Here is a 47,053-nt window from a genome sequence, read left to right as displayed (position 1 = left end):
GACTACGGCACGATCACCACGCCGCACACCGAAGCCCGCGACTATGGAGAAGTCTGATGGCCACTGAAGTCAACCTGCGGCGCGGCACGCGCGCGCAGAATGCCAGCTTCGCCGGAGGCGTCAGTCAGATCGTCGTCCTGACCGATGATCCCGGCATAGCCATCCACATCGGCGATGCAAAGCCCGGTGGCTATATCATCGGTCAGTTTGGTCTCAACCCGCGCGGTGAGTATAACGGCGCTGCGCTCTACGCTGCGCGCGACTTGGTCACACGCAACGGCTCGGCCTATTACACGATGGAGGCCATCACTGGCATCGTGCCACCGGCCTCGCCCTGGCAGCCGTTCGCATTGCGCGGCGAAGCGGGCTTGCAAGGCCCGGTGGGGCCGCAAGGCATTCAAGGCCCTGTCGGCGAGCAGGGTATTCCAGGCCCTGCCGGCGGCACAGGGCCGCAGGGCGCGCAAGGCATCCAGGGCTTTGCCGGCAGCGCGGGTGCACAGGGCGCGCAAGGCGTGCAAGGCATCCAGGGGCCGCAGGGGTTCGCTGGGCAAAGCTTCACGCCGGACGTTGTGTCGGTCTATGCCAATCGTGGCACCTACGATGCGCAGCCCGCCGGCTATGCCTTTTTGGCCACCGACATTGGCCAGCTCTACTTCAAGCTCTCGGCAACGTCTGGCGACTGGTCGGACGGTGTCCCCTTCGGGCGCGGCGAGGCCGGGCCGCAGGGCGCGCAAGGCATCCAAGGGCCGCAAGGTATTCAGGGCGTGGAGGGCGATCAGGGGCCGCAGGGTATCCAAGGAGTCGCAGGCCCGAAAGGCTTGAACTGGCGCGGCGCCTGGTCGGGCGCCACGGCCTATGGCATCGATGACGGCGTCACCCAGAGCGGCGCGGCCTATATCGCTATCGCTGCCAGCACGGGCCTAGCGCCGAGCAGCAACCCGAGCCATTGGTCGCTGCTGGCCGCCAAAGGCGATACCGGCCCGCAAGGTTCGGCAGGGCCGCAAGGCACGCAAGGTATCCAAGGCGTGCAGGGTATCCAGGGCGAGCAAGGTATTCAAGGCGAGCAGGGACCGCAGGGCGAGGATGGGCCGCAGGGTGAGCAGGGCGAGCAAGGCGACATCGGCCCGGCAGGGCCTGGTGTGGCTGCAGGGGGCTCCGTTGGTCAGGTTCTGGCCAAGAGCGGCGCCGGCGATTACGAGACCGCCTGGACTAACGTTGAGAGCCTGCTTGGCGGCGTAGGCCAGTTGGCACAGCTCGAGTGCAACACGGCGTTGACCGCGCTGCGCGACATGAAGGCGCGTGCTGCGAGCATCGCAGCCTTCATCGGCGCTGTCGGCGATTCATTCAGCGATGAAACTGGCATTGCGAGCAACACCGGCGGCAGCTATAGCGCTGCCGGCGATTACTACCATAACCCAGCCGAGAATCAGCTGTCTGGCGGCACCAACACTGGGAACGCGACTTATGGCGGCGGCCTGGCGGCGGCCTTCGACGGTAACGAGACACAGATCTATTCAGCCGGCGCTTACTACGAATCCGGTTCGCCGTCCGATCCTCTGCTGCTGGGCAAGGACTGGGGCAGCGGCAACAGCCATACGGTCACCCGCTTCCGCGTGGTATCGGCCAGCGATGTGGGCTTCCAGGGTTACGGCGTGGATGGGGGCACCATCACCATCAAGCTGCAGGGCTCCAATAACGGCTCCAGTTGGACCGACCTGCATACCGGCAGCCTTACCGACAGCGCCACCAAGCTGGTGCATGATGTCACGTCTGGCATCAACACCACCACTGCTTATCGGTATCACCGTATTCACCTGGTCTCGAACATCGGCAGCGGCGGCCAGCGCTTCTGCGTCGCCGAGCTGCAGCTTTACGCGGTGACGGCAGCTGCGAACATCACGCTCACCAGCAATAGCTTCACGGCCGCAGCATCACCGAGCCTGGCGCGCATCGTGCTGCTCCACGAAGCCATCGACAGCGTGACTCTGAACACGGACCTCACCATCGAGCTTAGCCGCGACGGTGGCACAACATACACCCAGGTCACGCTTGCCAGCATGGGCGATATCGGCGGCGGCCAACGACTGCTGACGGCGACGCAAGACCTGTCTGCCCAGCCATCCGGCAGCAGCATGAAATGGCGTTTCAGGACGTTCAATGCCAAAAGCCAGCGCCTGCATGGCGCTTGGCTGCAATGGAGGTAAGCAATGCAGCGTATCGATCACCCATCGGCCGCGCCGAATATGTTCGGCGAAGGCAAGTCTGGCTTCCTTCCCAAAAACCCAGCAACCAACTCGCAGGGTACTGCGATTATGGATTTCTGGCTGAACGCTGTGCAGGAAGAGGTGCTGAATCCGATAGAGTTCGTCGGCATGACGCCGGACCCGGACGACCGCTCGCAACTGCGCAAAGCCATTCAGGCCATGATTGCGGCACAAAGCCGGCCCTACGACCTGCATTTCATCGCCGGCTTCGGCCCCGATGGAAACGGCGTGGACCTGGCTGTGCAGGTGATTGGCCGGACCATCATGCCACGCGACGTGCGGTTCACGGCAGTCCGCTCCCGGATAACCCTGGCTCCCACTGGGGCAGCGGTGATTCTCGACGTCGAAAAGAACGGCGCCTCGATCTTCGCCACGAGGCCGCAGTTTGAAATCGGCGCAACCGCTCTGACGCCCGGCGTCATCACAGGCGGCCATGTGGACTTCAACACCAACGACCTGCTCACCGTGAAGGTGACGCAGATCGGTAGTGTCGTGAAAGGCCAGGGCCTGTGCTTCGCCCTGGCGGGGGTGGCGCTGTGACCCACGCGGCGCCGCAAACGATCAGCATCGGGGCAATGGCCGCCGGCGATGGGGCCATCGTGCAGACGCCGATCCTGCACCTCGACGCTGCCGACGCCGACAGCTATAGCGGCGCCGGGCAGCAGTGGCACGATATCAGCGGGAATGGCAATCACTTCGTCGCCGGCTACAGCGACAGCGTGGAAGCTGCGGACCCTCAATTCATCGGAACCGCCGGCTCGCGCGATGGCAGCTGCTGGATGGCTCTTGATGGAGATGCGCTGTTCTCGGCCGTCGCGGCCCATAGCGGCCAGACTCTCCGCAACATCGGCCGCAGCGATATCGCGCAGACCTTGGAGTACTGGCTCTATGCCGGCGCGACCTGGCCGAGCTATGGCGTGGTCTTTGCAAACCACTACTCGGCCGAGGGCAGCACTCCCGGCATGGCGCTGCGGGTGAATAACGCGGGTAAAGTCGTCGCCACGCCATATCTAGCCGGTGATCAGGCCGCGTCAGCGGCGCTGACGCCGAACGCTTGGAACCACATCGCGCTGACGGGCCGCTTCGATGGGGCCACGACTTGCCGGCATTACCTGAACGCCGGCTCGAATGGCAGCTTCACGGCCGCAGCCGGCCATACCAGCGGCGATTCTTACGATAAGCCGCGCCTCGGCTACAACGGCGGCAACCTGCTGCCCGATGGGTGGCGCTTCGGGATCGTGCGCTTCTACGACTTCGCGCTGACGGAGGCCGAGATCGCACAAAACTTCAACGCACAACGGTGGCGCTACGGCGTCTAGGGGGCAGGTCATGCAGGCACATTACATGCGAGTGATCGAAGGCGAGGTGATCGGTATTCCTGTCCCCCGCCCAAGCTGGATCGACTATGCCGGCGCGCGCATTGGCAGCGCCCATATGGACGATGCGGCCCTGGCGGCTTTGGGGAACTGGCGCCAAGTCGATCAGACCGCCGGCTATGATCCGGCCATCCACCTCGCTACGGGTGGCGGTAGCTACGATCCAGAGAGCGGTCTTGCGACGCCGGCCTTCAGCGACCGGCCGGTGGATGGTCTGAAGGCCGATGCACAGCAGCGCGTCGATCAGGCCGCCGAGGCTGCGCGCTTGAAATATATTACGGGCGGCGCCGGCCAGGCCATGGTCTATCAAGCGAAGGTGGCTATGGCACGCGCCTGGCTCGCTGCCAGCCAGCCCGAGGATCTGTCGGCTTACCCGCTGATCACGGCCGAGCTCGGCGTGAACGGCGCAACGCCGCTCGAAGTCGTGACGCTGTGGCTGGAGCTCGAAGGCCAATGGTTGGCCGTGGCTGCGCAGATTGAAGGCGTGCGGCTGAATGCCAAAGCCGATATCGCCGCCGCCGAGAGCGCGGCAGAGATCAAGAGCGTGTTGGAAGGGTTGGTGTGGCCGTGATTCAGGCTCGCGTGGTCGATGATATCGATGCCCAGGGCACACAGCCCGGCGACATCGAGTATTTCGTAGACCGCGTTGGCCGGATCATCGGCATGACCTTCGCCTGCCCATGCGGCTGCGGCGCGCCCCTGACGCCACGCCAGGCCCGCGCGCTGATTGCCATCGCCTGGCGCTATCGCGGCCAGGTCGCACGGCGGTTTCTGCCGGCGATATTCCTTTTTCAAACAGACTACCTCGCCGACGAAGCGTCGGCCGGCGGGGGCTGCGCAGTTTGGGCTGCGCGAACCGAGAGCTCCCACTCTCACGACCATGACCGGCCAGCCATGGCCATCCCGCCACCCCTGCAGGGGCGGGGCGATAGTGAAGGCTTACCATTATGGAGTCGAGTCCCCGAGCGCAGCGACATAAGCTGCAAAGAGTGCCAGCCGTGAAGCCCGTCGCGCCTTACATCGGCGGGAAACGTAACCTGGCCGGCCGGCTGGCCGAGATCATCGGCCGCGTGCCGCATGCCACTTACGTTGAGCCGTTTGTTGGCATGGGCGGGGTTTTCTTTCGCCGCACGGCCAAGCCGGCCGGCGAGGTGATCAACGATATCAGCGGAGATGTCGCCACGCTGTTTCGGGTGCTGCAAAGGCATTACCAATATTTCATCAACCTCCTGCAATTCGAGTTGACGACACGCAAGCGCTTCGAGCAGTTGGTTCGCACAGATCCCACCACGCTGACCGACCTCGAGCGCGCCGCACGATTCCTCTACCTCCAGCGCACCAGCTTCGGCGGCAAGGTCGCCGCGCGCAGCTTCGGTGTGGTGATCGGCTCTGGCGCTCGCTTCGATGTCACCAAGCTCGGCCCGCTGTTGGAGGCCGTGCACGAACGCCTGGCTGGCACAGTGATCGAGTGCCTGCCTTGGCCGGAGCTGATCGACCGCTACGACCGGCCCGACACGCTGTTCTACCTAGACCCGCCATACTATGGCTGCGAGAAGGACTATGGCCGCGATGTGTTCAGCCGTGACGACTTTAAGGCCCTGGCCGAGCGCTTGGCGCAGATCAAGGGCCGCTTCGTCCTCTCGCTAAACGATGTGCCTGCGGTGCGGCAGATATTCGCAGGCTTCAAGATCGAGAGCGTGGAGACGACCTACACGGTGGGCGGGGCAGGCAAAGCCAAGCGCGTGGCAGAGGTAATCATCACGGACCGCGCCACAAGGGCCGTGGCAACACGGAGGCGTGAAGCGGCATGAATGCGGTAAACTTGACCACCCGCCATGGTGGCGCCACAATCCCGCTCTACGGGTGCTTCCGCCCGTCAGATCGCCTTATGGAGCCAGTATGTCGTCAGCGCCGCGCATTGGGGTTACAACGCCGTCAGCAGCATCGCCTGCATCGCCCAACACTGACGCGGCCGAGCGGCCTGATTTGCTGGCCAGCCTGGCCCCTGCGGCCGGCGAGCAGCAAAAGCTGGTTCAGATGCGCCTCGGCGGTGTCGAAATCACCATCTTCGCCCCGCCGGCGGCCCTGGCTGCTCCGCCCGATTGATTCAGCCTGGAAGTTCCGAAAACGAGCCGCTGAAAGCTCCCTGAACAGGCCGCCTCTCGGGCAGCTTCTCGGGCAGCAGGGCATGGGGCAGGCCGCTACCCGGCTGGCCACAGTTGACGCAGGTCAGCCGCTCGGCCAGCTTAACAGTGCTGGTGGTAGGGCCGAGGGCGTCGGCAAGAGCTCTCAATTCGAGCCGTTTTTCATGCCCACAATGCCGGCAGCGGGCCACCAGCCCGATGTTGAGCATGAGGTGATCTTGCAGGGTGCGGAGGACGGCCATAGCGCCGAAAGAACACGTTTTGTTCCCCATCGTCAACAGGACGATATTCTCACGCCTTCAAGAGGTAGTGCGGCGCCTGCCGCACGTCCAAAACCGAGTGTCGCAGAATCCAAAATCGTGCGGCGCGCTACATTGTGGTACCCTGTTCGTATGCTGATCCTGAAATGCGCCATCCGGCCCTTGCTGGCCCTGCTGTTGCTGCTGCCCGGTCTGGCCGCGCCAGCCTTGCTGATGGCCCCTGCCTTGCTGATACCGGCCCCAGCCCTGGCCCAGATCGGCGTGAACGAATATCTGCCCCGCCGGGCGCCGGTGCTGAAGCGTTTTTCCGTGGTGGCGATCACCGCCAACAACCAATGCCTGACCGCGCAACTGGCCGGCCCCGACATATCCCGCCTGCGCCCGGAAATCCTGCTCAGCCCCTGCGAATTCAGCATCGACAGCCAGACCCAGGGGTTTTTCATCGGCCGCGCCACGCGCGAGCGCAATCAATTGTATTTCGCAGCCAATCCGGCCTATTGCCTGGCGATGGATCCGGGCAATCGGCGCCTGGTGACGGTGCCCTGCGCGGTGAATGCCGAAATGATGCGCAGCTATCCGCAATTCTTCGATCTGCAGCGCGGCGGCCTGTCGCTGGATGACGATAGCGGCCAGCGCTGGTGCCTCGACACCCGCGCGCGCGAAGGTTTTTCGCAAGTATTCGAGCCGTATTTCATCTCTTGCCCCGGCCAGAATGCCGATGGCTTTCTGCTGCGGGTGAATCGCTAGGTCATCTGAGGGAAAGCGGTGCCAGACGGCCTGTAAGCCGGGTTCTGTCCCCCCATTGCTGGGCTGGACGGCCATTCCTCTGGGACGCTCGTTACCGAACGCCTCGCGCGACCGACCCGGATGACGAAGCGAAAACACTTCCGCCCGCAAGCGAGCCGTCATCCCTATTTGGTCTTGCTCCCGGTGGGGTTTGCCCTGCCATCGACGTTACCGCCAACGCGGTGCGCTCTTACCGCACCTTTTCACCCTTGCCGGCAGGCATGAAGCATGCCGGCGGTCTGTTTTCTGTGGCACTGTCCCTGGGGTCGCCCCCGCCGGGCGTTACCCGGCACCGTGTTTCCGTGGAGCCCGGACTTTCCTCGACCCCTCGCGGGGCCGCGACCGTCCAGCCATCTGGCACCGGGCAAAGAGTTAAGCCGGCAAGCGCCGGGGGTCAAGCCTGGGTGGAAAATGGACGTTCTGGCCCGCAAGCTTCAGGCGCACAGGCTTCAGGCACGCTGGGCAATGTAATGGATCAGGCTGGTGGTTTCGGCATCGGCACTGCCAGTGATGCGATTGGCACGCCAATGACGCTGGAAAGCCCGCACCACGGATTCCGTCAGCGGATCGAAATTGCCGCTGCCCTCCACGCCATAACCGATGCGATCAAGCGCCACCTGCAAGTCCAGCACCGCACCGCCGCTCATGCCCGGGCGCAATTCCGGCGCATTGGGCGAAACCTGGAAATCGGCACCGGGCCACAGGCCGAAACCTGCCGAGGCCAACCGCGCCCAGGGGAAATACTCGCCCGGATCTTCCTTACGCTGGGGCGCCACATCGGAATGGCCGACATAGCCTGCAGGCGCAATGCGATGGCGTTCTGCTATGCCGCTCAGCAGGCCGATCAAGGCCGCGATCTGGGCATCCGGAAAGGGCCGATAGCCGAATTCATGGCCGGGATTCACCAACTCGATACCGATCGAACGCGCATTCACATCGCGCACGCCGCGCCAGAACGAGATGCCGGCATGCCAGGCCCGCATATCTTCCGGCACCAGATTGTGGATGCTGCCATTTTCATCAATCACGTAATGGGCAGACACCTTGGCATCCGGATCGCGCAATCGCGCCAGAGCCGCCTCGGCGCTCTGCATACCGGTGTAATGCAACACCACCATATCCACCGGCTTGCGACAGCGACGCTCATCGAAATTAGGAGACGGTGATTGCAAAGGGGCGAACTGTGACATGGCTCGACTCAATCTGCACTGGGTTTAATGACAGGACTGGGTTTAACGACAGGACCGGGTTGAACAGCAATGGGCACCTCGCCCGCGCGAACGGAAGCGAGCTGGCTTTCGCGCAGGGTGACGATGAATACGCCGACAATGGTCATGACCGCGCCAACGATTGCGCCCATGCCCAACCGTTCATCCAGAAACATCACGCCAAAGGCCACACCCAGAACAGGGGCCAACGTGAAACCGGGATTCACCACGGCCACCGGATAAATCCGCAGCAGATAATAGAAACTGCCATGGCCGATCAACGACACGGCAATGCTCATATAAGCCACACCGCCCCATTCCAGCCAACCGGCAGTGCGCACCGATTCCCATTGCCCGCTTTCAAATATGAATGAAATCAGCAACAGGCTGGGCGCGCTCACAGCGCCTATCCAGGCCTGCATGGTGAACGCATCCACACTGCGGATACGGCGCACCAGCACCTGCCCCAAAGACATTGACGCCACGCTGATGATCAGGATCACCAGAGCCCCGATATAACCAAACACCTTGGGATCGAAGCCCATCACCAGCGAACCGGCAAAAGCCAGCGCGATGCCAACGCCACGGCGCCAACGCACGGTTTCTCCCAGCAGGCCCCAGGCCATCAATGTGGCCATAGGTACGCCAAGCTGGGTAATAACCGCCACCACCGAGACATCGTCGGCCAGCTTGATGCCGGTGAACATCAGCGCGAAATGCAGCGCCCCCATCAACAGCGCGATCTGGAAAACCAGCGTCATCTGGCCGCGCTGCCATTTCAGCCAAGGCAACAGCAACAGGCCCAGCCCGAGGAAACGCAGGCCGGTTACAAATACGGGGGGAAAATGCCCAACGGCAACCTTGGCCACAACGAAGTTGAAGCCCCAGATCGCACAGATCAGGATCAGCAAAGCGATATGCTGCAAACGCATGCCGGACACTAGCAACCGGATCGCCCCAAAGCCAGGGTTGAACCGATTGTCGGCCATGCGCGCATTGCATGCCGGCCATGCACGAGCCGCCCGGATGGATAATCATCCGGGCGGCTCTGCTTAACGTTACGGCATCAATTGCCGCCGGCCTCGTCGGGCTTGCGGATATCGCGGAAGGTGCTGCTCAGCTTGGCGCGACGCGACAGCATGTTCAGCGCCTCCACGGTGACCGAGAAGGCCATGGCGGAGTAGATGATCACCTTCGGGATGTCGAAATCGAAGCCCTCGCCCACCAGCGTCATGCCGATCATCACCAGGAAGGCCAACGCAAGCATCACCACATTGGGATTGCGGTTGACGAAGCGCGCCAGCGGCTCGGCGGCGATGATCATGATGATCACCGAAACCAACACCGCCACCACCATGATCTCCAAATGGCGGGTAAGGCCGATGGCGGTGATCACGCTATCCAGCGAGAACACGATATCCAGGATCATGATCTGGCCAATGGTCGGCCAATAGCGCGGCGCCCGTTTCGGCTTCTGCGCCGACTTTTTCTCGGGCTCCTCGAGTTCGTCGGCCGCAGCCGGCGTCACACGCTCGTGGATTTCCATCGTCGCCTTCCAGATCAGGAACAAGCCGCCCACGATCAGGATCAGGTCGCGGCCGGAAATCTCCTCGCCGAAAATGGTGAACCATGGCGCGGTGAGCTGGATCATCCAGGCGGCCGAAAACAGCAGCATCAGGCGGGTGACAACCGCCAGAGTAAGGCCCCAGCGGCGGGCCGATGGCTGCTGCGCCTCAGGCAGCCGGTTGGTAACGATGGTGATGAAGATGAGATTATCGACCGCCAGAACGAGTTCGAGCGCGATAAGGCCTGCCAGGCTGATCAGCGCGGCAGGCTGCAAAAAGATAGAGAGGTCCATTGTTTGGATACCGGCGGGAGGCGATTGCCCTGACCATCCGACATCGTCATCGCTCCCGCGCGATGACCAGAGGGGCCCGGACGTGGCGACTAATGTATGAAATTCCGCGGCGAATTCAAGGGGGGGCTTTTATTCCGCCGCCTCGGCCAGGGTAGGCAGGCCGAACAAATGGCCCTGGCCCAGCTTGAAGCCCAATTCGGCCAAGCTGGTCAGATCATGCTCGTTTTCCACCTTGGCCAGGATCGGCTCGATCTCGTTACGCGCACAAAGCCGGGCGAAATCGGCCAGGGCCACCGGGGCTTTGCGCACACTGCCCGGATCCAGCAGCAGCCCGGCATCCAGCTTGATGAAACGCACCCCGCGCCGGGCCAACCCAGCCAGGTCGATATCCAGCGTTTCGAAGCCATCCACCGACAGCACATAGCCCAGGCCCGACAATTCGTTCAGCCGGTCCATGGCGGTGCGATCAAGCCGTTTCAAGGCAGCGGCATTGAATTCCAGGATCAGGCTGCCGGCCCGGGGCTGTTCTCCCGCCTGCTCGCGGGCCAAGAAACCATGCATCGCCTCGAAGGCCTTGGGCGTGGCCAGGGCCTCCGCCGCGATATTGCAGAAAAACCCGATATTGCGCGTGCGGCTTTCCAGCTTGCGCACCAGTTGCACGCCGCGCAGCAGCATCAGCGCATCGAATTCCGCCATCAGGCCGCCGGCCCGCAAAGCCGGCAGATAATTGCCCGGCGCCATCTCACGGCCGGCCTGGTCGCGGGTGCGGGCAAACAATTCCACATAGCGCAACCGCCGCGTGGGCAGTTGCACGATGGGCTGGGCGTGCAGTTCCACACGGTTGTGATTCAGTGCATCGCGCACCGCTTCGAACAGCGCGCTATCGTCGATTGGTTCCTCATCCGTCTCGGCCATTTCCTGCCAGGCGGCATCCTGTTCGGCAGCCACCTCTGCGATTGGCGGCTCCGGCATGATCAGGCGCGGCTCCGGACGGGCCGCGATGGGGTTACGCGCCTTGGCAGCCGCAGGCTTGGTGGGTGCCGACGCCTTGGGAATGATGTCGGCCTCGGTTGGTGCGGGCGTGGGGATAGCCACCGCATTGGGGGGCTGGCGCATCAAGTTGGCACTCAGGGCGTCGATCTCGTCGAGCAGCCGCGCCTGGTTGCGGAACCGAACATAACGTTCGCGTAAAGCCCAGAAAACCGCCCAGATAGCCACCGTCAGCAAGGTCAGCGAACCCGGCACCCAGCCGGGCGCCAGACGGATCAGGCCGAGCGCCAGCAGCAGCCCGAGCAGGCCGCAGGCAACCAAAGAGATGAGACCGGGGATACTGGGCATGGTTAGAGTAAAGCTCCAGACCATATGGCCGAACCGCAATTCGGCCCTATAATGGATATCAGGAGTCTAACCTGGATGGCGTTAACGCCGTCTTAACCGCAAGACTGATCGGAGCCCGCCGATGTCGCCCTCGCGCCGCCACCTGTTCGGCCTCACCCTTGGCCTCGCCGCGCTGCCCGGCTTTTCCGTCTTTGCCAAAGCGAGTACCGGCATGACCGCCCATGATTTCAGTTTCACCTCCATCGATGGCGCGGCTTTGCCGCTGAAGCAATTCAAGGGCAAAACGCTGCTGGTGGTGAACACCGCATCGCAATGCGGCTTCACCAAGCAATATACCGATCTGCAAAGCCTGTGGTCGCGCTACCGCGACAAGGGCCTGGTGGTTCTGGGCGTGCCGAGCAATGATTTCGGCGGCCAGGAGCCCGGCTCATCGGCGGAGATCAAAAACTTCTGCGAAGTGAATTTCGACGTGGATTTTCCACTCACCGAAAAGGAAGTGGTGGTGGGCGACAAGGCGCATCCCTTCTACAAATGGGCGGCGGCCGAATTCGGCGAGTTGGCGAAACCGCGCTGGAATTTCCACAAATACCTGATCGACGGCAACGGCAAGCCGGTGGATTGGTATGCCACCACCACCAATCCGATGGCCGACAAGGTGATTGCCGCCGTCGAAACCACGCTGGCCAAGGCGTAACGCCGCCCCGCATGCGATGAATTACCGTCACAGTTTCCACGCCGGCAATCATGGCGATGTGCTGAAGCATGTCGTTTTGCTGGAAATGCTCGATGCCCTGCGCGCCAAGCCATCGCCGTTCCATCTGCTGGACAGCCATGCCGGCCGCGGGCTTTATGACCTGGCCGGCGATGAAGCACAGCGCGGCGGCGAATACCGGCTGGGTGTGGGCGCATTGCTGGCCGATCCGGCGGCGGCAACCGCGCTGCCGCTCTATTGGGCTGCGCTGCGCGATCTCAATCCAGACCTGAGCACCGGCGGCGGCGGGCTACGGCATTATCCCGGCTCGCCCTGGCTGCTGCGCCGCGCCCTGCGCGAAGCCGACCGGCTCAGCCTGGTTGAACTGCATCCCGAGGAATATGCGGCGCTGAAACGCAATCTGGGGCGCGACACACGCATCAGCATCCATCGCCGCGATGCCTGGGAGGCGTTAGGCGCCCTGCTGCCGCCCAACCCGCGCCGTGGACTGGTGCTGATAGATCCGGCCTTCGAACAGCGCGACGAATTCAACCGCGCGGGCGATGCTTTGCTGCATGGCCTGCAGCGTTGGTCCACCGGGCAGTATGTGCTGTGGTATCCAATCAAACAGCGCGCCAGCACAGATGCCTTCATCCGCGATATTGCCAAGCGCAATAACGCCCCGATGCTGCGGGCGGAATTGCTGCTGCGCAAAGCCGATAGCGACACGCGGTTGAACGGTTCGGGTCTGCTGATCGTCAATCCGCCATGGAAACTGGCGGAACGCCTGGCCGGACCGCTGGATTTCATCGCCGCCAAACTGGCGCGCGAAGCCGGCGGCGGCCTGCGGCTCGATTGGCCCAATCCGGAAAAAGATTAGCTATCAGTGGATGGAACGCGGCGGCGGTTCGTCGTCGTCGTCTTCATCGTCGTCGTCGGGATCGAGATCGGCACCGCCCTGGCCTTGCGCCAGCACCATGTCCTCGTCCTCTTCATCCTCGTCGTCGATATCCTGATCATCATTGCTGGCCGAACCGGGCGGCGTACTGACCGGGCCGGCCTGATGATAGACCAGCCGCCAGCTCTTGCCCTCGCGCACGAAGGTATTGGTGGCAACCAGGAAGGTGTCTTCCACCTTTTCATAGCAGACCACCACGCCGGTATCGCCCCAGCACATCGCCTCGGCGCCGGCGGTTTCCACATCAGGCGAAGCGGGATTGGCGAGAATGCGCTCCCAGCTTTCCAGCACGGCTTTCAGGCCGAAAAGCGGCGGCCAGCCGGGATGAATGCAGCCCACCGGGCTGTTCTTGGCCCAGATGTCCTCCATCGCCGCCATGTCACGATCGGCAAAGGCGGTGTAGAAGGCCTCGTTGGCAAAAAGCAGGGCGGTTTCGTCGGCTCGCATGGCCGCACCATAACCCCGACCGGGCATTTCGCGGTAGGCTTTCGCCGAAGTAAAATGCTGGTGCGATGGCATGCGCATGACAAGCCTGCCCGCACATGCCTGTATCGCGCCGCCAGTATTGCGCTACAGGCATGGGCTGCAGGGGGAGAGTAGCGGTTATGAATATCCTGATGGTCTGCACCGGCAATATCTGTCGCTCGCCCACCGCCGAAGGGGTGCTGCGCCATCATCTGCAAGCACAAGGCCTGGCCGACCGTGTGGCTGTGGATTCCGCCGGCACCCATGGCTACCATATCGGCGATCCGCCGGATCCGCGCACCATCCGCACCGCCCTGCAATATGGCGTGGATTTGCGCCCTCTGCGTGCCCGCCAAGTTGAGGCGGCGGATTTCGAGCGCTTCGATCTGCTGCTGGCGATGGATGACGGACATTACCGCGCGCTGCAGAAACTGCAGTTGCAGAATCCATCCGGCCAACGAAATACCGGCAATATCCGCTATTATCTCGATTTCGCAGCCAAGGCCGGCCTGCGCGAACTGCCCGATCCCTATTATGGCGGCAACGATGGCTTCGAGCGGGTTTTCCGCCTCTGCGAGGCAGCCACCGAAGGCCTGCTCGCGCATATCCGCCAACACATGTAAGTAGCCGAACTGGCGGTCTTGCACGCGGCAACAGGCCACATCCTGCGCGGATTTATTCGCAGCGATTTTCGCAGGAAGCCATATCGCATGGCGTGGATTGACATGATCCGGATGCAAACGGCCCGCAGCTAAAGCGGATCGGAGCGACCGGATCCTTGTCCATCGTTGCAGGAGCAAACGCCATGTCGATCACGTCCCCCCGCAGGTTTACCCGCCTTCACACCGGTCTGCTGGCCGGTCTTGTCGCCGTCAGCGGCCTCGCCTTTTCCATCAACGCCCAAGCTCGCGATGCCGGGCCGATGCCTCCGCATGGGGACCGCGCGCGCTGGGAAAAGTCGGCGGCATTCAAGGCCATCGACACCGATGGCGATGGCAAGCTGAGCGAGGCGGAAATCCGTGCTTTCGCCGCCGCCCGCACCGCCGAGATCGACACCAACAAGGATGGCATCATCTCGCCCGAGGAAATCCAGGCCTTCCACGACCGCCAGCGCGAGAAGATGCGCCAGGCCCGTCTGGTTCGGATGGACGAGAACAAGGATGGTGTGATCAGCGCCGAAGAATATCAGCGCCACCTGGCAGACGGTATGCTGCGGCATAACGGCAAGCGCGATGGTCAGCCCCGCAAACCGCCGCCCGAATGATCCCTCGGAAGCACGCAGCCATATATCCAAAATAGTGCGACGGCCCGGTTTTTCCGGGCCGTTTTTTCATAGAATACACCGTATATACATACTAAAAATATATATTTTACATTTTTATCGATACGGTTTAGAAGCATACCTATCCTAAATGCGAGTAAACGAATGAATATCACTTGAAATAACCCACCGGCCCAGTAAACCTCCTCGTACCTATTTATAGTCGCATAGTATTCGATAGGAACTATCCCCGAGCGAGGAATTATCCCCGACTATGCCAAAACGTTCTCCGGATAGTTCTTTTGCAGACAGTAGCGTGGCCCAGCAATTACGCGATGCTATCAGTTCGCGATTGAAGGCCCTGAAATTCACCCTTGCTCATGTGGCTGCCGGCATTGGCCGGGATGAAAGTACATTGCGAGCCTGGCTGCGCGGCGCCAACCGGGTGGCTTTCGAAGATGTGCTGGCGCTGGATTCTTATTTCGCGGATCTGGGGCATGACGGTCTGCTGGAGGAATTACGCCCGCATCCGCCGCGCAGCCATTGGCGCGCCGAGGAAGAACCGCTGGCCTCCATCGACAGGCTGGACGCCGACGGAACGCAGACGGATTGCATCAAACTGCAGCGGTTGGGCGATGATCACAACACACCCCATTCGCCGCTCAGCAAACTGGCTGCGCTTGGTTTGCTGGAAAAAAGCATCCTGTATTTCCGCCTGGATGCCGGCATTTATGCCGTGCATCTGGGTAGCCATTGTCCGCCGCCTTTCAGTCAGTTCAGTGTCGGGCAGGACGTGCGCCGCCATACCGATCCGGGGCTTGGCAACACCTTGCACCGACAATTGCTGGCGCAGACCGTTTCCAACGAAAGGCGGCCGCGCCTGTTGCGCCTGATCTCGCCGCATGGCTCCTGCCTGCTGTTTTCACTGCCTTTGAGTGAAAGTTTTGTCGTGTCCCTGCCTCTGTCATCCGGTGCCGCATGAAACGTAAGCGCTCTGATTTCCCGCATCCGATGGATATCCAGGTTGGCCGCCGCCTGCGTGCGGCGCGGTTATTGTCGGGCTTCAGCCAGAGCGTTCTGGGCAAGCATGTGGACCTGACCTTTCAGCAGATTCAGAAATACGAGAAGGGCCTGAACCGCATCGGCGCCAGCCGCTTGCAGCAATTCGCGCAATTGCTGAACGTGCCGCCGAGCTATTTCTTCGAAGGCGGGCTGGAAAATGAAACACCCGCTGCCCTGCCGGTCGATGGTGTTGCCGACCAGACCAGTGCCGAACTCTATGCCGGCGGTGCGCCAAGCATATCTGACAATGCCGCAATGCCTTCGCCCAACCGGCAAACCGTCGATCTGGTCTATCACTTCAACCGCATCACGGATCCGGCCCTGAGGGCCAGCCTGGTGCATCTGGTGAAAACCGCAGCAAGCGCCACAGAAGCCGCCAGCCTGCCCAAACAGGGCAATAGCAAAGGCTGATCGGCGCCGATCACGCGCATCGGCACTCTAGGCAATCTGGATCATTAAAAAGCCACCTGTTTATAAGTTGTGCTGCCGGCACGGAGGCTTATCCAACTGCGTGCGTGGAATCGCGCGTTAAACGTTATCCACACCCTTATAAATCTACAAACCGCATATTTTCCGCCTCAGCGGGTGGTTCCGCAAAGAAGATCGCTTGACCGTTTTGCATTACCGGTTCGCAGTTGCTTAGCCCGCGCTCTAAACGGGCATTTGCGACGGAGACCGAACATGCTTCAACTGATCCAGGGTGGCGTGAAACCCACCTACAACATCGACTCTCACCTGGCCGCCATCGTGCGCGCCTTGCTGGATGCCGGCCTTGGCATCAAGCTGCATCCAGATCCCGATGCCTATCGTGCCTTCGCCAAGGCGAATGAAGGCCATGACCCGGCCACGCCGCTGGATAGCGCCTTCGTGAACATCTCGGCGAAGAATTTTTTCTGGGTGCAGATTTTGAGCCCGGAACGCGAAGCCATCGCAATCTGCGCGGCGCGTTGCCTGGATATGCCAGCCTGGCGCGGCGGCCTGGCAAAACTGCTCAACGACCAGAGTTTTTTCAACGAGCAAGGCGCTCTGCCCTTTGCGCCGCGCATGGCTGTGCATGGCACGCAGTTGAATGGCCGCTTGGGTTATATCGGCGGCGGTTGGACCAATCCGCAATGGCGCCGTAAACAGCTGATCGGCCTGGCTGTGCAATTCGCGCAGGCCACTTTGGTGAAATCGTTCCGCGTAGATCACACTTTCGGTTTCGTGCGGCCTCAGCATATCCCGCTGGCTCTGTCGGCCAGTGGTTACGGCTTCAGCGCAGCGGCTCGGGCGGCGGTGTCCTATTGCCTGGGGACCGGCTTCCCCGAGGAGTTGTACCTGGCCCATGCACCGCGCCAGAGCCTGCTCGAGCGTTATGCGGAAATGCCGCAATACACAGTAGCCGAGCAGCCGACTCACTCTACAAGGGCCAAGATTCTGGAAAAGAATATTATTGGTTGAAATCGCCATGAAACGGAAATATCATCGGACTTGGAAATATCCTAGACTACACAAACGATCCAAGGTTTCACCCGATGGGCAAGCTGGCCAAAAGCCGCATTCCGGACCAGGAAATTGCCGACAAGCCATTGAAAGGCCAAATTATTATTGGCCAATCAGCCGGCGTGCCAGAGCCTCTGCAACGGGCGGTGATCGATCGCTGCCACACCCTGGGCCTGACCCTTGGCGGCCTGGCCCAGGCCTTGGATCGCCACGAAACCACCGTGCGGTCCTGGCTGAAAGGCCAGAACCGGGTGACCTTCGAGGATGTGGAAGCACTGGACCGGCTTTTTGCCGACCGCGGCCTGCCTGGCCTGTTCGACGAGATGCGCTGGAATACAGCCTCCGCCGCGCCAACCTGGCGGCTGGTGGAAGAACCCATCCAGCCCGATGAGCGACCCGATCTCCGCGTGCTGCTGGCGGTGGCCGATGGCCTGCGCAATTCCGGCCGGCAGGTGGCCGATTACCTGGCCGAGACCGGCTATCTGAAGCAGGCGCATATCCTGATGATCACCGAGGATCAGGTTTTTCCGGTGCATTGCGGTGCCGATATTCCGCTGAAGGTGGCGCCTTCGGTGATCGGCCGCGATCTGCGCTCGCTGAACGATCCTGCCTATGGGCTGTTCCTGTATCGCAACCTGCGCAATCTGGCCGCGGAAGACCGTACGCAGCTTCAGCATATCCAATCGACGCAGGTGGATTACCGCCGCGTGGCCGTTCCCGTGCAGGGCCGTTTCATCGTCACCCTGCCCTTCGATGTGTTTCAACGTACGCCGCTTGAGTTGCAGTGACTTCACCTAGTGACACGAGGCCCAAAGTGAAAAGACAGAAATCCACCCACCCGCACCCGATGGATGTTCATGTTGGCAGTCGCCTGCGTTCGGCGCGCCTGCTGGCCGGTTATAGCCAGGGCAAGCTCGCCGCCTTTGTCGGCCTCACCTTCCAGCAGGTGCAGAAATACGAAAAAGGCATGAACCGCATCGGCGCCAGCCGTCTGCAGCAATTCGCCGAATTGCTCAACGTCTCGCCGGCCTATTTCTTCGAAGGCGTGGATGGCGCACAGCGCGCGCCGCAACCGGCCACGGCCAATGATCTGTCTGAATTGCTGGATGCCGGCATCGAGGGCGATGCCGCCCGCCCGCAGCGTCAGGCGCTGGATCTGCTGCATCATTTCGGCCTGGTGCGCGATCCCGCCACCCGCGCCAGCATCGTGCATCTGGTGAAAGCCGCCGCCGCCGGCGCTACGCATACCGGCAACGCGCCGCTTTAAAGTGCGCTTTAAGCCTAACGCCCGGCCCGCCGGGCGAGCTTGTGGCTGTACATCATCTGGTCGGCCGCCGCCAAGGCGGCGCCGGGATCCTCGCCGGGCTTGAGCGGATAAATGCCATAAGCGGCATCCAGCGGCAGCACCTGGCCTTCCCAATGCAGTGGCCGGTGCTGGATAGCACTGGCCAGGCGATCGGCCATCTCGCGCCCCTGCAATGCATCGGTTTCAGACAGGATCACGCCATATTCGTCGCCGCCCAGGCGCGCCACCACATCGGTATCGCGGGTCTCATCCAGCAATACCTGGCCAACCTGGATCAGCGCCGCATCGCCGGCACCATGGCCATGGCGATCATTGATATCCTTCAAGCCATTCAAATCGAAATACACCAGGCAGGATGGCCGGCTGAAACGCTCCACATGGGCCATCGCACGGCTGAGTTCGCGCACGAAGGCGCGGCGGTTATAGAGCGGCGTGAGCGTATCGCGGTCTGCCAGCCGTTCAAGATCTGCCAGCCGCAGCTTGGTGCGGTTGAGTTCGTTGCGCAGGTGATCCACTTCGCGCATCAGCGCCATCACCGCATCGCGCACCCGGGGCGTGAGTTCGATTTCCGGAATGCCCATCACCGAAGCGGTGGCCGCCGGCGAACCCGTGCCGACCGCCTGCTGCGGAGCGATTGCGCCGACGCCCGACACACCGCGAGGACCGCCACCGCCAGCAGTGCCAACCGGCCCAGGCCCGCCAACCGGCACGCCTCCGGGGGGCATGCCAATCGGCCGTCGATCGTCGATCCTGCTCATTCCAGGCGTATTCCTTGCCTCATGCCGGAGCACGTAATGGGCTCCATACTGGCCAAGCCATATACTGAGCCATTGTTAAACAGCCACTATACTATCCGTATTCGTTAACAAAATGTGGATCATGGCCGGCTGTTTACACTTCGGGTCGGTTCCCTATAATCCGCCGCTTTCCGACAGCACCGTCAGGTCAGGACACAGCATGGCGAGCCCAAGCAAGCCGAGTAAATCCCGCAAAAGCGCCGAAACCAAGGCAGCCAAGCCCCGGAAGGCGCCAATGTCCAAGCCGCCATTGGTGGGTATCATCATGGGCAGCCAGTCGGATTGGGCCACCATGACCCATGCCGCCGAGATTCTGGCCGCGCTGAAGATTCCGGCCGAGCATCGCATCGTTTCCGCCCATCGCACGCCCGATCGGCTTTATGCCTATGCCAACGCGGCCGCGCCGCGCGGCCTGAAGGTGATCATCGCCGGAGCCGGCGGTGCCGCCCATCTGCCCGGCATGGCTGCCGCCATGACCCACCTGCCGGTGCTGGGCGTGCCGGTGGAAAGCAAGGCGCTGAAGGGGCTGGATAGCCTGCTTTCGATCCAGCAGATGCCAGCCGGTATTCCGGTCGGTTGCCTGGCCGTGGGCCGCGCCGGCGCGGTGAATGCCGCCCTGTTCGCCGCCAGCATCCTGGCGCTGGAAGACGAAGCCCTATCGGCCCGCCTGCAGGCCTGGCGCACCAAGCAGACCCGCGCGGTGAAACTGAAGCCGCGTTCGGAAGCGTGAGATAGGAAAGCCTGATATGGCGCTTGCTCCCAAAGGTCTTGCTCCCGGCAGCCGGATCGGCATTCTGGGCGGTGGCCAATTGGGCCGCATGATCGCCCTGGCGGCGGCGCCTTTGGGCTATCGCTGCCATATCTACGCCCCCGAGAACGATCCGCCGGCCGCCCAGGTAAGCGAACGCTGCACCCGCGCCGATTACACCGACATTGCAGCCCTGCAGGCCTTTGCCGCGGAGGTGGATGTTGTCACCTATGAATTCGAGAATATTCCGGTGGAACCGGTGGCGGCCCTGGCGCAGCTGATTCCGGTACGCCCCGGCGTGGATGCCCTGCGCATCACGCAGGACCGGCTGTTCGAGAAGGATTTCGCCAACCGCCATGATGCGCCCACCGCGCCCTATCATGCGGTGACCAGCCTGGCCGACCTGCAGGCGGCGATTGCCAAGCTGGGCCTGCCGCTGATCCTGAAAACCCGCCGCATGGGCTATGACGGCAAGGGCCAGGTGCGTATCGACAGCGCAGAGCAGGCCGAGGCTGCATTCAAGCAGCTTGGTTCCGATCTGCTGATCGCCGAGGGTTTCATCCCCTTCGAGCGCGAAATCTCGGTGGTTCTGGCGCGTGGCCTGGATGGTGCGATTGCCTCATGGGGCCCGGTGGAGAATATCCATCGCCATCACATCCTGTGGCGCAGCCATGCGCCGGCCGCACTGGATGCAGCACTGATGGATGAAGCCAATGCAATGGCCCAACGCCTGGCCGAAGGCCTGCATTATGTAGGCGTGCTGGCAGTAGAAATGTTCGTGCTGCCGCCGCAGACCAAAGGGCGCCGTATCCTGGTGAACGAACTGGCGCCGCGCGTGCATAATTCCGGCCATTGGACCATGGATGCCGCCCTCACCTCGCAATTCGAACAGCATGTGCGCGCCATCTGCGGCCTGCCGCTCGGCTCGACGGAACGCCTGGCCGATGCGGTGATGGAAAACCTGATCGGCGACGAAGTGGATGCCTGGCCCAGCCTGCTGGCCGAACCGAAAACCAAGCTGCATCTCTATGGCAAGGCCGAGGCCCGCCCGGGCCGCAAGATGGGCCATGTCACCCGGCTGTATCCGCTGGGGCAGCGTCCGGCTTCATAAGCCACTGGTTTATATCCTTTTATGCTGCATTGGCGTTCCGGCCGAAGGCTGGTATGATTGCCCATCTGTCCGGGCGCCGAGAACGGCGGCCATCATCGCCGTGGCATGAGAATCATGCCCGCCAGCGATGCGGAAAGTTTGGCCATGGCCACGATCATCGATAGCACCACCGGTTCCGCTGCCGCCTCTTTGCAGCGCCCGATCCTTTCCTCCACCGACCCGACATCGGGCTCGGACAATCGCGCCATCGGCAGCAGCCGCGATCAGCAGCAGCGCCAGGCCACCGAAGCCGCGCAGCAGCGCAGCGACGAAGCCTTCCGCCTCGATATCCGCTCGCAGCGTTCCGATGCCTTGCGCGAGAACGAGGGCGCCGAAAGCGGTCGTCAGTCGCAGCAGACTCAGGCACTAAGCACTCAAGCGCCGGGCGCCGCATCGCGTTCCGAGCCGCGTCAGGATGAGCGCGAGACCAGCAGCCTGCAGGTCAATTTCGGCGCCAATGGCAATGTGAATACCGCCACCAGCCCCAACCGGGCCGGCCAGTTCATCAGCCTGTCGGTCTGACCCGTTTCATAAAGCGCCGCGGATCGGGCAATCGCGCCAGCAGCTTGTCCAACCCGCCGCGCGCCTTCTGAATTTTCATCACATCCTCGATGCGACGCGCCAGGAAACCGCGCGTAGCAGCAAAATCCTCGCTGCTGTCATCCAGCCAGGTCAGCAATGTGGCGCTGTACACGCCGGCCAGCAGCATACGCTTGGTATAGAAGTTGAAATCGGTGGCGGTGTCGCCTGCCGCATACCAGATCGCATCCACGGTGCGGTAAAGCTGCGCCAGGAAACGCGGTGCCAGATGCGGCATGGCCGCCAGCGATAAAGCACGGCGCAAGGCCTCGCGATGCGGGGCGGCGATTTCCAGCCGCAGCATGACCGCCAGCGCGATCCGCTCGCGGATTTTCAGCGCATTGCCATTGCGGGCATCGAAGGCCTTGATCATCGCCTGGTCGGTTTCCCGCACCCAGAAATCCAGCGCCTCGAAAACCCCGCCGGGGAAAGCCCGCGCTACCAGCCCGGCTTCGAAGCCGCAATCCTGCGCCGCGCGCGCCAATGCCTGGCTGGTCCAGCCATCGAAAGCGGCATGGCTGAGCAGAGCTTCCAGCAAGCGGCGTTTTTCAGGCAACAGATGGTTTTCGGTAGCGGAGTCCATGGGACAGCCTCCTGGTTTGCGGGGCTTATGGGGCGAATCTAGGCGAAAAACCCGCCGAAAGCGATGTCCAGGCTGCCGCAGCCCAGACCAAAGCCCGGAAATTAGGGCTTTTTTCCGCCAGATTGACCGGAAATCCCGCTTCACAAAGCAAGCCCGGCATGTTAGAAGCCCACCTCCGTCGGAACATACCGGAATCACCGGTATGTTCCGGCCCCGAAATTTTAACCCAACGCCCTCCACCTGGATGCCCTCCACCTGGATGCCATCGACCTAGATGGAGGGCCCCGCCCAAATGGGCACCGCTACGACGCCCGGCTCGCATCCGCGAGCGGAACGCCGGGCTAGACCGAAAGGACAGTGCGAAAGTGCAAGTTCTCGTTCGTGATAACAATGTCGACCAGGCCCTCAAGGCGCTCAAGAAGAAGATGCAGCGCGAAGGCATCTTCCGTGAGATGAAGCTGCGTGGCCATTACGAGAAGCCGTCTGAGCGCCGCGCCCGTGAAAAGGCCGAGGCGATCCGCCGCGCCCGCAAGCTGGCTCGCAAGCGCGCCCAGCGCGAAGGCACCGCGTAAAAACTATATTGCCGCAATCCGGTTACGAGTCGTCCGGCTCGCAGCCTGGATTCGTTTCTATAGCGAAAGCCGCCTAACCGGGCGGCTTTTTCTTTGCCTGCTTCTTAGCCCGCGCTTCCTTCCCTATCCTGCAAAAGCATCATGACCTATCTCACCGCATTGGGCCGCCGCACCTGGCGACTGTTTCTCGATCTGATCAAGATCATGCTGCCGGTGATGCTGGCGGTGAAGCTGGCCGAGGATTTCGGCCTGGTGGCTTGGCTTGCCGGCGCCATAGCGCCCGCCTTCGGGATCACCGGCCTGCCGCCGGAAGCCGCTCTGGTCTGGGTCAGCACCGCTCTGGTGGGCATTTATGGCGGCCTGGGTGCCTTGCTGGGCCTGGGGCTGGGCCTGGAAGGCCATATCTCGCTCAGCCAAGGCCAATTGGCAGCGTTGGCGGCGATGATGCTGTTTGCCCATGGCCTGCCGATGGAACAGGCCATCGTGCGCCGCGCCGGAGCCAGCTTCTGGTTCACAGCACTTTTGCGCGCCGCCACCGCCCTGCTCTATGGCAGCCTGGTGGCGCATGTTTCCGCCGCCACCGGCTGGCTGGCCGAGCCGGCCGACCTCAGCCGTCTGGCTGCGCACAATAGCGATGCCGGGGCCGGCAGCGGCGAGATCGGCTGGGGCGAATGGCTGCTGGGTGCGGCTGAAAGCTTCGCGCTGATCGGACTGATCATCCTGGGCCTGCTGATGCTGCTGGATGCCATGGATCGCCTGGGCATCACGAGGCGCTTCACCCAGGCGCTGGGCCCGCTGCTGCGCTGGTCCGGGCTGGATGACAAACTGGCCCCGGTCACCACGCTAGGCGTGCTGCTGGGGCTTACCTATGGCGGCGGGCTGATCATCGAACAGGCACGCAATGGCGATTTCACCCCGCGTCAGTTGGTGCCGGCACTTTGCTGGCTGTCGCTATCGCATGCGCTGATCGAAGACACCCTGTTGCTCTGGCTGCTGGGTGCCGATATCTGGGTGATCCTGGTCGGCCGGGTGATCCTCACCCTGGCCATCGTGGCTGGGCTAGTATGGCTGTTGCACCGCCTGCCGGATCGAACCGTGGAGCGTTGGTTCGCGGCTTAAACCCGCGCCGAGAATTCCAGGAAGCAGCCATGGGCGGCTTCTGCCGGCACCAGCACGGTGCCATCCAGCGCCCGTTCATACGCCACGCCTGTCCGCGCGAAATACTGCGCGGCAGCATCCGGATTATGTACCCGCAAACGCATGCCAGCCACATATGGCAGCGTGCGTTCGGCATGCTCGAGATCGGGGAACAGGGTTTCCAGATCCGTGGGCGTGACGAACAGGATATGCTCGCCGCCGATCCGCGCCGCCAGCATGCGATCGGTACGCACGCAGGTGCCGGCGCCGAACAGGCGCTCATAATGCGGCTCCAACGCCGCCGGCTCGTCGCAGACCACCACGCAACCAGCCAGATGGGTGGCGCCATTGGGATGCAGCAGCCATTGCGGCCGGCGCAGCAATTCGGGCGTCAGATGCTGGCAGACGAACATCGAGGCCTGCGGCGTGGCCTCCGGCGGCAGATGCACCAGCGTAAAGGCCGGCAGCACATCTCCCTCGGGCAATTCCAATGCGCGTTTCAGGCTTTGCGGATCGGACGCAGCGAAACCGGATCGCAGCAAGGCCGCTTGGCTGGCCGCGGCATCCTGGCTGCCCAGCACGATCTTGTGCACGCCTTCGCCGCGCTGCGCCAAGGCTTGCTCCAGGCCGGCCGTGAAACCGCCCGGTTCTGCGATGCCAAGCAATTCGATGTAATTGCCGCCGAACATGATGCAGTAATTGCCCGTCGCCCAGCCGATATGCCGGCCGCGCGGCGTAAGCGTGAAGCCCAGCCGGGCATAGGTTTGCCGCGCCGCTTCCAGATCGGCAGCGGCCAGCACGGTATGATCTATGCCTGTCAGGCCATGGGCCATGGCCGCGCTCCTTTGAGCAAGGGCCGCCTTAGTGGCCGTCGAATTCGCAGAGCGCCAGCACCTTCACATCCATCGCCTCGAGCCGCTTGCGGCCGCCCAGTTCCGGCAGATCGACGATGAAGGAACAACCGATCACCACGCCTTCATAATGCCGGATCAGCTTGATCGCGGCCTCGGCGGTGCCGCCGGTGGCGATCAGGTCGTCCACCAGCAGGATCTGCTCGCCGGGCTGGATGGCATCCACATGGATTTCCATCACATCGGTGCCGTATTCGAGCTGATATTGCTGCTGCATGGTCTTGTAGGGCAGCTTGCCGCGCTTGCGCACCGGCACGAAGCCGATGGAAAGCTGATGCGCGATGGCGCCGCCCAGGATGAAGCCGCGCGCCTCGATGCCCACCACCTTGTCGATGCGGGTGCCGGCGTAAGGCTGCACCATCTCGTCGATGGTCTTGCGGAAACCGCGCGCATCCTGCAACAGCGTGGTGATGTCGCGGAAAATGATACCCGGCTTGGGATAATCCGGGATGGCGCGAATCTTGTCCTTGATACCCTGCATGGGAAATCGGTTCCTTTTTCTTCAGGCCTTCAATACGCGGCCGGCAACCGCATCGAGTTTCTTCAGCACCTTGGGATCGCGCTTTTCCGGCGCGGTGATCAGCGCCGTATCCAGCACCGTATCGCAGCCCTGGGGGCAATGATCCGGACGATCGATCAGATGCTTCACGGCATGGGCCACCAGCGACTGGCCCTTCTCTGCATTGCCGAGCAGCACGCGGATCACGGCGGCCACATCCACATGGTCGTGATCGGGATGCCAGCAATCGAAATCGGTGACCATCGCCACGCTGGCATAGCAAAGCTCGGCTTCACGGGCCAGCTTGGCTTCCGGCGCATTGGTCATGCCGATCACGTCGCACCCCCAGCTCTTGTAGAGGAAGCTTTCCGCCTGGGTGGAGAATTGCGGCCCCTCCATGCACAGATACGTGCCGCCGCGCTGGGTGGGAATGTTGGCTTCCTTGGCGGCCAGCTCCAGTGCATCGCCCAGGCGATGGCAGACCGGATGCGCGGCCGAGACATGCGCCACCATGCCGGTGGAGAAGAAGCTCTTCTGCCGCATGAACGTGCGGTCGATGAACTGATCGACGATCACGAAATGGCCCGGGGGCAGATGCTCCTTGAACGAGCCGCAGGCCGAGACCGAGATCACATCGTGGCAGCCCACGCGCTTCAAAGCATCGATATTGGCTCGGTAATTCACTTCCGAGGGCGAATGCACATGGCCACGGCCATGGCGCGGCAGAAACACCAGCTCGGCACCATCCAGGCTGCCGAACAGCAACTCATCGGACGGATCACCCCAGGGCGTGGAAACCTTGCGCCATTTGGTGTTCTTCAGGCCGGCCATGCCATAAAGACCGCTGCCGCCGAGCACACCGATACGCACCGGCTCACCCTTCTTGGCGATATAGGGCTTGGTCCAGGCCACGGCCTTGGTGCCGGCTTTCTTTGCGGGCGACTTCTTAACGGCTGCCTGCTTGCTGGCTGCCTTTTTCACGGCAGCCTTCTTTACCGGCGCCTTCTTGGCAGCCGGCTTTTTTACAGGCGCCTTTTTGACAGGCGGCTTCTTCATCTTCGCTTTCGCCATGATCAATCCCTCGAATCCCCGCAAACCCGCGCGCGACTTAACCAAACCGCCCCCATCCGCGCAACAAAAAAGGCCGCCGGTAAGGCGGCCTTTTCGTTACACTGCTGTTGCAGCGATCAATGCACGTCCTTCCAGATGCGCTTCTTGGCGGCCATGAACAGGCCGGTCAGCACCACCAGGAAGATCATCACCTTCAGGCCCAGGCGCTTGCGCTCTTCCAGCTTGGGCTCGGCAGCCCACATCAGGAAGGCGGATACGTCATGCGCCATCTGCTCCACGGTGGCCTTGGTGCCGTCGGCATAGGTCACCTGATCGGGATTCAGCGGCTTGGGCATGGCGATCTGGTGGCCCGGGAAATACTTGTTGTAATGCAGGCCTTCGCCCAGCGCGAAGCCGGCCGGCGGCTGGGTGTAACCGGCACCCAGCAGAGCAGCCAGATAATCCGGGCCCTGCGGACGCGCCTTGGCGATCAGCGAAAGATCCAGCGGATAGGCGCCGCCATTGGCGGCACGGGCAGCCTTCTGGTTCGGGAAGGGCGACGGGAACTTATCTTGCGGCAGACCGGGACGCTTGAACATCTCGCCGTCGTCGTTCGGGCCATCGGTCACCTCGAAGGTGGCGGCCAGGGCCTTCACTTCGGCCGCGCTGAAGCCCGGGCCGCCCGGATCCGCGAGATTGCGGAAGGCGACGAACTTCATCGCATGGCATGCGGCGCAGACTTCCTTGTACACCTGATAGCCGCGCTGCAACTCAGCACGGTCGAAGGTGCCGAACGGGCCATTGAACGACCAGTTCACCGCAGGAGCCGGATCGGCATCGCCGGCGGCCAGGGCGGGGCCATTGAGACCAAGGGCAACCACAACAGCGGCAGCCAGCAGCTTGAGGGAGGTCATGGGGGCGAAATCCTTGCGCATGGCCTTCACTCCGCCGCCTGGGCTTTGAGCACGGGCTCGCTGATCGAGGCCGGCAGTTTGGTGGGTTTTTCAAACCACCCGACCAGCGGCATCACAACCAGGAAATGCAGGAAGTAATAGACGGTGCATATCTTGCCGATGATCAGCGGCAGGCCTTCAGCCGGCATGCCACCGGAATAGCCCAGGCCGATACACGTGATCAGGAACACCCAGGTCAGCTGCTTGTAGATCGGACGGAAGCGCGCCGAACGCACCTTCGAGGTATCCAGCCAGGGCAGCAGGAACAGGATGGCGATGGCGCCGAACATCGCCAGCACGCCACCAAGCTTGGCTTCGATGAACCAGATATCCGGCACCGAGCGCAGGATGGCGTAGAATGGCAGGAAGTACCATTCCGGCACGATATGCGCCGGCGTCACCAGCGGATTGGCCGGGATGTAGTTATCCGGATGGCCGAGGAAGTTGGGCGCATAGAAGATGAAGAAGCTGAAGAACAGCAGGAAGAAGCCAACGCCCACCGCATCCTTGATCGTGTAATAGGGATGGAAGGGGATGGTATCCTGCGGGCCCTTCACATCGATGCCCTGCGGATTGTTGGAGCCGAACTGATGCAGCGCCAGCACATGCAGGATGATCACGCCAACCAGCACGAAGGGCAGCAGGTAATGCAGGCTGAAAAAGCGGTTCAGCGTGGGGTTATCGACCGCGAAGCCACCCCAGAGCCAGTGGACGATCGGATCGCCAACCACAGGCAGGGCGGAGAACAGGTTGGTGATCACGGTGGCGCCCCAGAAGCTCATCTGGCCCCAAGGCAGCACATAGCCCATGAAGCCGGTGGCCATCATTAGCAGCAGGATGATGACGCCCAGGAACCACAGCAATTCACGCGGGCTCTTGTAGGAGCCGAAATACAGGCCGCGGAAGATATGGATATACACCACGATGAAGAACATCGAGGCGCCGTTGGCATGCATGTAACGCAGCAGCCAGCCGTAATTCACGTCGCGCATGATATGCTCGACCGAGTCGAAGGCCAGCGAGGTATGCGGGGTGTAATGCATCACCAGCACGATGCCGGTGAGGATCTGCACCACCAGGCAGAGACCGGCCAGCGAGCCGAAATTCCACCAGTAATTCAGATTTTTCGGCGTCGGATACTTGCTGCCGACCATATGGTCCAGCGTGGAGAAGACCGGCAGGCGGTACTCGATCCACTTGACGACCGGGTTGGCGTAGAAACCGGAGGTGGGGGCGTTGTTGTTGGCCATGTTTTTTATCCTCAGCCGATGCGGATGCGGGTATCAGAGAGGAAGGTGTATTCCGGGATCGGCAGATTGAGCGGCGCCGGGCCTTTGCGGATACGGCCCGACGTATCGTAATGCGAGCCGTGGCAAGGGCAGAACCAGCCGCCGAAATCACCCTTCTGGCCCAGCGGCACGCAGCCGAGATGGGTGCACACACCCATCATCACCAGCCATTCAGGCTTCTTCACGCGGGTTTCATCCTTGGCCGGATCGGGCAGAGCGGCGGTGTCGTCCTTCTTGGCCTGCGCGATTTCTTCCGCCGTACGATGGCGGACGAAAACCGGCTTGCCGCGCCACAGCACGGTGACCGACTGGCCCGTGGCGATATGCGACAAATCCAGCTCGGTGCTGGACAAGGCCAGCACGTCGGCCGACGGGTTCATCTGGTGTACGAAAGGCCACAGGGCCGCTGCGGCGCCAACAGCACCGAAGGCCGAAGCCGTTATCACGATGAAATCGCGACGGGTCGGCGCGGCGTTGCCGGCCTGGGAGTGGGGCGCAGTCCCTGCCATTGGTCCCTCAGATGTCAACTTGCGAACAAGGCCGTTTATTTCTCACTATCTCCGCTCCATGTCCAGCATTTCGGGGATTTGCTGCGACAGGTTGCCGCAGGGCAGCCAAGGGCGGAAAACTGCTTGATTAACCGCAATTTGAAGGCAAATTCCTGAGCCATGCGATTAGCCCTGTTCGAACCCGACATCCCGCCCAATCTGGGCACCCAATTGCGCCTGGGTGCCTGCCTGGGCGTTCCCGTGCATGTAATAGAGCCGTGCGGCTTCCCGTTCTCGGTGGCGGCGGTCAAACGCAGCGCCATGGATTACCTGGAACATGCGGAAATCCACCGCCATGCCAGTTGGGAGGACTTCCTGGCCGAAAGACCGCCCGGCCGCCTGCTGCTGATGACCACCAAAGCGGCGCAAATCTACCATGAATTCCGTTTCCAGCCCGGCGATACCGTGCTGATGGGACGGGAAAGCAAAGGCGCGCCAGACCATGTGCACGAAGCCGCCGATGCCCGGCTGGTGATCCCGATACAACCCGGCCTGCGCTCGATAAATGTCGCTACCGCCGCCGCCATGGTACTAGGCGAAGGTCTGCGCCAGACCGGCGGCTTCCCTGCCCGGCTGGCCTAATCCTGCCCGGCTGGCCTAATCCTGATAGCCTGAGGGCGCCCGAGCCCGAATCTTCTTGAACCTGGAGACACTATATATGTCCGCCTCCCAGCCCAGCCCAGCCGACCTCGACACCCGCAAGGAGCGTGCCCGCCTGTGGTTCGAAAGCCTGCGCGACCGGATCTGCGCCGCCTTCGAGGCCCTGGAGGATGAAGGCGGTAACCCGGGCCCCGATGCCGGTGCTGTTGGCAATGCCAGGACGGATGCCGGCCCGGGCCAGCAACGTCCGCCCGGGCGGTTTCAGCGCAAGCCATGGCAGCGCCCGGCATCGCAATCCGCAACGGCGCAAACCGCAAGCACGCCGCATCAGGCTGGGCATCAAGCTGGGCATCAAGCCGGGTATCAAACCGGGCAATCCCAAGCCGCACAGAGCACAGACCGTGCGGGCGCCAACGCGCAGCATCATGCAGGCAACCCCGCCTTCAACGCCCCAAGCCCACAAAGCAGCAACAACCAAGATGGCAATCGGCATGTTGGGAATGCGGAAGAGGCTGCAGCAATCGGCAGCACTGCGGCCCGCGATGGCGATGGGAGGAGCGATGGCGGCGGCGGCGTGATGAGCCTGATGCATGGCCGCGTGTTCGAAAAGGTGGGCGTGAACGTATCCACCGTGTTCGGCGAATTCAGCCCAGACTTCCGCAAACAGATTCCCGGCGCCGCAGAGGATGGCCGGTTCTGGGCCAGCGGCATCTCGCTGGTAGCACATATGCGCTCGCCTAAAGTGCCAGCCGTGCATATGAACACCCGCTTCATTGTCACCCGTCGCGGTTGGTTTGGCGGCGGCGCCGACCTTACGCCGATGGTTCCCGTGGCCGAGGATACCGAAACCTTCCATGCCGCTCTGCAGCAAACCTGCGACCGCTTCGACCCGGATTACTACCCCCGCTTCAAGAAATGGTGCGACGACTACTTCTTCCTGCCGCATCGCAACGAGCCGCGCGGCGTGGGTGGCATCTTCTACGATCAGCTCGATAGCGGGGATTGGGAGAGGGATTTTGCGTTCACCCGGGCGGTCGGCGAATCGTTCCTCGAAACTTACCCAAAAATCGTCCGCCGACGCATGTCGGAGGGGTGGAATGCCGCCGACAGGGAGCATCAACTGGTCCGTCGCGGGCGCTATGTGGAGTTCAATCTGCTCTATGATCGAGGCACAACATTCGGTCTGAAAACCGGTGGCAACGTCGAAGCGATACTGATGTCGCTGCCTCCCGAAGTGAAATGGCCATGATGAAAAACACCATATTCCATGCGGGTTTTCTGCATTCGCACGACTCAGCGATGATGCATGAAAGCAGCATTTGAATCACTACGCATCGATGTCTTCCGCATCACCATCTAACCAGTGCGAAACGCCGCTATTGCAAAAAAACCACGCTGTCAAAAAAATTTTCAGCGGACGCAAGATTTTGTGGTTAACAGCCAATCTCTATGCTAGAGAAATGATGTTCGAGAAACATTTCTCGAAATATCGTGGTCCGCGGACCACACCACTTCCATGGAGGAGAACATGGCTGCGAAGAAGAAGGCCGCTAAGAAGGCCGTGAAGAAGGTAGTCAAGAAGGCTGCCAAGAAGGTTGTGAAGAAGGCCGTCAAGAAGGCCGCCAAGAAGAAGTAATGAAGTTTTAAGTATGGCCTCGAGCTCCACATCGACGACTGGATTTTCAGCGCCGACGTGGAGCTCGAGTTCTTTCCGGGGTAAGGGCTGCGCCGTCTAGGCGGTTGCTGCAACCGGTTCCGGAAATTGGGGCGCCAATCGGCGCCCTTTTCTTTTCCCCCTCCCCTGTTCTTTCCCCCGCCCTGTTCTTTTCCTCTGGGCATCCCCCCTATCGCCGGCTCGTCGGCAGAGTTGCTGCCTGGCTTGTTACCTGGCCGCCGCCCGGTCTTATCCTTTTGCAGGATGCCGGTGTCTTTGCCGGATAGGGGTGCTGGGCCGGATACTGGCGCGGGCCAGGAAGCGATCGGTTGAAGCCAAACCGGCTTGCGATCATCCGTCCTTCGATGGAATGCCGCGCAGCGGTCTTCGGTGACACGAACATACGCAGCGCCTAACGCGCCGGCGGCTTGTCCTTGCCTGCAGCTTCGACCGCATCGCTTGCAGCAGCCGGTGCATCGCTTTCCTCGATCACCACGCGCTGGCGCAGATGGGCCAGGCAGGCTTCCCGGTCTGCGCGGCAGCCATCCTGGCGCCACCAGGCTTCCAGTTCCTTGAGCATGCCGCCCAGGCCCGGGCCATGGCGCATGCCATGCGCAAGCAGATCCGCCCCACGCAGGGGAAAGACCGGTTTGCGCCAGGTGCGCATGCTTTCCAGCAGCCCCGGCAGGGCTGCCGCCCGCTCGCCCGGGGCCGGTCGGTCGACCGCCCCCAAGCTATGGTCCGGGGCCGGATCGGAGACCTGCCCGGAAGTTGTATCCGTTGCCGCCGCCAGCAGGGCACGGTCGCGGATCTGGGCGGCGCCGGAATCAAAATATAGTGCCTGCCGGCTTTCCGGATCGGCGAAGGCCGCCCAATCGAAAGGCTGGGCCAGATCCTCCAGGCGCTTACGCTGGGCGTTGGAGAGTTTCAGCCGGTCGGCAACGGCATCCCAGGCTTCCCCCACCAGCAGGCTGAGTCGTGGCCAGGGATCGTCCGGATCGGCAAGATCGGCGGCGCCAAGCTGCTGCTGCAACGCTATCAGACGATCCAGCCCGGCCCCAACCAACCGCGCCTCGGGCAACACCGCCGCCAGCAGGCCGCAATCCGCCATCGCCGCCAATGCCGGGGCTGCCTTGGGCAAGGCCAGCAACTTGATCATCTCGGCCCCCACCCGTTCGGCGGAAAGCCGGGCCATCCCGGGCACGGCATCGCGGCAGGCCGCCAGCGCCTCGGCATCGGGTTGGCCGGAGGCGAAACGGGCATGGAAGCGGAAGAACCGCAGGGCGCGCAGGTAATCCTCGCGCACCCGCTGCGCCGCATCGCCGATGAAACGCACCCGGCCGGCCTGCAGATCGGCCAGCCCTTGGCCAGTGGGATCGAAAACGCCGCCATCGGCATCCGCATACAGCGCATTGATGGTGAAATCGCGCCGCGCCGCATCCTCGGCCCAACCAACCTCCGACCCATCGCTGCCGAACTGCACCACGGCGTGGCGGCCATCGGTGTCGATATCCCGGCGCAGGGTTGTGATCTCGCATTGCACCGGCGGCAACACGGCGGTGATGGTGCCATGGGCGATGCCGGTGGGAATCGCCTTGATGCCGGCGCGCTTGAGCAGTTTTTGCACCCGCTCCGGCATTTCCGGGGTGGCGATATCGATATCGACTGGCCGCAGGCCCAGCAGCGCATCGCGCACGCAGCCGCCCACGAAACGCGCCGGCCGGCCATCGGCCATCAGCGCGGCCATGATCGCGCGCGTCTGCGGCTGGGTCATCCAGTCGGGCGGCTGCATGCGGTGGTTCGGTTCGCCCGGCTCGGCCATGGCCCGGTCAGTTCTTGTGTTCGCCGGGACGAATATCACCAGGCACGATGCGGCCATCCTGCAATCTTGCAGGCGTATACTGGCCCGAGGGCTGATCGCTCATCACATGCACAACGGCGAAGCTGCCGATCATCAGCACCAGCCCGGCCAGGCTGAGCATGAACCACGGCGTGGTTTCAGGCCCTTCCTTGCCGGCCCGGCGCACACGCCAGAGGTAGAGAAAATACAGCACGAAGGGCAACAGCAGCAGCGCGCCATGAATCAAGATGCGGCTCATCCCCTATCCTCCTGCATTCCGCCTTCTTGCTGCGCGACGATGCGTTGATACAGATTGCGCAACATGCCTGCGGTGGCGCCCCAGATATAATGCTGTTGATAGGGCATTGCCCACCATTGCCGCTCCACGCCGTTGAATATGCCGCGATGCTGCTGGTGATTGCGGGCATCCATCAGAAAATCGAACGGCACTTCAAAGGCCTCGTCCACCTCCTGCTGCGCCAGATGCAACTGAAAGCCCGGTTCCACCCGGGCCACCACCGGAACAACGGCAAAGCCGGTGCCGGTGACATAGGGATCCAGCGCACCCAGCACATCCACATGCCGGCGCTGCAGCCCGATCTCTTCCTCCGCCTCGCGCAGGGCAGCCGCAATCACATCGGCATCGGTGGGATCGACACGGCCGCCGGGAAAGCTGACCTGGCCGGCATGATTGGAAAGATGCGCATTGCGGCGGGTGAGAATCAGCCGTTCACCCTGCGGATAATCCACCACCGGCACCAGCACGGCAGCCGGCATCAGCGGGCCCACGCGCACCGGCTTGAAATTCGGGTTGAGTTGAAAATCGCCGCCCCTGGCCTGCTCGAGCGCCAACGGCAAAGCCGAAAGCGGCGGCGGCGGCATTACGGCGCGACGCAGGCGTTCAAGATAGGATGCCTGCATCTGCGGCAGGGCGGCATCAATCGACATCTACTTTGCCCAATGCATGAAAGCCACCGGCACTCCACACGCCAAGCAGGCTGGGATCGTCATCGGCGGGCTCGGCCAATTCGGCCATCTGGTAATAGACCGGGCGAGCGAGTCGCGCCTCCAACCGGTCGCGCACGTTTATATAGGGTGAGGGTTCGCCCGTCTCCGGCGCTACGTCCACGCGCAACGGGTGTTCGGCATCCAACGGCACAATCTCATCCAGATTGGTGCGAAAAGCGATCCGCCGTTGACGCCCCTCGCCTTCGAACTGCATTTCCACAGCCAGGAAAGGCACATCGTCCACCCGGATGCCCACCTTTTCCACCGGCGTGACCAGAACATAGGCATCATCGGGTTCGCGGCGCAGAATCCCGGCAAAAAGCTTTACCATCGGAATGCGGTCGATCGGCGTGCCCATGTAATACCAGCGCCCATCGCGGGCGATGCGCATGTCGATATTGCCGCAGAATTCCGGGTTCCAGAGATGAACCGGCGGGCGCTTGCGCTCAACGGATACGCTGTCGCCGCCGAAACGGGCGATCACATCCTTGAGAAACGAGGCGGGATTGGGTTGCTGGTTCATTGTTTGTCTGTGCTTTCGCTCCGCTTCTACTATATAATCGCTGACATGCAAAATTTCAGCGACGCCGCCGACCAAATCCTCCCCGAGATCGAACGCCTGGGAGGGCGGCTGGGTGCCGCAAAGGAAGCCATCGAGCGGGTGATTTTCGGCCAGGGTGCGGTGGTCGAGGAAACCCTTGTCACTTTGCTGGCCGGCGGCCATGGCCTGCTGGTGGGTGTGCCCGGCCTGGCCAAAACCAAGCTGGTGGAAACCCTGGCGCGCGTATTGGGCCTGGATGCCCGCCGCGTGCAATTCACGCCAGACCTGATGCCCGCCGATATTCTCGGCTCGGAAGTGCTTGAGGAATCCGATAGCGGCCGCCGCTCCTTCCGCTTCATTTCCGGCCCGATCTTCTGCCAATTGTTGATGGCGGACGAAATCAACCGTGCCAGCCCGCGCACGCAATCGGCGCTGCTGCAGGCGATGCAGGAACGGCAAGTAAGCGTGGCCGGCACGCGCCACGATCTGCCCGCGCCGTTCCATGTGCTGGCCACTCAGAATCCGCTGGAGCAGGAAGGCACCTACCCGCTGCCCGAAGCGCAGCTCGACCGCTTCCTGCTGCAGATCGACGTGCGCTATCCGGACCGCGAGGCCGAACGCCGCATGCTGTTTGCCACCACCGGCGCCAATGAAGAAACCATCCCCACCATCCTCAATGCCGGCGAATTGATCGCCGCCCAGCGCCTGGTGCGCCGCGTGCCGGTGGGCGAAAGCGTGGTGGAAGCGATCCTCGACCTGGTGCGTTCCGGCCGCCCGGACGAAAGCAATGTGGCGGGCATCCGCGATCTGGTGGCCTGGGGCCCCGGCCCGCGCGCCAGCCAGGCCCTGATGCTGGCCGTGCGCGCCCGCGCGTTGCTGCAAGGCCGGCTTGCGCCATCCATCGAGGATGTGCTGGCCCTGGCCGGCCCCGTGCTGCGCCATCGCATGGCGCTCACCTTCGCTGCCCGCGCCGAGGGCGTGAACGTGGCCGATGTGATCGATCGCCTCACCGGACCCTTGCGCTGAGCCAAGCCATGGCAAGCGCGTTGACACCGGAAACGCCGCAAGCAAACAGCGCATCCACGGCAAACGCTGCGGCCAACCTTACCAACCGCGCCGAACATTTCGCCGCCTTCCTGCCGCCATTGCTGCTGGATGCAGAACGCGTAGCCGCCACCGTCGAGCAAGGCGTGCATGGCCGCCGCCGCGTGGGCCTGGGCGATGCCTTCTGGCAATTCCGCCGCTACAGCCCCGGCGACACGATCTCCCGCATCGACTGGCGCCAGACCGCCAAGAGCGGCCACACCTATATCCGCGAGAATGAGTGGGAGGCGGCCGAAAGCGTCTGGTTGTGGCGCGACCCCTCGCCCTCCATGGTCTGGGGTTCCGACCTGGCACTGGAACGCAAGGATCGCCGTGCCGATCTGCTGCTGTTGGCCTGCGCTTCGCTGTTGCTGCGCGGCGGCGAACGCGTCGGCCTGTTGGGTGCGCCGGAACGGCCGAGCGCCGGGCGCAATGTGCTGCCCCGTATCGCCGGTCGCCTGGCGCGGTTGCGCGATCAGCCGGCCGAGGCCAGCCTGCCGCCGATGATCCGCCTGCCGCGTCATGCGCAGTTGGTGCTGTTCGGCGACTTCCTCTATCCGCCGGAAGAGATTGCAGTGCGGCTGCGCGGCCTGGCCGATCAGGGCCTGAAGGGCTGCGTGGTACGCATCATCGATCCGGCCGAGGAAGATTTCCCGTATCGCGGCCGCACGCGATTTCTGGGCCTGGAAGGCGAAACGCCGTTGCTGGCGCCGCGCGCCGAAACCCTGGCGCAGGATTGGCGCGGCTATTTCGCCGCCCATCGCCATGAGGTTGCGGAAATCTGCCGCCGCCTGGGCTGGCATCATATCGTGCACCGCACCGACAAACCGGCGGAAGCCCTGCTGATGGCGCTGTATCTGGCGCTGGAAGGCGGGCGGGAAGGCATGCGGCGCTGATGCTGGGGTTGAGTGGTCTTGCTTTTGCCACGCCGCTGGCCCTGCTGGCGCTGATCAGCCTGCCTGTGCTGTGGTGGCTGCTGCGCATCACGCCGCCGCGCCCCAAGCTGGTGGAGTTTCCGCCGCTGCGCCTGCTGCTGGCTTTGCGCCCCAAGGAAGAAACCCCAGCCCATACGCCGCTCTGGCTGCTGATCCTGCGCATGCTGATCGCCGCCCTGGTGATCCTGGCTCTGGCCGAACCGTTGCTCAATCCGGATCGCAGCCGCATCAGCAGCGGACCATTGGTGCTGGTGATGGATGATGGCTGGGCCGCGGCACCGCGCTGGCGCGAACGCATGGCACGTGCCGAAGCCCTGCTCGAGCGCGCCGAGCGCGAAGGCCGCCCGGCCATGCTGCTCACCACGGCAGCGCCTGCCAATGGCGAACCGCATCGTATCGGCAGCTTGCAGCCAGCGGCCGAATTGCGCCCGCACCTGGCCGCACTACAGCCGAAATCCTGGGCCACCGATCGCGCCGGCCTGCTGCGTGCGCTGAATGCCCTGCCCGCCGAAGCCGCGCCGAAAGAGGCCGAGGTGGCCTGGATCGCCGATGGCCTGGCCGAGGATGACAGCGGCGAAATCGCCTTCACCCTGGCTGAAAAACTGCGCTGGCTGGGCGATTTGAGCATCATCCGCCCGCTGGAAGCCGACACCGCATTGGCCATGGCGCCGCCAAGGACCGACAGCCAGGGCGACACCGTGCTGCTGCGCCGCGCGGTTGGCGGCAGCGAAATTGCACTGACGCTGCGCAGCGTGAGCGACCAGGGGCGCGTGCTGTCGCGCACACCCTTCCTGTTCGGCAATAACCAGACCGAAGCCAGCGTGAAGTTGGATCTGCCCACCGAGTTGCGCAATCGCCTGGCGCGGCTGGAAATCGAGGAACTGCCCGGCATCGGCACCGTGCGCCTGCTGGACGATACCTGGCGCCGCCGCCCGGTGGGCCTGATCTCTGGCGGTGCGCTGGAAAACCAGCAGCCGCTGCTGGCCGATCTGTTCTATCTGGAGCGTGCGTTGCAACCCTTTGCCGAAATCCGCAAAGGCAATGCCGAGCAATTGCTGGAACGCGATATCGCCGTGATCGTGCTGGCCGATATCGGCAACCTGGTGGGCGGCGAAAGCCGGCGGATCAACGAATGGGTGGAGAATGGCGGCGTGCTGCTGCGTTTCGCCGGGCCGCGCCTGGCCGATAGCAGCGATGGCCTGCTGCCGGTGAAACTGCGCCAGGGCTCGCGGCAATTGGGCGGCGCGATGTCGTGGGCGCAGCCTTTGCGGCTGGGTCCGATTCCGGAAACCAGCCCGCTTTACGGCCTGGCGATTTCGCCCGAAGTGACCGTGAGCCGCCAGGTACTTGCCGATCCCGAACCGCGCCTGAGCGAAAAGACCTGGCTGCGGCTGGAAGACGGCACACCGCTGATCACTGGCGACCGCCATGGCAAGGGCTGGCTGATCCTGGTGCATACCACCGCCAACACGCTGTGGAGCGACATGCCACTATCCGGCTTCTATGTCGATCTGCTGCGCCGTGTGGTGGAATTGTCGCAAGGCGTGGGCGCCGAGGGCGAGGCAGACCAGCCGCGCGCGCCGCTGGCGGTGCTGGACGGTTTCGGCCGCGCCGATGAACCCGGCGCCGCCGTGCAGCCTTTGCCGGCGCGCTTACCTGCCGATTTCAAGCCCGGCCCGCGCCATCCGCCCGGCTATTATGGCCGCTGGGACAGCCGCACGGCGGTGAACCTGTTCGACGACGCGGCGGCGCACCCCATCGCCCAGCGCAATTGGCCCAATGAAGCCCGGCTGCTGGATTTGAGTGAAAACACGCAAGAAACCCGCCTGCTGCCCTGGCTGATGACCGGCGCCCTGCTGTTGCTGCTGGCCGATTGGCTGATCGGCTTGTGGCTGCGCGGATTGCTGCCGCGGCTGCGCCCGCATAGCCTGGGCAAAGCCACGGCAGCCATGCTGATCGGCTTGTCGGTGTTCGGCATGCAGGATGCCGCCGCACAGCAGCCACGCCGTCCGCAGCAAGGCAATCCGCCGCCCAGCAATCTGGCCGAAGATTTCGTGCAGCGCGCCGCCAGCGATCTGCGGCTTGCCTATGTGATCACCGGCGATGCCAGTGTGGACCAGATGAGCCGCGCCGGCCTGTTCGGCCTGACCGAAATCCTCTATCGCCGCACTTCCATCGAGGCTTCCGATCCGATCGGCGTGAATCTGGAGCGCGACGATATCTCGCTGCTGCCGTTTCTGTATTGGCCGATGGTGCCGAACCAGCCGCTTTTGTCGGATGCGGCGCTCAAACGGCTCGACATCTTCATGAAGACCGGTGGCATGATCCTGTTCGATACCCGCGATCAGGGCATGCCCTTTGCCGGCACCGGCGCCAGCCCGGGCACCGAAAAGCTGCGGCAATTGCTGGGCAAGCTGGATATCCCGCCGCTGATGACCGTGCCAGACGACCATGTGCTGACCAAGGCGTTTTACCTGTTGCAGGATTTTCCCGGCCGCTATGTCGGCGGGCCGGTCTGGGTGGAACGCAATCCGGGCGGCGAGAAGGATGGCGTCACCTCGCTGGTGATCGGCGGCAACGATTGGGCCGCGGCCTGGGCGATGGACGATAATGGAAGGCCGATGGCGCCCACTCAGCCCAACACGCCGCGCCATCGCGAATTCGCCTATCGCTTCGGCGTGAATCTGCTGATGTATACCCTGACCGGCAATTACAAGGCCGATCAGGTGCATATCCCCGCCCTGCTGGAACGCCTTGGGCAATGAGGCGGCGGCGATGATGGAGAATGCACCGCTCACCCTGGATTTCGCACCGCTGATTCCGCTCTGGGCAGTGCTGGCGCTGTGTGCGGCCAGTGCCGCGCTGCTGCTGTTCGGCCTGATCCGGCGCGCCCGTGGCAGCCTGCTGCGCGGCTTGGCCGCCCTGCTGCTGCTCACCGTGCTGGCCAATCCGGTGGCGCGCAAGGAAGAACGGGCCACTCTGCCCGATATCGCCGTGCTGGTGGTGGATGAAAGCCCGAGCCAGGGCATCGAGAACCGTGCCGTGCAAACCGCCGAGGCGGCCGCTGCCCTCACCGAACGGCTTGGCCGCATTCCCAATCTTGAGCTGCGTACCGTGAAGGCCGGCGCGCCCGATGCCGAAAGCGCCAAGCGCGATGACGGCACGCGGCTATTCTCGGCATTGAACATGGCGCTCACCGATGTGCCGCGCCACCGCCTGGCCGGCACCATCATGATCACCGATGGCCAGGTGCATGATGTGCCCGAAACCGCTGCCGCCGCCGATATCCTGGGCGCGCCCGTGCATGTGCTGCTCACCGGCCGGCCCGACGAGCGCGACCGCCGTCTGGTGGTGGTGAATGCCCCCACCTTCGGCATGGTGAACCAGCAGCTCAGCCTCACGCTGCGCATCGAGGATCCGGCTGCCGGCCCCACCGAGATGACCGAATTGCTGTTGCGCCAGCAGGATCGTCCGGATCTGCGCCAGAGCGTACCGCTCAATCGGGAAGTCACCGTTCCCTTCAGGCTCGATCGCGCCGGGCGCAGCCTGCTGGAACTGGAAGTGCCGGCCCTGCCTGGCGAACTCACCGCGATGAACAATCGTGCGGCCTTGTCGATCAATGGCATCCGCGACCGCCTGCGCGTGCTGCTGGTCACCGGCGAGGCCCATGCCGGCGAGCGCGTCTGGCGCAATCTGCTGAAGGCAGACCCCAATGTGGACTTGGTGCATTTCACCATCCTGCGTCCGCCGGACAAGCAGGACGGTACGCCGATCCGCGAGCTTTCGCTGATCGCCTTCCCGATCCGCGAATTGTTCGAGATCAAACTCAGCGAATTCGATCTGGTGATCTTCGACCGCTATCGGCGGCGCGGCATCCTGCCCAATGCCTATTTCGAGAATATCGCCCGCTATGTGGAAAACGGCGGCGCGCTGCTGGAAGTGTCTGGCCCGGCCTATGCCACGCCGCTGAGCCTGTACCGCACACCGCTGGCCGACGTGTTTCCCGGCCGCCCCACCGGCACCGTGCGCCATGAGGCCTTCCAGCCGCAATTGAGCGCCCTGGGCCGCCGCCATCCGGTTACCGCCGGTCTGCCCGGCGCGGGCGAAGCGGGCAGCCTGCCGAGCTGGAGCCGTTGGTTCCGCACCGTGAATGTGGATGTGAAGCGCGGCCATGTGGTGATGGAAACGCCCCTGGCCGAACCGTTGCTGCTGCTCGACCGTGTGCAGAAGGGCCGCGTGGCACAGCTATATTCCGATCATGTATGGCTATGGTCGCGCGGCTTCGAGGGCGGCGGACCGCAAGCCGAATTGCTGCGCCGCCTGGCCCATTGGATGATGAAGGAACCCGATCTCGAGGAAGAAGCCCTACGTGCCGATGTGCGCGATGGCCGCCTGGAGATCGAACGCCGCAGCATGACCCCGCGCGAGGCGCCGCTTACCGTCACCCGCCCCGATGGCTCGCAGCGCCAGCTTACCTTGCAAGAGCGCGGCGATGGTGCCGCCACTGGCGCCCTGGCCGCCGACCTGCCCGGCATCTGGCACATCTCGGATGGCGAACGCGAGGCCTTGGCTACTGTCGGCGCCGTCAACCCGCGCGAATTCGCCGATGTACGCGCCACGCCGGCCAAGCTGCAGCCCATCGTGGCTGCCAGCCAGGGCGCCAGCAAATGGCTGCGCGACGGCCTGCCCGATATCCGCATGACGGAACGCCCCCGCGGCGTTGCCCGCGAATCCTCGGGCCGCGACTGGATCGGCCTGATCCGCCGCGAGGATTACGCCGTGGTGGGCCTCACGCTCACCCCGCTGGCCCCGGCGCTGGCCATGCTGGTGCTGGCTGTCGCCGCGCTGATGCTGATGTGGCGGCGAGAGAGCAAGTAAGCCTGCCAAATGCATCCAAATGGATGTCGTCACCACCGGACTTGTTCCGGTGGTCCATGATTCACCAGCCTTGTTATTTCAGGCATGGACCCTCGCAATGCGTGCGAGGGTGACGTTTTATGTTCTAACGCGGCCGCAGCAGGCGCTGCGGATCGAGGCGCACATCGAACCAGTTCACCCGCCAATCCAGATGCGGACCGGTGGCGCGCCCGGTGGCGCCCACGGTGCCGATCACCTCGCCCTGCTTCACATGCTGGCCGACCTTCACCGTCACGCTGGCAAGATGCGAATAGGCACCGTTGATGCCCTGGCCGTGGTCGATGATGATCGTACCGCCGGTGAAATACAGGTCTTTCTCCGCCATCACCACGATCCCCGCCGTGGAGGCACGCACCGGCGATCCGGCCGGCGCTGCGATATCCAGGCCGAAATGCGGCTGGCGCGGCTCGCCATTCAGGATGCGCTGGCTGCCATAAACACCGCTAACCGGGCCATCGGCGGGCCAGATCCAGCCGCCCAGGAAATCCAGCGACGGCGTTTCGCGGCGGCGCACTTCGGCAATCTTGGCATTCTCGCGCTTGATGCGGTCCAGCACAGAGGGCGGCGGCGTCACCTGCGCCGGCGGCAAGCCTTCGATACGCTGGATATCGTAGTTTCGCGGTGCGATCGAAAGCTTATGCTCGCTGCGCCTGCCATCGGGGCGTTCGATGATCAGCACCGCCTCGGCGGGTTCGTCGCGCCCGAAGCCGAACACGAATTCGCCATTCGGCCCCAGCGGCACGCGGCGCTGGCCCAGCATCAGCTTCAAACCCGGCTGTGCACCAGGATTCTGTACCCGGCCCTGCACCAGACCGCCTTGCGAGAAATCGCCCTGCCAAGTGATGCCGGCCGGCGGCGATTGCGCCAAGGCAGGCGACGCGATCAACAGCAACAGCGCGGCGAATATGCGGATCATTCGGATGCTTTGCTATCGGTGCTTTTGCCCCACAGGGCCTGCACCGCCACTGCAGCGCTGACAAAGGCACGCTGGCTGGGCACATCCCAATAGCGCAGGCGATCCAGCGGAATGCGCATGCCGGTAACGGCGCAGATCACGTAATTGCCGGGTACGACGATATCGTAGCTGCCATCGCGGAAATGCAGCCGGGCTTCGTTGTCGCGGCCGCTGAAATGCGGATCCATCTCAAACGCTCCCTATCCTCAGTCGAAAAAACGTCTTCAGCCGGAAAAACGCCATCAGAACAATTCCTCTTGCGCCTTGCCGCCGGCCGGCTTCGCCCTGGCGGCCCGCGCTTTTGAAGCGGAACCGCCCTGGATTGTCGCATCCCGGCGGCCATCGCGCAATTCGATCGTCACATCCTGGCCCGGTGCAAGCTGTTCGGCGGATTGCACGGCACGGCCATCCACATCCAGGATCATGGCATAACCGCGCGCCAGCACATTGCGGTAAGACAGGCTTTCCAGCAGCTTTACGCGCTGTTGCAGGGCCTGGCCTGCATCCTCGCGCCGACGCAGCACCACCCGGCCAAGCCGCGCCATGCCATCCTTCAACCGGCGGCGATATTCTGCTGCCTCGCGCCGCAGCGAGGCCGGGCGCAGCTTGGCGAAAGAAGCATCCAGCCTGGCGCGCTGTGCCCTGAGCCCGACGCCCAGGGCGCGCGGCAGGCGCTCGGCCAGATCGTCGAAGCGCTGCTGCGCCTGGGCCAGCTTTTCGCGCGGATCGCGCAGGCCGCGCAGCAGGCCCTGCAATTGCCGGCGGCGTTCCAGCGCTAGGCGGCCCATGCCGCGCCGCAGGCGTTCATCCAGCGCGGCCACATCGCCCAGCAATTCCAGCCGCACCGGTACGGCGATTTCGGCGGCAGCGGTCGGTGTGGGCGCACGGCGGTCAGAGGCGAAGTCGATCAATGTCGTGTCGGTTTCATGGCCCACCGCCGAGATCAGCGGAATCTGCGAGGCGGCAGCGGCGCGCACCACGCTTTCCTCGTTGAAGGCCATCAAATCTTCCAGGCTGCCGCCGCCGCGCGCCACGATCAGGATATCCGGGCGCGGCACCGGCCCGTCCGGCGGCAAGGCATTGAAGCCGGCAATCGCACGCGCCACCTGATCGGCCGCGCCCTCGCCCTGCACCAGCACCGGCCAAAGCAGCACACGGGTGGGGAAACGATCGCGCAGCCTGTGCAGGATATCGCGGATCACGGCACCGGTCGGCGATGTAACCACGCCGATCACACGGGGCAGATAGGGCAGCGCGCGCTTGCGCTCGGCATCGAACAGACCTTCGGCGGCCAGCTTTTTCTTGCGCTGCTCCAGCATGGCCATCAGCGCGCCGAGGCCGGCCAGCTCCATGCGCTCGACCACCATCTGGTATTTCGAGCGGCCGGGATAGGTGGTGAGCTTGCCGGAGCAAATCACCTCAAGGCCATCCTCCGGCTTTACACCCAGCCGTGCGGCCTGGCCCTTCCAGCAGACTGCATCCAGCACCGCATCGGCGTCTTTCAAGGCGAAATACAGATGCCCCGAGGCCGGACGTTTGAAGCCGGAAATCTCGCCGCGCACGCGCACCCAGGCGAAAGTCTCCTCCACGCTGCGCTTCAGGCGGTGGGAGAGCTCGCCGACGGAGAATTCCGGTACGTTAACGCGGGCGTTATCAACAGGTTCGGACATACTCAGAGCCTTGCTTAACCGGCCCCCATGGTACAAACATTGCCGCGATTCGAACAGACCGGGTGACGCCATGAATGTGCTTGTTGTGGGATCGGGCGGCCGCGAGCATGCATTATGCTGGGCGCTGAAGGCCTCGCCGCTGGTGGGCAAGCTGGTTTGCGCCCCAGGCAACCCCGGAATCGCCGAAATTGCGCTCTGCCGGCCGGTGAACGTGACCGACAATGCCGCCATGCTGCAACTCTGCCGCGACGAGCATATCGACTTTGTTGTGGTGGGCCCCGAAGTGCCGCTAGTGAATGGCCTGGTGGATGTGCTGGAAGCGGCCGGCTTTGCCTGTTTCGGCCCCACTGCCTCGGCAGCACGCATCGAGGGTTCGAAGGGCTTCATGAAAGACCTTTGCGCCAAATACGATATCCCCACCGCCTTCTATGGCCGCTTCACCGATCTGGCCTCGGCGGAAGCCTATATCCGCAAGCACGGCGCCCCCATCGTGGTGAAGGCCGATGGCTTGGCCGCCGGCAAAGGCGTTGTGGTGGCCATGACCTTGGAAGAAGCCCTGGACGCCGCCCGCGCGCTGTTCACCGAGCCTGGGGCCGAAGCCGTGATCGAGGAATTTCTCGATGGCGAGGAAGTGAGCTTCTTCGCATTGGTGGATGGCAAGCATGCGCTGCCGCTGGTTTCGGCACAGGACCATAAACGCGTGGGCGATGGCGATACCGGCCCCAATACCGGCGGCATGGGCGCCTATTCGCCCGCTCCGGCGCTGACGCCGGCTTTGCAGGCCGATGTGATGGCGCGCATCGTGCAGCCCACCGTGGCCGCGATGGCAGCCGAGGGCGCGCCTTTCAAGGGCGTGCTGTTTGCCGGCCTGATGCTCACCAAGGATGGCCCCAAGCTTCTGGAATACAATGCGCGCTTCGGCGACCCGGAATGCCAGACCCTGATGCTGCGGTTGAAATCCGATCTGCTGCCGGCCCTGATGGCGGCACGCGATGGGCAATTGAAGGATTTCGATCTGCGCTGGCATGACGATGCTGCGCTTTGCGTGGTGATGGCCGGGCGCGGCTATCCCGGCGAGCCGGCCAAGGGCGGTGTGATCGAGGGTCTGCAGGAAGCCGCGGCACAACCGGGCGCGCAGGTGTTTCATGCCGGCACCAAACAGCGCGCCGATGGCGCCGTGGTTGCCGATGGCGGCCGCGTGCTGGGCATCTGCGCACGCGGCCCCGATATCGCCACAGCGCAGGCTCGAGCCTATGCGGCTGTGAAACATGTACGCTGGGCCGATGGTTTCTGTCGCAGTGATATCGGCTGGCGTGCGGTAGCGCGTCAAAATTAGTCGCTGTTATGCCGGTCACAAAGTCTTGATGCGCGGCCGGCATCCAACGAAGTTGCAGATAAGCGGGGATATTGGCGGAATCCGAGAGGTTGCGCCCCACCCCGCCGCTTCGCTATCGTAAGCCTGTCAGTGGGGGAAACCAGAACATGTGGTCCAGTTATGCGGGATGAAGATCGGTTCAGCGGCACGATGCCGGTGCAGGAGCGCCATGCGTTCGACACAGCGGCTCTCGACGCGTGGATGAAGGCCAACGTTGCCGATTACAAAGGCCCGATGGAACTGCGGCAGTTCAAGGGCGGGCAATCCAACCCCACCTTCCTGGTTTTCACGCCCACGCACAAATACGTGCTGCGCCGCAAGCCGCCGGGCAAGCTGCTGCCTTCCGCCCATGCGGTGGATCGTGAATTCCGCGTGATCAAGGCGCTGCATGGCACCGATGTGCCGGTGGCCAAGGCGCATGCGCTGTGTGAGGACGACAGCGTGATCGGCACGGCTTTCTATGTGATGGATTGCGTGGAAGGCCGGATCTTCTGGGATCCGACCCTGCCCGATCTGCCGCGCGAGGAACGCGCCGGCATCTACGATGCCATGAACCGCACCATCGCCGCGCTGCATAGTGTGGATTACGCCGCTATCGGCCTGGGCGATTTCGGCAAGCCCGGCGATTATTTTGCGCGCCAGATCGCCCGCTGGTCGAAGCAGTACAAGGCGTCGGAAACGGAATCGATTCCGGCGATGGACAAGCTGATCGAATGGCTGCCGGCGAATATCCCGCCGGGCGACGAAACCTCGATCGTGCATGGCGATTACCGCCTCGACAACATGATCTTCCATCCCACCGAGCCGCGTGTGATCGCGGTGCTGGATTGGGAATTGTCCACGCTCGGCCATCCGCTGGGCGATTTCAGCTACCATCTGATGGCCTGGCATCTGTCGCCGGAGCAATTCCGCGGCCTGGCCGGCGCCGATCTGGCGGCACTCGGCATTCCCAGCGAGGCAGAGTATTGCAAGCTGTATTGCCAGCGCACCGGCCGCGATGGCATTCCGCATCTCGATTTCTACATGGCCTACAACATGTTCCGCATCACCGGCATTCTTCAGGGCATCATGGGCCGCGTGAAGGATGGCACGGCCGCCAGCGCCCATGCATTGGAATCCGGCAAACGGGCACGCCCGATTGCCGAGATGGCCTGGGCGGTGGTGGAGAGGATGACCGGGGGAAAATAGCCGATGGTATCC

48 protein-coding genes, 1 other RNA gene and 1 pseudogene are annotated in these 47,053 nt (G+C 63.2%); 28 read left to right on the top strand and 22 right to left on the bottom strand.

Annotated elements, in window-relative coordinates; translation table 11 throughout:
- The first annotated feature begins 56 nt into the window (after nucleotides 1–56).
- The 5 genes from KF827_RS14405 to KF827_RS14385 all read left to right on the top strand — a co-directional run bounded on the left by KF827_RS14405 (nucleotide 57) and on the right by KF827_RS14385 (nucleotide 5,451).
- Nucleotides 57–2,204: a hypothetical protein gene (locus KF827_RS14405; protein WP_291006889.1), complete on the top strand. Its 2,148-nt coding sequence runs from the start codon at nucleotides 57–59 to the stop codon at nucleotides 2,202–2,204.
- A gap of 3 nt (nucleotides 2,205–2,207) precedes the next feature.
- The gene (locus tag KF827_RS14400; protein ID WP_291006887.1) at nucleotides 2,208–2,804 is read left to right on the top strand and encodes a hypothetical protein; all 597 of its coding nucleotides are present in this window, start codon (nucleotides 2,208–2,210) and stop codon (nucleotides 2,802–2,804) included.
- Nucleotides 2,805–2,839: 35 nt separating this feature from the next.
- Nucleotides 2,840–3,583 (top strand): LamG-like jellyroll fold domain-containing protein, encoded by a 744-nt coding sequence (locus tag KF827_RS14395; protein ID WP_291006885.1) that lies wholly within the window; start codon nucleotides 2,840–2,842, stop codon nucleotides 3,581–3,583.
- 10 nt (nucleotides 3,584–3,593) lie between these two features.
- A complete protein-coding gene (locus tag KF827_RS14390) occupies nucleotides 3,594–4,211 on the top strand; it encodes a hypothetical protein (RefSeq protein WP_291006883.1) in 618 nt (205 codons plus the stop codon).
- A gap of 427 nt (nucleotides 4,212–4,638) precedes the next feature.
- Nucleotides 4,639–5,451 carry a DNA adenine methylase gene (locus KF827_RS14385; RefSeq protein WP_367273144.1) on the top strand — a complete coding sequence of 271 codons (813 nt, stop codon included), beginning with the start codon at nucleotides 4,639–4,641 and terminating at the stop codon, nucleotides 5,449–5,451.
- 296 nt (nucleotides 5,452–5,747) lie between these two features.
- Here the strand turns inward: KF827_RS14385 and KF827_RS14380 are convergent, their stop codons facing one another.
- Entirely contained in the window at nucleotides 5,748–5,993 is a 246-nt protein-coding gene (locus tag KF827_RS14380) for a hypothetical protein (RefSeq protein WP_291006879.1), read from the bottom strand.
- Between the two features lie 183 nt (nucleotides 5,994–6,176).
- Here KF827_RS14380 and KF827_RS14375 point away from each other — a divergent pair, with 183 nt between their 5' ends.
- Nucleotides 6,177–6,791, top strand: a complete 615-nt coding sequence (locus tag KF827_RS14375; protein WP_291006877.1) for a hypothetical protein — start codon at nucleotides 6,177–6,179, stop codon at nucleotides 6,789–6,791.
- Between the two features lie 17 nt (nucleotides 6,792–6,808).
- Here KF827_RS14375 and rnpB read toward each other — a convergent pair.
- From rnpB to KF827_RS14350, 5 genes are all read right to left on the bottom strand, one after another.
- Nucleotides 6,809–7,188: RNase P RNA component class A (rnpB, locus tag KF827_RS14370), an RNA gene on the bottom strand.
- A 91-nt stretch (nucleotides 7,189–7,279) separates the two neighbouring features.
- Entirely contained in the window at nucleotides 7,280–8,020 is a 741-nt protein-coding gene (locus KF827_RS14365; RefSeq protein ID WP_291006875.1) for an N-acetylmuramoyl-L-alanine amidase, read from the bottom strand.
- 8 nt (nucleotides 8,021–8,028) lie between these two features.
- Complete coding sequence (locus KF827_RS14360) at nucleotides 8,029–9,027, bottom strand: DMT family transporter (RefSeq protein WP_291006873.1); 999 nt, start codon at nucleotides 9,025–9,027, stop codon at nucleotides 8,029–8,031.
- A gap of 77 nt (nucleotides 9,028–9,104) precedes the next feature.
- Entirely contained in the window at nucleotides 9,105–9,896 is a 792-nt protein-coding gene (locus KF827_RS14355; RefSeq protein WP_291006871.1) for a TerC family protein, read from the bottom strand.
- 129 nt (nucleotides 9,897–10,025) lie between these two features.
- The gene (locus tag KF827_RS14350; protein ID WP_291006869.1) at nucleotides 10,026–11,234 is read right to left on the bottom strand and encodes an EAL domain-containing protein; all 1,209 of its coding nucleotides are present in this window, start codon (nucleotides 11,232–11,234) and stop codon (nucleotides 10,026–10,028) included.
- 121 nt (nucleotides 11,235–11,355) lie between these two features.
- Between KF827_RS14350 and KF827_RS14345 the strand changes: the two genes are divergently transcribed.
- Entirely contained in the window at nucleotides 11,356–11,928 is a 573-nt protein-coding gene (locus KF827_RS14345) for a glutathione peroxidase (protein ID WP_291006867.1), read from the top strand.
- Nucleotides 11,929–11,944: 16 nt separating this feature from the next.
- Nucleotides 11,945–12,805 carry a 23S rRNA (adenine(2030)-N(6))-methyltransferase RlmJ gene (locus tag KF827_RS14340; RefSeq protein WP_291006865.1) on the top strand — a complete coding sequence of 287 codons (861 nt, stop codon included), beginning with the start codon at nucleotides 11,945–11,947 and terminating at the stop codon, nucleotides 12,803–12,805.
- A 3-nt stretch (nucleotides 12,806–12,808) separates the two neighbouring features.
- Here KF827_RS14340 and KF827_RS14335 read toward each other — a convergent pair whose 3' ends face one another.
- On the bottom strand, nucleotides 12,809–13,408 hold the full coding sequence (locus KF827_RS14335) for a nuclear transport factor 2 family protein (protein ID WP_291006862.1): 600 nt from the start codon (nucleotides 13,406–13,408) through the stop codon (nucleotides 12,809–12,811).
- Between the two features lie 80 nt (nucleotides 13,409–13,488).
- Here KF827_RS14335 and KF827_RS14330 point away from each other — a divergent pair, with 80 nt between their 5' ends.
- The 7 genes from KF827_RS14330 (at nucleotide 13,489) to KF827_RS14300 (ending at nucleotide 18,420) form a co-directional block, all read left to right on the top strand.
- Complete coding sequence (locus KF827_RS14330) at nucleotides 13,489–13,971, top strand: low molecular weight protein-tyrosine-phosphatase (RefSeq protein WP_291006860.1); 483 nt, start codon at nucleotides 13,489–13,491, stop codon at nucleotides 13,969–13,971.
- A 182-nt stretch (nucleotides 13,972–14,153) separates the two neighbouring features.
- On the top strand, nucleotides 14,154–14,612 hold the full coding sequence (locus tag KF827_RS14325; protein WP_291006858.1) for an EF-hand domain-containing protein: 459 nt from the start codon (nucleotides 14,154–14,156) through the stop codon (nucleotides 14,610–14,612).
- Between the two features lie 313 nt (nucleotides 14,613–14,925).
- Nucleotides 14,926–15,591 carry a hypothetical protein gene (locus tag KF827_RS14320; protein WP_291006856.1) on the top strand — a complete coding sequence of 222 codons (666 nt, stop codon included), beginning with the start codon at nucleotides 14,926–14,928 and terminating at the stop codon, nucleotides 15,589–15,591.
- Nucleotides 15,588–16,082: a helix-turn-helix transcriptional regulator gene (locus tag KF827_RS14315; RefSeq protein ID WP_291006855.1), complete on the top strand. Its 495-nt coding sequence runs from the start codon at nucleotides 15,588–15,590 to the stop codon at nucleotides 16,080–16,082. The genes KF827_RS14320 and KF827_RS14315 overlap by 4 nt, the downstream gene beginning before the upstream one ends.
- 270 nt (nucleotides 16,083–16,352) lie before the next feature.
- Nucleotides 16,353–17,111 carry a hypothetical protein gene (locus KF827_RS14310; protein ID WP_291006853.1) on the top strand — a complete coding sequence of 253 codons (759 nt, stop codon included), beginning with the start codon at nucleotides 16,353–16,355 and terminating at the stop codon, nucleotides 17,109–17,111.
- Nucleotides 17,112–17,275: 164 nt separating this feature from the next.
- Complete coding sequence (locus tag KF827_RS14305) at nucleotides 17,276–17,941, top strand: hypothetical protein (protein WP_291006851.1); 666 nt, start codon at nucleotides 17,276–17,278, stop codon at nucleotides 17,939–17,941.
- Nucleotides 17,942–17,967: 26 nt separating this feature from the next.
- Complete coding sequence (locus tag KF827_RS14300) at nucleotides 17,968–18,420, top strand: helix-turn-helix transcriptional regulator (RefSeq protein WP_291006849.1); 453 nt, start codon at nucleotides 17,968–17,970, stop codon at nucleotides 18,418–18,420.
- A gap of 14 nt (nucleotides 18,421–18,434) precedes the next feature.
- Here KF827_RS14300 and KF827_RS14295 read toward each other — a convergent pair whose 3' ends face one another.
- Nucleotides 18,435–19,217, bottom strand: a complete 783-nt coding sequence (locus tag KF827_RS14295) for a GGDEF domain-containing protein (RefSeq protein ID WP_291006847.1) — start codon at nucleotides 19,215–19,217, stop codon at nucleotides 18,435–18,437.
- A gap of 274 nt (nucleotides 19,218–19,491) precedes the next feature.
- Between KF827_RS14295 and purE the strand changes: the two genes are divergently transcribed.
- From purE to KF827_RS14280, 3 genes are all read left to right on the top strand, one after another.
- Entirely contained in the window at nucleotides 19,492–19,986 is a 495-nt protein-coding gene (purE, locus tag KF827_RS14290) for a 5-(carboxyamino)imidazole ribonucleotide mutase (RefSeq protein WP_291006845.1), read from the top strand.
- Between the two features lie 16 nt (nucleotides 19,987–20,002).
- Entirely contained in the window at nucleotides 20,003–21,115 is a 1,113-nt protein-coding gene (locus KF827_RS14285; protein WP_291006843.1) for a 5-(carboxyamino)imidazole ribonucleotide synthase, read from the top strand.
- A 114-nt stretch (nucleotides 21,116–21,229) separates the two neighbouring features.
- On the top strand, nucleotides 21,230–21,676 hold the full coding sequence (locus KF827_RS14280) for a hypothetical protein (RefSeq protein WP_291006841.1): 447 nt from the start codon (nucleotides 21,230–21,232) through the stop codon (nucleotides 21,674–21,676).
- Here KF827_RS14280 and KF827_RS14275 read toward each other — a convergent pair.
- Nucleotides 21,660–22,316, bottom strand: coding sequence for a COQ9 family protein (locus tag KF827_RS14275; RefSeq protein WP_291006838.1), 657 nt, complete (start codon nucleotides 22,314–22,316; stop codon nucleotides 21,660–21,662). The two genes, KF827_RS14280 and KF827_RS14275, sit on opposite strands and share 17 nt — an antisense overlap.
- Before the next feature lie 365 nt (nucleotides 22,317–22,681).
- Here KF827_RS14275 and rpsU point away from each other — a divergent pair, with 365 nt between their 5' ends.
- Together rpsU and KF827_RS14265 are read left to right on the top strand one after the other, a co-directional pair.
- Nucleotides 22,682–22,888, top strand: coding sequence for a 30S ribosomal protein S21 (gene rpsU, locus KF827_RS14270; RefSeq protein WP_291006836.1), 207 nt, complete (start codon nucleotides 22,682–22,684; stop codon nucleotides 22,886–22,888).
- A 141-nt stretch (nucleotides 22,889–23,029) separates the two neighbouring features.
- Nucleotides 23,030–24,007, top strand: a complete 978-nt coding sequence (locus KF827_RS14265; protein WP_291006835.1) for a hypothetical protein — start codon at nucleotides 23,030–23,032, stop codon at nucleotides 24,005–24,007.
- Here the strand turns inward: KF827_RS14265 and KF827_RS14260 are convergent.
- The 6 genes from KF827_RS14260 to petA form a co-directional block, all read right to left on the bottom strand.
- Nucleotides 24,004–24,858: a VOC family protein gene (locus KF827_RS14260; protein WP_291006833.1), complete on the bottom strand. Its 855-nt coding sequence runs from the start codon at nucleotides 24,856–24,858 to the stop codon at nucleotides 24,004–24,006. The two genes, KF827_RS14265 and KF827_RS14260, sit on opposite strands and share 4 nt — an antisense overlap.
- A 28-nt stretch (nucleotides 24,859–24,886) precedes the next feature.
- Entirely contained in the window at nucleotides 24,887–25,417 is a 531-nt protein-coding gene (locus tag KF827_RS14255) for an adenine phosphoribosyltransferase (RefSeq protein ID WP_291006831.1), read from the bottom strand.
- Between the two features lie 21 nt (nucleotides 25,418–25,438).
- Nucleotides 25,439–26,326 carry an S-methyl-5'-thioadenosine phosphorylase gene (locus KF827_RS14250; RefSeq protein ID WP_291006891.1) on the bottom strand — a complete coding sequence of 296 codons (888 nt, stop codon included), beginning with the start codon at nucleotides 26,324–26,326 and terminating at the stop codon, nucleotides 25,439–25,441.
- A gap of 296 nt (nucleotides 26,327–26,622) precedes the next feature.
- A complete protein-coding gene (locus tag KF827_RS14245) occupies nucleotides 26,623–27,399 on the bottom strand; it encodes a cytochrome c1 (RefSeq protein ID WP_291006829.1) in 777 nt (258 codons plus the stop codon).
- A gap of 26 nt (nucleotides 27,400–27,425) precedes the next feature.
- A complete protein-coding gene (locus KF827_RS14240) occupies nucleotides 27,426–28,688 on the bottom strand; it encodes a cytochrome b/b6 (protein ID WP_291006827.1) in 1,263 nt (420 codons plus the stop codon).
- Nucleotides 28,689–28,699: 11 nt separating this feature from the next.
- A complete protein-coding gene (gene petA / locus KF827_RS14235; protein WP_291006825.1) occupies nucleotides 28,700–29,236 on the bottom strand; it encodes a ubiquinol-cytochrome c reductase iron-sulfur subunit in 537 nt (178 codons plus the stop codon).
- 159 nt (nucleotides 29,237–29,395) lie between these two features.
- On the opposite strand from petA, the gene KF827_RS14230 reads away from it, so the two are divergent.
- Both KF827_RS14230 and hemF read left to right on the top strand, forming a co-directional pair.
- Nucleotides 29,396–29,857 (top strand): tRNA (cytidine(34)-2'-O)-methyltransferase, encoded by a 462-nt coding sequence (locus KF827_RS14230; RefSeq protein WP_291006823.1) that lies wholly within the window; start codon nucleotides 29,396–29,398, stop codon nucleotides 29,855–29,857.
- Nucleotides 29,858–30,422: 565 nt separating this feature from the next.
- Nucleotides 30,423–31,124: pseudogene (gene hemF, locus KF827_RS14225) on the top strand (oxygen-dependent coproporphyrinogen oxidase); the annotation flags it as partial.
- A gap of 817 nt (nucleotides 31,125–31,941) precedes the next feature.
- Here hemF and KF827_RS14220 read toward each other — a convergent pair.
- From KF827_RS14220 to KF827_RS14205, 4 genes are read right to left on the bottom strand one after another with little or no spacing between them, the layout of a single operon-like run.
- Complete coding sequence (locus tag KF827_RS14220) at nucleotides 31,942–33,351, bottom strand: CCA tRNA nucleotidyltransferase (protein ID WP_291006821.1); 1,410 nt, start codon at nucleotides 33,349–33,351, stop codon at nucleotides 31,942–31,944.
- Nucleotides 33,352–33,358: 7 nt separating this feature from the next.
- Nucleotides 33,359–33,628, bottom strand: a complete 270-nt coding sequence (locus tag KF827_RS14215; protein ID WP_291006819.1) for a DUF6111 family protein — start codon at nucleotides 33,626–33,628, stop codon at nucleotides 33,359–33,361.
- The gene (locus tag KF827_RS14210) at nucleotides 33,625–34,317 is read right to left on the bottom strand and encodes a CoA pyrophosphatase (RefSeq protein WP_291006817.1); all 693 of its coding nucleotides are present in this window, start codon (nucleotides 34,315–34,317) and stop codon (nucleotides 33,625–33,627) included. Before KF827_RS14210 ends, KF827_RS14215 begins: the two co-directional genes overlap by 4 nt.
- Entirely contained in the window at nucleotides 34,307–34,900 is a 594-nt protein-coding gene (locus KF827_RS14205; RefSeq protein WP_291006815.1) for a DUF1285 domain-containing protein, read from the bottom strand. Before KF827_RS14205 ends, KF827_RS14210 begins: the two co-directional genes overlap by 11 nt.
- A 45-nt stretch (nucleotides 34,901–34,945) precedes the next feature.
- Between KF827_RS14205 and KF827_RS14200 the strand changes: the two genes are divergently transcribed.
- From KF827_RS14200 to KF827_RS14185, 4 genes are read left to right on the top strand one after another with little or no spacing between them, the layout of a single operon-like run.
- Nucleotides 34,946–35,944 (top strand): MoxR family ATPase, encoded by a 999-nt coding sequence (locus tag KF827_RS14200; protein WP_291006813.1) that lies wholly within the window; start codon nucleotides 34,946–34,948, stop codon nucleotides 35,942–35,944.
- 8 nt (nucleotides 35,945–35,952) lie between these two features.
- Nucleotides 35,953–36,897, top strand: a complete 945-nt coding sequence (locus tag KF827_RS14195) for a DUF58 domain-containing protein (RefSeq protein ID WP_291006811.1) — start codon at nucleotides 35,953–35,955, stop codon at nucleotides 36,895–36,897.
- A complete protein-coding gene (locus KF827_RS14190) occupies nucleotides 36,897–39,701 on the top strand; it encodes a DUF4159 domain-containing protein (RefSeq protein WP_291006809.1) in 2,805 nt (934 codons plus the stop codon). Before KF827_RS14195 ends, KF827_RS14190 begins: the two co-directional genes overlap by 1 nt.
- Nucleotides 39,702–39,711: 10 nt before the next feature.
- Nucleotides 39,712–41,814, top strand: a complete 2,103-nt coding sequence (locus KF827_RS14185; RefSeq protein WP_291006807.1) for a hypothetical protein — start codon at nucleotides 39,712–39,714, stop codon at nucleotides 41,812–41,814.
- A gap of 124 nt (nucleotides 41,815–41,938) precedes the next feature.
- On the opposite strand, the gene KF827_RS14180 is transcribed toward KF827_RS14185, so the two are convergent.
- The 3 genes from KF827_RS14180 to xseA are packed head-to-tail and all read right to left on the bottom strand — an operon-like array spanning nucleotide 41,939 to nucleotide 44,478.
- Complete coding sequence (locus tag KF827_RS14180; protein WP_291006805.1) at nucleotides 41,939–42,769, bottom strand: M23 family metallopeptidase; 831 nt, start codon at nucleotides 42,767–42,769, stop codon at nucleotides 41,939–41,941.
- A complete protein-coding gene (locus KF827_RS14175; RefSeq protein WP_291006803.1) occupies nucleotides 42,766–42,996 on the bottom strand; it encodes a DUF2093 domain-containing protein in 231 nt (76 codons plus the stop codon). Before KF827_RS14175 ends, KF827_RS14180 begins: the two co-directional genes overlap by 4 nt.
- Nucleotides 42,997–43,050: 54 nt before the next feature.
- Nucleotides 43,051–44,478, bottom strand: coding sequence for an exodeoxyribonuclease VII large subunit (gene xseA, locus KF827_RS14170; protein WP_291006801.1), 1,428 nt, complete (start codon nucleotides 44,476–44,478; stop codon nucleotides 43,051–43,053).
- Nucleotides 44,479–44,548: 70 nt separating this feature from the next.
- Between xseA and purD the strand changes: the two genes are divergently transcribed.
- Together purD and KF827_RS14160 are read left to right on the top strand one after the other, a co-directional pair.
- On the top strand, nucleotides 44,549–45,814 hold the full coding sequence (gene purD, locus KF827_RS14165; RefSeq protein ID WP_291006799.1) for a phosphoribosylamine--glycine ligase: 1,266 nt from the start codon (nucleotides 44,549–44,551) through the stop codon (nucleotides 45,812–45,814).
- A gap of 159 nt (nucleotides 45,815–45,973) precedes the next feature.
- Nucleotides 45,974–47,041 (top strand): phosphotransferase family protein, encoded by a 1,068-nt coding sequence (locus KF827_RS14160; protein ID WP_291006797.1) that lies wholly within the window; start codon nucleotides 45,974–45,976, stop codon nucleotides 47,039–47,041.
- Nucleotides 47,042–47,053: the final 12 nt, after the last annotated feature.

This window comes from Ferrovibrio sp. (genome assembly GCF_019636075.1).
In the GTDB taxonomy this organism is placed as follows: Bacteria; Pseudomonadota; Alphaproteobacteria; order Ferrovibrionales; family Ferrovibrionaceae; genus Ferrovibrio.
The sequence above is the reverse complement of the archived record's forward strand: the minus strand, read 5'-3'. Positions and strand labels throughout refer to the sequence as shown.

Coding starts and splice junctions, on each gene's coding strand:
- KF827_RS14280 (WP_291006841.1), top strand. CDS start 21,230: ATGCCCGCCAGCGATGCGGAAAGTTTGGCCATGGCCACGATCATCGAT.
- KF827_RS14180 (WP_291006805.1), bottom strand. CDS start 42,769: ATGATCCGCATATTCGCCGCGCTGTTGCTGTTGATCGCGTCGCCTGCC.
- KF827_RS14375 (WP_291006877.1), top strand. CDS start 6,177: ATGCTGATCCTGAAATGCGCCATCCGGCCCTTGCTGGCCCTGCTGTTG.
- KF827_RS14265 (WP_291006835.1), top strand. CDS start 23,030: ATGACCTATCTCACCGCATTGGGCCGCCGCACCTGGCGACTGTTTCTC.
- KF827_RS14230 (WP_291006823.1), top strand. CDS start 29,396: ATGCGATTAGCCCTGTTCGAACCCGACATCCCGCCCAATCTGGGCACC.
- KF827_RS14355 (WP_291006871.1), bottom strand. CDS start 9,896: ATGGACCTCTCTATCTTTTTGCAGCCTGCCGCGCTGATCAGCCTGGCA.
- KF827_RS14405 (WP_291006889.1), top strand. CDS start 57: ATGGCCACTGAAGTCAACCTGCGGCGCGGCACGCGCGCGCAGAATGCC.
- KF827_RS14205 (WP_291006815.1), bottom strand. CDS start 34,900: ATGAACCAGCAACCCAATCCCGCCTCGTTTCTCAAGGATGTGATCGCC.
- KF827_RS14295 (WP_291006847.1), bottom strand. CDS start 19,217: ATGAGCAGGATCGACGATCGACGGCCGATTGGCATGCCCCCCGGAGGC.
- KF827_RS14340 (WP_291006865.1), top strand. CDS start 11,945: ATGAATTACCGTCACAGTTTCCACGCCGGCAATCATGGCGATGTGCTG.
- KF827_RS14190 (WP_291006809.1), top strand. CDS start 36,897: ATGCTGGGGTTGAGTGGTCTTGCTTTTGCCACGCCGCTGGCCCTGCTG.
- KF827_RS14345 (WP_291006867.1), top strand. CDS start 11,356: ATGTCGCCCTCGCGCCGCCACCTGTTCGGCCTCACCCTTGGCCTCGCC.
- purD (WP_291006799.1), top strand. CDS start 44,549: ATGAATGTGCTTGTTGTGGGATCGGGCGGCCGCGAGCATGCATTATGC.
- KF827_RS14255 (WP_291006831.1), bottom strand. CDS start 25,417: ATGCAGGGTATCAAGGACAAGATTCGCGCCATCCCGGATTATCCCAAG.
- KF827_RS14390 (WP_291006883.1), top strand. CDS start 3,594: ATGCAGGCACATTACATGCGAGTGATCGAAGGCGAGGTGATCGGTATT.
- KF827_RS14310 (WP_291006853.1), top strand. CDS start 16,353: ATGCTTCAACTGATCCAGGGTGGCGTGAAACCCACCTACAACATCGAC.
- KF827_RS14365 (WP_291006875.1), bottom strand. CDS start 8,020: ATGTCACAGTTCGCCCCTTTGCAATCACCGTCTCCTAATTTCGATGAG.
- KF827_RS14325 (WP_291006858.1), top strand. CDS start 14,154: ATGTCGATCACGTCCCCCCGCAGGTTTACCCGCCTTCACACCGGTCTG.
- KF827_RS14220 (WP_291006821.1), bottom strand. CDS start 33,351: ATGGCCGAGCCGGGCGAACCGAACCACCGCATGCAGCCGCCCGACTGG.
- KF827_RS14315 (WP_291006855.1), top strand. CDS start 15,588: ATGAAACGTAAGCGCTCTGATTTCCCGCATCCGATGGATATCCAGGTT.
- KF827_RS14175 (WP_291006803.1), bottom strand. CDS start 42,996: ATGGATCCGCATTTCAGCGGCCGCGACAACGAAGCCCGGCTGCATTTC.
- KF827_RS14245 (WP_291006829.1), bottom strand. CDS start 27,399: ATGACCTCCCTCAAGCTGCTGGCTGCCGCTGTTGTGGTTGCCCTTGGT.
- KF827_RS14195 (WP_291006811.1), top strand. CDS start 35,953: ATGGCAAGCGCGTTGACACCGGAAACGCCGCAAGCAAACAGCGCATCC.
- KF827_RS14210 (WP_291006817.1), bottom strand. CDS start 34,317: ATGTCGATTGATGCCGCCCTGCCGCAGATGCAGGCATCCTATCTTGAA.
- KF827_RS14380 (WP_291006879.1), bottom strand. CDS start 5,993: ATGCTCAACATCGGGCTGGTGGCCCGCTGCCGGCATTGTGGGCATGAA.
- KF827_RS14335 (WP_291006862.1), bottom strand. CDS start 13,408: ATGCGCATGCCATCGCACCAGCATTTTACTTCGGCGAAAGCCTACCGC.
- KF827_RS14395 (WP_291006885.1), top strand. CDS start 2,840: ATGGCCGCCGGCGATGGGGCCATCGTGCAGACGCCGATCCTGCACCTC.
- KF827_RS14240 (WP_291006827.1), bottom strand. CDS start 28,688: ATGGCCAACAACAACGCCCCCACCTCCGGTTTCTACGCCAACCCGGTC.
- KF827_RS14275 (WP_291006838.1), bottom strand. CDS start 22,316: ATGGACTCCGCTACCGAAAACCATCTGTTGCCTGAAAAACGCCGCTTG.
- xseA (WP_291006801.1), bottom strand. CDS start 44,478: ATGTCCGAACCTGTTGATAACGCCCGCGTTAACGTACCGGAATTCTCC.
- KF827_RS14200 (WP_291006813.1), top strand. CDS start 34,946: ATGCAAAATTTCAGCGACGCCGCCGACCAAATCCTCCCCGAGATCGAA.
- purE (WP_291006845.1), top strand. CDS start 19,492: ATGTCCAAGCCGCCATTGGTGGGTATCATCATGGGCAGCCAGTCGGAT.
- KF827_RS14260 (WP_291006833.1), bottom strand. CDS start 24,858: ATGGCCCATGGCCTGACAGGCATAGATCATACCGTGCTGGCCGCTGCC.
- KF827_RS14360 (WP_291006873.1), bottom strand. CDS start 9,027: ATGGCCGACAATCGGTTCAACCCTGGCTTTGGGGCGATCCGGTTGCTA.
- KF827_RS14350 (WP_291006869.1), bottom strand. CDS start 11,234: ATGCCCAGTATCCCCGGTCTCATCTCTTTGGTTGCCTGCGGCCTGCTC.
- KF827_RS14215 (WP_291006819.1), bottom strand. CDS start 33,628: ATGAGCCGCATCTTGATTCATGGCGCGCTGCTGCTGTTGCCCTTCGTG.
- petA (WP_291006825.1), bottom strand. CDS start 29,236: ATGGCAGGGACTGCGCCCCACTCCCAGGCCGGCAACGCCGCGCCGACC.
- KF827_RS14160 (WP_291006797.1), top strand. CDS start 45,974: ATGCGGGATGAAGATCGGTTCAGCGGCACGATGCCGGTGCAGGAGCGC.
- KF827_RS14285 (WP_291006843.1), top strand. CDS start 20,003: ATGGCGCTTGCTCCCAAAGGTCTTGCTCCCGGCAGCCGGATCGGCATT.
- KF827_RS14400 (WP_291006887.1), top strand. CDS start 2,208: ATGCAGCGTATCGATCACCCATCGGCCGCGCCGAATATGTTCGGCGAA.
- KF827_RS14185 (WP_291006807.1), top strand. CDS start 39,712: ATGATGGAGAATGCACCGCTCACCCTGGATTTCGCACCGCTGATTCCG.
- KF827_RS14330 (WP_291006860.1), top strand. CDS start 13,489: ATGAATATCCTGATGGTCTGCACCGGCAATATCTGTCGCTCGCCCACC.